The sequence below is a fragment of the Variovorax sp. VNK109 genome (assembly GCF_049445855.1).
In the GTDB taxonomy this organism is placed as follows: domain Bacteria; phylum Pseudomonadota; class Gammaproteobacteria; order Burkholderiales; family Burkholderiaceae_C; genus JAGOCV01.
The window spans coordinates 336,394-393,181 of the sequence record NZ_JBMSDV010000004.1 but is presented as its reverse complement, the minus strand read 5'-3'; the positions used below and the strand labels follow the sequence as shown (position 1 = coordinate 393,181).

52 protein-coding genes (2 of these 52 running past the window's edge) are annotated in these 56,788 nt (G+C 66.1%); 23 read left to right on the top strand and 29 right to left on the bottom strand.

The genetic code is table 11. The features are described from left to right. The 6 genes from ACO2Q9_RS16190 to ACO2Q9_RS16165 form a co-directional block, all read left to right on the top strand. Positions 1-731, top strand: the 3' portion of a protein-coding gene (locus ACO2Q9_RS16190; protein WP_423312833.1) for a Bug family tripartite tricarboxylate transporter substrate binding protein. It extends 274 nt beyond the left edge of the window; 731 of the gene's 1,005 nt are visible here — the last part of the coding sequence; the start codon falls outside the window, past its left edge; the stop codon is at positions 729-731. 24 nt (positions 732-755) lie between these two features. Further along, positions 756-1,775 (top strand): NADP-dependent oxidoreductase, encoded by a 1,020-nt coding sequence (locus ACO2Q9_RS16185; RefSeq protein ID WP_423312832.1) that lies wholly within the window; start codon positions 756-758, stop codon positions 1,773-1,775. Beyond that, positions 1,775-3,235, top strand: coding sequence for an NAD-dependent succinate-semialdehyde dehydrogenase (locus ACO2Q9_RS16180; protein ID WP_423312831.1), 1,461 nt, complete (start codon positions 1,775-1,777; stop codon positions 3,233-3,235). The genes ACO2Q9_RS16185 and ACO2Q9_RS16180 overlap by 1 nt, the downstream gene beginning before the upstream one ends. A gap of 4 nt (positions 3,236-3,239) precedes the next feature. Continuing rightward, the gene (locus ACO2Q9_RS16175; protein ID WP_423312830.1) at positions 3,240-4,355 is read left to right on the top strand and encodes an iron-containing alcohol dehydrogenase; all 1,116 of its coding nucleotides are present in this window, start codon (positions 3,240-3,242) and stop codon (positions 4,353-4,355) included. A gap of 155 nt (positions 4,356-4,510) precedes the next feature. Then, positions 4,511-6,727: a malate synthase G gene (locus tag ACO2Q9_RS16170; protein WP_423312829.1), complete on the top strand. Its 2,217-nt coding sequence runs from the start codon at positions 4,511-4,513 to the stop codon at positions 6,725-6,727. Positions 6,728-6,965: 238 nt separating this feature from the next. Beyond that, on the top strand, positions 6,966-7,220 hold the full coding sequence (locus ACO2Q9_RS16165) for a cysteine-rich CWC family protein (protein WP_423312828.1): 255 nt from the start codon (positions 6,966-6,968) through the stop codon (positions 7,218-7,220). Here the strand turns inward: ACO2Q9_RS16165 and ACO2Q9_RS16160 are convergent. Further along, on the bottom strand, positions 7,205-8,581 hold the full coding sequence (locus ACO2Q9_RS16160) for a zinc-binding metallopeptidase family protein (protein WP_423312827.1): 1,377 nt from the start codon (positions 8,579-8,581) through the stop codon (positions 7,205-7,207). The two genes, ACO2Q9_RS16165 and ACO2Q9_RS16160, sit on opposite strands and share 16 nt — an antisense overlap. Before the next feature lie 53 nt (positions 8,582-8,634). On the opposite strand from ACO2Q9_RS16160, the gene ACO2Q9_RS16155 reads away from it, so the two are divergent. Both ACO2Q9_RS16155 and ACO2Q9_RS16150 read left to right on the top strand, forming a co-directional pair. Next, positions 8,635-10,125, top strand: coding sequence for an MFS transporter (locus ACO2Q9_RS16155; RefSeq protein WP_423312826.1), 1,491 nt, complete (start codon positions 8,635-8,637; stop codon positions 10,123-10,125). 4 nt (positions 10,126-10,129) lie between these two features. Next, a complete protein-coding gene (locus ACO2Q9_RS16150) occupies positions 10,130-10,891 on the top strand; it encodes a class II glutamine amidotransferase (protein WP_423312825.1) in 762 nt (253 codons plus the stop codon). Here ACO2Q9_RS16150 and gshB read toward each other — a convergent pair. From gshB to ACO2Q9_RS16125, 5 genes are all read right to left on the bottom strand, one after another. Further along, positions 10,888-11,835, bottom strand: coding sequence for a glutathione synthase (gene gshB, locus ACO2Q9_RS16145; RefSeq protein WP_423312824.1), 948 nt, complete (start codon positions 11,833-11,835; stop codon positions 10,888-10,890). The genes ACO2Q9_RS16150 and gshB overlap by 4 nt on opposite strands. A 21-nt stretch (positions 11,836-11,856) precedes the next feature. Beyond that, the gene (locus ACO2Q9_RS16140) at positions 11,857-13,029 is read right to left on the bottom strand and encodes a benzoate/H(+) symporter BenE family transporter (protein WP_423312823.1); all 1,173 of its coding nucleotides are present in this window, start codon (positions 13,027-13,029) and stop codon (positions 11,857-11,859) included. 60 nt (positions 13,030-13,089) lie between these two features. Then, positions 13,090-15,594 carry an ATP-binding cassette domain-containing protein gene (locus ACO2Q9_RS16135; RefSeq protein ID WP_423312822.1) on the bottom strand — a complete coding sequence of 835 codons (2,505 nt, stop codon included), beginning with the start codon at positions 15,592-15,594 and terminating at the stop codon, positions 13,090-13,092. Between the two features lie 8 nt (positions 15,595-15,602). Then, positions 15,603-16,481, bottom strand: coding sequence for a branched-chain amino acid ABC transporter permease (locus ACO2Q9_RS16130; protein ID WP_423312890.1), 879 nt, complete (start codon positions 16,479-16,481; stop codon positions 15,603-15,605). Between the two features lie 85 nt (positions 16,482-16,566). Next, the gene (locus tag ACO2Q9_RS16125) at positions 16,567-17,763 is read right to left on the bottom strand and encodes an ABC transporter substrate-binding protein (protein WP_423312821.1); all 1,197 of its coding nucleotides are present in this window, start codon (positions 17,761-17,763) and stop codon (positions 16,567-16,569) included. A 316-nt stretch (positions 17,764-18,079) separates the two neighbouring features. On the opposite strand from ACO2Q9_RS16125, the gene ACO2Q9_RS16120 reads away from it, so the two are divergent. The 3 genes from ACO2Q9_RS16120 to ACO2Q9_RS16110 are packed head-to-tail and all read left to right on the top strand — an operon-like array spanning position 18,080 to position 20,228. Beyond that, positions 18,080-18,433, top strand: a complete 354-nt coding sequence (locus ACO2Q9_RS16120; protein WP_423312889.1) for a nuclear transport factor 2 family protein — start codon at positions 18,080-18,082, stop codon at positions 18,431-18,433. Then, positions 18,430-19,434, top strand: coding sequence for a polysaccharide deacetylase family protein (locus tag ACO2Q9_RS16115; RefSeq protein WP_423312820.1), 1,005 nt, complete (start codon positions 18,430-18,432; stop codon positions 19,432-19,434). Before ACO2Q9_RS16120 ends, ACO2Q9_RS16115 begins: the two co-directional genes overlap by 4 nt. Before the next feature lie 23 nt (positions 19,435-19,457). After that, positions 19,458-20,228: a GntR family transcriptional regulator gene (locus ACO2Q9_RS16110; RefSeq protein WP_423312819.1), complete on the top strand. Its 771-nt coding sequence runs from the start codon at positions 19,458-19,460 to the stop codon at positions 20,226-20,228. Positions 20,229-20,246: 18 nt separating this feature from the next. Here the strand turns inward: ACO2Q9_RS16110 and ACO2Q9_RS16105 are convergent, their stop codons facing one another. From ACO2Q9_RS16105 to ACO2Q9_RS16050, 12 genes are all read right to left on the bottom strand, one after another. Next, the gene (locus ACO2Q9_RS16105; RefSeq protein ID WP_423312818.1) at positions 20,247-22,115 is read right to left on the bottom strand and encodes a potassium transporter Kup; all 1,869 of its coding nucleotides are present in this window, start codon (positions 22,113-22,115) and stop codon (positions 20,247-20,249) included. Positions 22,116-22,183: 68 nt separating this feature from the next. Then, on the bottom strand, positions 22,184-23,479 hold the full coding sequence (gshA, locus tag ACO2Q9_RS16100; protein WP_423312817.1) for a glutamate--cysteine ligase: 1,296 nt from the start codon (positions 23,477-23,479) through the stop codon (positions 22,184-22,186). Positions 23,480-23,586: 107 nt separating this feature from the next. Further along, a complete protein-coding gene (locus ACO2Q9_RS16095; RefSeq protein ID WP_423312816.1) occupies positions 23,587-25,047 on the bottom strand; it encodes a TrkH family potassium uptake protein in 1,461 nt (486 codons plus the stop codon). Positions 25,048-25,062: 15 nt separating this feature from the next. Then, a complete protein-coding gene (trkA, locus tag ACO2Q9_RS16090) occupies positions 25,063-26,523 on the bottom strand; it encodes a Trk system potassium transporter TrkA (RefSeq protein ID WP_423312815.1) in 1,461 nt (486 codons plus the stop codon). Positions 26,524-26,554: 31 nt separating this feature from the next. After that, positions 26,555-27,835: a glutamate-5-semialdehyde dehydrogenase gene (locus tag ACO2Q9_RS16085; RefSeq protein ID WP_423312814.1), complete on the bottom strand. Its 1,281-nt coding sequence runs from the start codon at positions 27,833-27,835 to the stop codon at positions 26,555-26,557. Continuing rightward, positions 27,832-28,941, bottom strand: a complete 1,110-nt coding sequence (gene holA, locus ACO2Q9_RS16080) for a DNA polymerase III subunit delta (RefSeq protein ID WP_423312813.1) — start codon at positions 28,939-28,941, stop codon at positions 27,832-27,834. The genes ACO2Q9_RS16085 and holA overlap by 4 nt, the downstream gene beginning before the upstream one ends. A gap of 1 nt (position 28,942) precedes the next feature. Next, a complete protein-coding gene (lptE, locus tag ACO2Q9_RS16075; RefSeq protein WP_423312812.1) occupies positions 28,943-29,440 on the bottom strand; it encodes an LPS assembly lipoprotein LptE in 498 nt (165 codons plus the stop codon). Between the two features lie 11 nt (positions 29,441-29,451). Then, complete coding sequence (leuS, locus tag ACO2Q9_RS16070) at positions 29,452-32,115, bottom strand: leucine--tRNA ligase (protein ID WP_423312811.1); 2,664 nt, start codon at positions 32,113-32,115, stop codon at positions 29,452-29,454. Between the two features lie 71 nt (positions 32,116-32,186). After that, complete coding sequence (locus ACO2Q9_RS16065; protein ID WP_423312810.1) at positions 32,187-32,615, bottom strand: ExbD/TolR family protein; 429 nt, start codon at positions 32,613-32,615, stop codon at positions 32,187-32,189. After that, positions 32,612-33,280, bottom strand: coding sequence for a MotA/TolQ/ExbB proton channel family protein (locus ACO2Q9_RS16060; RefSeq protein WP_423312809.1), 669 nt, complete (start codon positions 33,278-33,280; stop codon positions 32,612-32,614). Before ACO2Q9_RS16060 ends, ACO2Q9_RS16065 begins: the two co-directional genes overlap by 4 nt. Then, positions 33,277-34,089 (bottom strand): 4-hydroxy-tetrahydrodipicolinate reductase, encoded by an 813-nt coding sequence (dapB, locus tag ACO2Q9_RS16055; RefSeq protein ID WP_423312808.1) that lies wholly within the window; start codon positions 34,087-34,089, stop codon positions 33,277-33,279. Before dapB ends, ACO2Q9_RS16060 begins: the two co-directional genes overlap by 4 nt. Beyond that, complete coding sequence (locus ACO2Q9_RS16050) at positions 34,089-34,631, bottom strand: outer membrane protein assembly factor BamE (RefSeq protein ID WP_423312888.1); 543 nt, start codon at positions 34,629-34,631, stop codon at positions 34,089-34,091. Before ACO2Q9_RS16050 ends, dapB begins: the two co-directional genes overlap by 1 nt. Before the next feature lie 86 nt (positions 34,632-34,717). Between ACO2Q9_RS16050 and fur the strand changes: the two genes are divergently transcribed. Further along, positions 34,718-35,137: a ferric iron uptake transcriptional regulator gene (gene fur / locus ACO2Q9_RS16045; RefSeq protein WP_423312807.1), complete on the top strand. Its 420-nt coding sequence runs from the start codon at positions 34,718-34,720 to the stop codon at positions 35,135-35,137. Between the two features lie 21 nt (positions 35,138-35,158). On the opposite strand, the gene hprK is transcribed toward fur, so the two are convergent. The 4 genes from hprK to ACO2Q9_RS16025 all read right to left on the bottom strand — a co-directional run bounded on the left by hprK (position 35,159) and on the right by ACO2Q9_RS16025 (position 38,487). Then, complete coding sequence (gene hprK, locus ACO2Q9_RS16040) at positions 35,159-36,109, bottom strand: HPr(Ser) kinase/phosphatase (protein WP_423312806.1); 951 nt, start codon at positions 36,107-36,109, stop codon at positions 35,159-35,161. A gap of 4 nt (positions 36,110-36,113) precedes the next feature. Beyond that, positions 36,114-36,581, bottom strand: a complete 468-nt coding sequence (locus tag ACO2Q9_RS16035) for a PTS sugar transporter subunit IIA (protein WP_423312805.1) — start codon at positions 36,579-36,581, stop codon at positions 36,114-36,116. Positions 36,582-36,722: 141 nt separating this feature from the next. Next, positions 36,723-37,052 carry a ribosome hibernation-promoting factor, HPF/YfiA family gene (gene hpf / locus ACO2Q9_RS16030; protein WP_423312804.1) on the bottom strand — a complete coding sequence of 110 codons (330 nt, stop codon included), beginning with the start codon at positions 37,050-37,052 and terminating at the stop codon, positions 36,723-36,725. 187 nt (positions 37,053-37,239) lie between these two features. Further along, positions 37,240-38,487: an MFS transporter gene (locus ACO2Q9_RS16025; RefSeq protein ID WP_423312803.1), complete on the bottom strand. Its 1,248-nt coding sequence runs from the start codon at positions 38,485-38,487 to the stop codon at positions 37,240-37,242. 65 nt (positions 38,488-38,552) lie between these two features. Between ACO2Q9_RS16025 and ACO2Q9_RS16020 the strand changes: the two genes are divergently transcribed. Further along, positions 38,553-39,770 (top strand): patatin-like phospholipase family protein, encoded by a 1,218-nt coding sequence (locus tag ACO2Q9_RS16020; RefSeq protein WP_423312802.1) that lies wholly within the window; start codon positions 38,553-38,555, stop codon positions 39,768-39,770. A 198-nt stretch (positions 39,771-39,968) separates the two neighbouring features. Continuing rightward, positions 39,969-40,955 (top strand): magnesium/cobalt transporter CorA, encoded by a 987-nt coding sequence (gene corA, locus ACO2Q9_RS16015; RefSeq protein ID WP_423312801.1) that lies wholly within the window; start codon positions 39,969-39,971, stop codon positions 40,953-40,955. A 36-nt stretch (positions 40,956-40,991) separates the two neighbouring features. Here the strand turns inward: corA and ACO2Q9_RS16010 are convergent, their stop codons facing one another. The 5 genes from ACO2Q9_RS16010 to ACO2Q9_RS15990 all read right to left on the bottom strand — a co-directional run bounded on the left by ACO2Q9_RS16010 (position 40,992) and on the right by ACO2Q9_RS15990 (position 46,423). Beyond that, the gene (locus ACO2Q9_RS16010; RefSeq protein WP_423312800.1) at positions 40,992-41,699 is read right to left on the bottom strand and encodes a 5'-methylthioadenosine/adenosylhomocysteine nucleosidase; all 708 of its coding nucleotides are present in this window, start codon (positions 41,697-41,699) and stop codon (positions 40,992-40,994) included. Positions 41,700-41,768: 69 nt separating this feature from the next. After that, complete coding sequence (locus ACO2Q9_RS16005) at positions 41,769-43,445, bottom strand: long-chain-fatty-acid--CoA ligase (protein ID WP_423312799.1); 1,677 nt, start codon at positions 43,443-43,445, stop codon at positions 41,769-41,771. A gap of 112 nt (positions 43,446-43,557) precedes the next feature. Beyond that, on the bottom strand, positions 43,558-44,982 hold the full coding sequence (locus ACO2Q9_RS16000) for an NAD(P)(+) transhydrogenase (Re/Si-specific) subunit beta (RefSeq protein ID WP_423312798.1): 1,425 nt from the start codon (positions 44,980-44,982) through the stop codon (positions 43,558-43,560). After that, positions 44,979-45,305, bottom strand: a complete 327-nt coding sequence (locus ACO2Q9_RS15995; RefSeq protein WP_423312797.1) for an NAD(P) transhydrogenase subunit alpha — start codon at positions 45,303-45,305, stop codon at positions 44,979-44,981. Before ACO2Q9_RS15995 ends, ACO2Q9_RS16000 begins: the two co-directional genes overlap by 4 nt. Before the next feature lie 2 nt (positions 45,306-45,307). Next, a complete protein-coding gene (locus ACO2Q9_RS15990) occupies positions 45,308-46,423 on the bottom strand; it encodes a Re/Si-specific NAD(P)(+) transhydrogenase subunit alpha (RefSeq protein WP_423312796.1) in 1,116 nt (371 codons plus the stop codon). 98 nt (positions 46,424-46,521) lie between these two features. Between ACO2Q9_RS15990 and ACO2Q9_RS15985 the strand changes: the two genes are divergently transcribed. From ACO2Q9_RS15985 to ACO2Q9_RS15975, 3 genes are all read left to right on the top strand, one after another. Next, positions 46,522-46,899, top strand: a complete 378-nt coding sequence (locus tag ACO2Q9_RS15985) for a phage protein NinX family protein (RefSeq protein WP_423312795.1) — start codon at positions 46,522-46,524, stop codon at positions 46,897-46,899. Positions 46,900-46,971: 72 nt separating this feature from the next. Further along, entirely contained in the window at positions 46,972-47,109 is a 138-nt protein-coding gene (locus ACO2Q9_RS15980) for a hypothetical protein (protein WP_423312794.1), read from the top strand. Positions 47,110-47,111: 2 nt separating this feature from the next. After that, complete coding sequence (locus ACO2Q9_RS15975; RefSeq protein ID WP_423312793.1) at positions 47,112-48,071, top strand: DMT family transporter; 960 nt, start codon at positions 47,112-47,114, stop codon at positions 48,069-48,071. A 6-nt stretch (positions 48,072-48,077) separates the two neighbouring features. Here the strand turns inward: ACO2Q9_RS15975 and ACO2Q9_RS15970 are convergent, their stop codons facing one another. After that, positions 48,078-48,908, bottom strand: coding sequence for a helix-turn-helix domain-containing protein (locus ACO2Q9_RS15970; RefSeq protein ID WP_423312792.1), 831 nt, complete (start codon positions 48,906-48,908; stop codon positions 48,078-48,080). Positions 48,909-48,937: 29 nt separating this feature from the next. On the opposite strand from ACO2Q9_RS15970, the gene ACO2Q9_RS15965 reads away from it, so the two are divergent. The 4 genes from ACO2Q9_RS15965 to ligD all read left to right on the top strand — a co-directional run bounded on the left by ACO2Q9_RS15965 (position 48,938) and on the right by ligD (position 54,318). Next, positions 48,938-49,453 (top strand): NUDIX hydrolase, encoded by a 516-nt coding sequence (locus tag ACO2Q9_RS15965; RefSeq protein WP_423312791.1) that lies wholly within the window; start codon positions 48,938-48,940, stop codon positions 49,451-49,453. Positions 49,454-49,523: 70 nt separating this feature from the next. Continuing rightward, the gene (gene mnmA, locus ACO2Q9_RS15960; protein ID WP_423312790.1) at positions 49,524-50,660 is read left to right on the top strand and encodes a tRNA 2-thiouridine(34) synthase MnmA; all 1,137 of its coding nucleotides are present in this window, start codon (positions 49,524-49,526) and stop codon (positions 50,658-50,660) included. A 103-nt stretch (positions 50,661-50,763) separates the two neighbouring features. Then, complete coding sequence (locus tag ACO2Q9_RS15955) at positions 50,764-51,717, top strand: Ku protein (RefSeq protein ID WP_423312789.1); 954 nt, start codon at positions 50,764-50,766, stop codon at positions 51,715-51,717. A gap of 9 nt (positions 51,718-51,726) precedes the next feature. Next, positions 51,727-54,318: a DNA ligase D gene (ligD, locus tag ACO2Q9_RS15950; RefSeq protein WP_423312788.1), complete on the top strand. Its 2,592-nt coding sequence runs from the start codon at positions 51,727-51,729 to the stop codon at positions 54,316-54,318. Between the two features lie 38 nt (positions 54,319-54,356). On the opposite strand, the gene ssb is transcribed toward ligD, so the two are convergent. Next, on the bottom strand, positions 54,357-54,851 hold the full coding sequence (gene ssb / locus ACO2Q9_RS15945) for a single-stranded DNA-binding protein (RefSeq protein WP_423312787.1): 495 nt from the start codon (positions 54,849-54,851) through the stop codon (positions 54,357-54,359). A 100-nt stretch (positions 54,852-54,951) separates the two neighbouring features. Between ssb and ACO2Q9_RS15940 the strand changes: the two genes are divergently transcribed. Next, positions 54,952-56,340 (top strand): chloride channel protein, encoded by a 1,389-nt coding sequence (locus ACO2Q9_RS15940; protein WP_423312786.1) that lies wholly within the window; start codon positions 54,952-54,954, stop codon positions 56,338-56,340. A gap of 53 nt (positions 56,341-56,393) precedes the next feature. Next, positions 56,394-56,788, top strand: the start of a protein-coding gene (locus ACO2Q9_RS15935) for an AMP-dependent synthetase/ligase (RefSeq protein WP_423312785.1). Its footprint extends 1,372 nt past the window's final position; the window shows 395 of its 1,767 coding nt (coding positions 1-395); it begins with the start codon at positions 56,394-56,396; its stop codon lies beyond the right edge, outside the window.

The window sequence follows — 56,788 nt, the reverse complement described above, 5'->3', positions numbered from 1 at the left end:
TCGGCGCCCCGCGCGACGGCTACACGTTCATCTGGGACGCAGCCAACCAGCTCACCAACCCCGTGCTGCTCAAGGACCTGTCGTTCGACTACCGCACCTCATTCATCCCGGTCTCGATGGCCGTGCGCGCGCCACAGGCGCTGGTGGTGCGCCACGACTTCCCCGCAAAGACCTTCGACGAATTCGTGGCCGCCGCCAAGGCCCGGCCAGGCACGATTTCCATCGGCACGCCGCCCTCGGGCGCGATGGGCCACCTGGCCGTGGCGCTGCTGCAGCAGCGCGCCGGCATCCAGCTGCTGCACACGCCGTACCGCGGCGGTGCCGACGCGGCGCGCGATGTGATGGGCGGGCAGATCGACGCTGCGCTCATCACCACGTCCACCGCACGCGGCACGCTGGCTTCCGGCAAGACCCGCATGCTGGCCGTGACGAGCGCATCACGCGTCCAGGCCTACGCAGACATTCCCACCATGGCCGAACGCGGCCTGCCTGGCTACGACATGGACGACTGGTTCGGCGTCTTCGCACCGGCCGGCACGCCCGATGCCGCCATCCGCCGCATGCAGGCCGCCGTGGTGAAGGCCACGCAGGATCCGGGGCTGGTCGCCTCGGTCGGCCCGCTGGGCATGGTCGCCGTGGGCAACACACAGCAGGAGTTCACCCAGTTCCTCAGCGCGCAGCGCGACCTGCTGCAGAAGCTCATCAAGGACGCCAACATCACCATCAGCTGATTGACGGCTGACGCATCACCCCTCATGACCCCGAACCTCCCAGACTCCCAGCGACAGATCATCTACGCGAAGCGCCCGCAGGGCGTGCCCACCGTCGACTGCTTCAGGCTCATCGATGTACCCGTCGCACGGCCCGGCCCCGGCAAGGTGCTGGTGCGCAACGACGTGCTGTCCGTGGACCCGTACATCCGCATGCGCATGGAGGAGAAAGACTCCTATGCGCCAGTGATGGCGATCGGTGACGTGCTGGTCGGCCGCACGGTGGGCCAGGTGCTGGAGAGCCATGCCGACGGGTTTGCCGAAGGCGACTGGGTGGTGGGCCGTCTGGGCTGGCAGGACTACAGCGTGGCCGGTCCGGGCGAGCTGCAGAAGATCGACGTGTCGCTCGCCCCGCAGACGGCGTACCTCGGCGCGCTCGGCTCCACCGGCATCACCGCATGGGTCGGGCTCATGGCCTTCGGCAAGCCGAAGGCCGGTGAGACGGTGCTGGTGTCCGCTGCGTCAGGCGCGGTGGGCAGCGTGGTAGGGCAGATCGCCAAGCTCAAGGGCTGCCGCGCAGTTGGCATTGCCGGTGGCGCTTCCAAATGCGCGCTGGTGAAGGACGCCTACGGCTTCGACGATTGCGTGGACTACAAGTCGCCCGACTTCGCCGACGCGCTCGCGCGCGCCGTGCCGGATGGCGTGGACGTGTACTTCGACAACGTGGGCGGCCCGATCCTCGACGCCGTGCTGCCGCTGCTCAACAACTTCGCGCGCATTCCGCTGTGCGGCCTGGTGTCGCAGTACAACGAGACCGAGCCCTACCGCGTGAAGAACCTGCGCGAGATCTTCAACCGCCGCGTCACCATGCGCGGCTTCGTGCTGTCCGACCACCGCGATCTCTGGCCCGAAGCCACGCGCGAGCTGATTGCTGCGTACGCAGGCGGTCATCTGAAGTACCGCGAGACCATCGCCGAGGGGCTGGAGAATGCGCCGCAGGCCTTCATCGACATGCTGGCTGGCGCCAACGTCGGCAAGCAACTCGTGCGGCTGCGGAGAGCGTGATGCAGACGACGCAACTCCACGCCCGCTCCCACGTGGGCGGCGATTGGTACGCCTCGAAAGGCGTGCGCACCGTGCCCGTGCTCAATCCCGCAACCGGCGAAGCCATCGGCCATGTGGACCTGATCGATGCCGCCGGACTCGACGCCGCGCTGGCCTCGGCCGCGCAGGGCTTCGACCTCTGGAGAAACACCAACGCCTACGACCGCGCAGCCGTCATGCGCCGCGCCATGGGCCTGGTGCGCGAACGCAAGGCCGACATCGCGCGCCTCATGACGCTCGAACAGGGCAAGCCCCTGGCCGAGGCTGTGGGCGAAGTCACCACCTCCGCCGACAACACGGACTGGATGGCCGAAGAAGCGACACGCGCCTACGGCCGCCTTCTGGTGCCGCGCAATGCGGGCGTGTCGCAAGTCGTGCGGCGCGAACCCATCGGCCCGGTGGCCGCGTTCTGCCCGTGGAACTTCCCCGCGCTCACGCCCACGCGCAAGATCGCGGGTGCGCTTGCGGCGGGCTGCTCGATCATCCTCAAGCCCTCGGAAGAAACGCCGCTCACCGCACAGGCCATCGTGCAGTGTTTCATCGATGCGGGACTGCCCAGGCACGTGATCAACCTCGTGTTCGGAGACCCTCGTCAGGTGTCGGAGCATCTCATCACGTCCGACGTGATCCGCAAGGTCACCTTCACCGGATCGACGCCTGTCGGCAAGGTGCTGCTGGGTCTGGCCGCGCAGGGCGTGAAGCGTTCGACCATGGAGCTCGGCGGTCATGCGCCGGTGATCGTGTTCGATGACGTCGACCCTGTGGCTGCCGCGAAACAGGCGGTCGTCTCCAAATTCCGCAACGCGGGCCAGGTGTGCACCAGCCCCACGCGCTTTTTCGTGCAGCAGGGTATCTACGAAGATTTTGCGAAGGCATTCGCCGAAGCGGCTGGCCAACTGGTCGTGGGTGACGGCCTCACCGAGGGCGTGCAGATGGGGCCGCTGGCCAACCCGCGCCGCGTGTCCGCCATGGAATCGCTGTGTGCCGACGCGCTGTCCCGCGGTGCGCGCCTGCTGTGCGGCGGTGAGCGCCGCGACGGCGCGGGCTGGTTCTACCCGCCCACCGTGCTGGCCGACGTGCCCGACGACGCACGCATCATGAACGAGGAGCCGTTCGGCCCGCTCGTGCCCATCGCCCCTTTCACCGACTTGAAGGAAGCCGTACGCCAGGCCAACCGCCTGCCCTTCGGACTCGCCGCCTATGCGATGACGAAGTCGCTGACGCGTGCGAGCGCCATGAGCGAACAGCTCGAAGCCGGCATGGTCTGTATCAACCATTTCACCGTGTCCACGCCCTCGTCGCCGTTCGGCGGCGTGAAGGAAAGCGGCTACGGTTCGGAAGGCGGCGTGGAAGGGCTCGACGCCTACCTCGTTACCAAGTCCGTGACGCAGCGTGCCGCCGGTGCCGACCTGGAGCCGTGAAGCCATGAGCGTGCTGCAGTTCCTCACCACGGTCCATTTCGGCGACGGCAAGCGCGACCAGTTGCCCACGCTGCTCGCGCAGTCGAGAGTCGGCAAGCCGCTGTTCGTCACCGACAAGGGCGTGATCCGCGCGGGTGTTTTCGCGCAGGCCACGGAACATGTGCCGGGCGCCGATGCGATGCCGGTGTTCGACGACACGCCGGTCAACCCGACAGAAGCCGCAGCCGCAGCCGGTGCCGCGCTCTACAAGCAGAGCGGCTGCGACGGCGTGGTGGGCATCGGCGGTGGCGCCGCGCTCGACCTGGCCAAGGCCATCGCCGTGCTCGCCACGCACGAGCCGCCGCTGTGGAACTACTGCAACCGGCACGCCAGGCCTGCTGCCATCGACCGCGCACCACCGCTGATCCTGCTGCCCACCACGGCGGGCACGGGCAGCGAAGTCGGACGCTCGGCGGTCATCGTGTTCGACAACGGCATCAAGGCCGGCGTGCGCTGCCCCGACCTCGTGACCGCGGCGATCTGCGACCCGGAACTCACGCACGGCCTGCCCGCATCGATCACCGCATCGACCGGCATGGACGCACTGGCCCATTGCATCGAGACGTACTGCTCGCCGACCGTGAACCCGCCGGCTGACGCCATCTCGCTCGACGGCATGCAACGCATCTTCAAATACCTCGAACGTGCCGTCACCAACGGAAAGGATTCGCAGGCACGCTGGAACATGATGATGGGCTCGCTGGAGGGCGCAATCAGCTTCCAGAAGGGCATGGGCGCTGTGCACGCGCTGTCGCACCCGCTCGGCGCGAAGGGCTTCCACCACGGCACGCTCAATGCCATCCTGCTGCCGCCGGTGCTGCGCGCCAACCGCGAGGCGCTGGGCGACAAATGGGCCACGATGCTGCGCCAGGCCGGCTGGCCCGAGGACGCCGACTTCGCGCAGGGCATTGCGCACCTCAACGCGGCCATCGGCATCCCGGCGCGGCTGCGCGACATCGGCGTGAAGGAAGAGTGCCTGGCCGAGGTCGCGGCGCAGGCGCTGGATGACAATGCGCACAAGACCAATCCGCGCAAGCTGGGCCAGGGCGACTACCTGGCGATCCTGCGGTCAGCGTATTGATGCCCCATGGTCGGTCATTACGCTTAAAAAAGTCATCAATCATTGACGACTGGCCTGCAGAATCGGCACAGAAGTTCGGAATAAAGTAGGGGCTGGCCGCAGGTGCGAAACCTGCATCGCTTCCCAGTCCTTCACTTTTCGAGCCGAGCCGCACCATGACCGCACGCACGCCGATCCACAGCCTCCAGGTGGCCACCAACCTGTACCGCTTCATCGAGGACGAAGTCCTGCCCGGCACGGGCGTGGACAACGGCGTCTTCTGGAAAGGGTTCGACGCCATCGTGCGCGACCTCGCGCCGAAGAACATCGCGCTGCTGGCCGAACGCGACCGCCTGCAGACCGAGCTGGACGCCTGGCACAAGGCCAACCCCGGCCCGATCGGCAAGGGGCCGAAGCTGAAGAAGTACCGGGCCTTCCTCGAGAAGACCGGCTATCTCGTGAAAGACCCGGGCAAGGTCCGCGCGACCACGAAGAACGTGGACGCCGAACTCGCCACGCAGGCCGGCCCGCAACTGGTGGTGCCGATCCTCAACGCACGCTATGCGCTCAACGCCGCCAACGCGCGCTGGGGCAGCCTGTACGACGCGCTGTACGGCACCGACGCGATCGCCGAAACCGGCGGCGCGGAAAAGGGCAAGGGCTACAACCCGGTGCGTGGCGCGAAGGTCATCGAATACGCGCGCTACGTGCTCGACCGCACCGCACCGCTCAAGAGCGGCTCGCACATCGACTCGACCGGCTACGCCGTGGTCGGCGGCCAGCTCGCGGTCACGCTCAAGGGCGGCAAGACCGTCGCGCTGAAGAACGCGAAACAGTTCATCGGCTACCAGGGCGACGCCACCAAACCTTCGAGCGTGCTGCTGGTGCACAACGGCCTGCATCTGGACATCCGCATCGACAGCGCCACGCCCATCGGCGCAAGCGACGCTGCGGGTGTGAGCGACCTCGTGGTCGAGTCCGCGCTGTCCACCATCCTCGACCTCGAGGATTCCGTGGCCGCCGTGGACGCCGACGACAAGGTGCTCGGTTACCGCAACTGGCTCGGCATCCTCAAGGGCACGCTGACGGAGACCTTCGAGAAGGGCGGCAAGCAACTCACGCGTGGCCTCAACGCGGACCGCGTGTACACCGCGCCGTCGGGCAAGGGCGAGGTCGTGCTGCACGGCCGCTCGCTCATGTTCGTGCGCAACGTGGGCCACCTGATGACCAACCCGGCCGTGCTCTACACGGACGCGAGCGGCACGAAGCGCGAGATTCCCGAAGGCATCATGGATGCGATCGTCACCACGACGATTGCGCTGCACGACCTGAAGCCGCCCAAGGGCAAGACGATCCGCAACAGCCGCAAGGGCTCCGTTTACATCGTCAAGCCCAAGATGCATGGCCCGGCGGAAGTCGGCTTCGCAGCCGAACTGTTCACGCGTGTCGAAAAGCTGCTGGGCCTGCCCGCCAGCACGGTGAAGCTGGGCATCATGGATGAAGAGCGCCGTACCAGCGTGAACCTGAAGGCCTGCATTGCCGCTGCGGCGTCGCGCGTGGCCTTCATCAACACCGGCTTCCTCGACCGCACCGGCGACGAGATGCACACCGCGATGCTGGCCGGTCCGATGATGCGCAAGGGCGACATGAAGTCGAGCGCGTGGATCCAGGCTTACGAGAAGAACAACGTGCTGGTCGGCCTGTCGTGCGGCCTGCGCGGCAAGGCGCAGATCGGCAAGGGCATGTGGGCCATGCCGGACCTGATGGCTGCGATGCTGCAGCAGAAGATCGGCCACCCCCTGGCCGGCGCCAACACCGCCTGGGTGCCGAGCCCGACGGCCGCCACGCTGCACTCGATGCACTACCACCAGGTCGATGTGTTCGCGGTGCAGAAGGAGCTGGAGAAGACCGACGCCGATTCGCAACGCGAAGCGCTGCTCGCCGACCTGCTGCAGATTCCCGTGGTGACCGACGCGAAGTGGACGCCTGCCGAGAAGCAGCAGGAACTGGACAACAACGCGCAGGGCATCCTGGGCTACGTGGTGCGCTGGATCGACCAGGGCGTGGGCTGCTCCAAGGTGCCCGACATCCACAATGTCGGCCTGATGGAAGACCGCGCGACGCTGCGCATCAGCAGCCAGCACATCGCCAACTGGATCGCACAGGGCGTGGTCACGAAGCAGCAGGTCGCGAAGACCTTCGAGCGCATGGCCGCCGTGGTGGACGAGCAGAACGCAGGTGACCCGCTCTACAAGCCGATGGCCGGCAACTTTGCATCGTCGGCCGCATACCAGGCCGCATGCGAACTGGTGTTCGAAGGCATGGCGCAACCGAGCGGCTATACCGAGCCCTTGCTGCACGCCTGGCGCCTGAAGGTGAAGGAAGCCGCCTGAGCCAGGGTCCACACCACCCGCTCCTGTACCTGGTCTTCGACGCCAGCGACGACGGTGGGGACCAGGGCACGTGGGAGGCAATGGCCAGCGTGCGCGCAAGCGATCGCGCCACGCGCCTTCCGGCGATCGAAGCCGAGGCGAAGGCCGTCATCGACTGGGCCGGGCGACATGCGCCGGGACCACGCGGTCCGCTGGCCCCCGATGGCTGAGGCGTCGCGCGCGGCATAAACTTGGCGGCATGAGCGAAGCCCGAACTCCCGCCACGCTCCCCTCGCCCGTGCTGTGCCCGATCTGCGGCGAGCCGAACGAATGCGCGATGGAAATCGAGAAGGCCACCGGCGAGCAGCAACCGCCCTGCTGGTGCACGCGCGTGGACTTCAGCGCGGATCTGCTCGCGCGCGTGCCGGCCGAAACGCGCAATCTGTCCTGCATCTGCAACCGCTGCGCGGCGCAGGGTGCACAGGATGCTCAAGACGCTCAGGCCAAGGGCTGAAGCGCCGGCGCCTGTGCTACGTCCGGCTGTGCCTCGCCGGACGCCTGCTCCGTCACGACTTCCACGGCTGCCGCACCCGTCACCACGCGGTGTATGAACTGCAGCTTGCCCACCGTCGCACGTGGCATGGCGAACGGGTAGAAGTCCGGCTGGCCCATGCTGCGCGAAAGTTCGTTGAACACGGCCGTCAACCGCACCCAGCCGTTGATGAATTCGAGGAACTGCGTCGCATCGGGCGCATCGGGTTGCCACAGGTCGGCGACGCCGAATGGCTCGTGCTCCAGATCGACGTTGTCGGAGTTCACGCCGAAGCTCACGGCCGTGTCCACCGTGTCGGCCATGTGCAGGTAGTGCGCCCAGGTCTCGGCCCAGTCTTCCCACGGATGCGTGCTCGCGTAACTGCTGACGAAGCGCTGCTGCCAGTCGGCGGGTGGCCCCTGTTCGTAATTGAGCCGCAGCGCCCCCGCGTAGTCCTGCCGCTCGTCGCCGAAGAGCGTGCGGAAATCTTCCAGCCACGGACCATCGCGCACCAGCCGGTCCCAGTAGTAGTGGCCGATCTCGTGGCGGAAGTGCCCGAGCAGCGTGCGGTAGGGCTCGCGCATTGCGGCGCGCACCTTCTCACGCACGGCGTCGTCGGCCTCCTCGATGTTGACCGTGATGACGCCATTGGCGTGGCCCGTCATCACACGCGGCCCGCCGGGTGCGGCACCGAGAAGGTCGAACGCGAGACCGCGCGGGTCTTCCGTGAGCGGCACCACCGGCAGGCCCAGCAGGATGAGCTGCGAGACGAGCCGTCGCTTGGACATCTCGACCTTGGTCCAGAGCTGCTGGTTGATCGGCACGCTCTGGTCGGGAATGGTGCGCGTGAGCAGGCAGGCCTGGCACAGCGAGGGCGTGCTTCCGTCCTGCCGCACCGGCACCATCCAGTTGCAACCGGACGCCGTGTGGAAATTCGCGCACCGCTGCAGCGGTGCGCCGTCAGGCTCGTCCCACGGCAACCACGTGCCTTCGGTCGGGCCGGGTTGGAGCGGCAGCAGGCGTGCATGGGGCGGATCGAAGCCGAGCGGTGTCTGGCAAGCCAGGCACTGGCTGTTGCGGAAGAAGACAGGGCGCCCGCATTGGCAGCGGTAGGCGCGGCTGGCCTGCGGCCGGGCGGCGCTGGGCACTTCTGCGGACAACAGCACCTCGGCCGGGATTTCCTGGGGCGAGATCTCCGGCGAGGGAATCTCGAGTGGCGTCGCTGTGGAAGGAACCTGCCCCATGGGCGGGGATTCTCCGGACAACGGCTGCGCCGGCGCAGCTTGCGCGCCTGCGCCCTCCTCCACCGGCGTCTGGTTCTGCTGGTCAAGCGTTTCACTCATGTACACGAGTCTGCCAGAGCCCGGCCGCCCGAGGTGCAGGACAATACCTACGAATGAGTTCCGCGCCGCAGTCTTCCCCTTCGCCCTCCATCGGTTCCCTGCGTGAGCGCTACGGCCCGCGCTACCGCTGGCTGCTGTTGCTCTCGGTGATGGTGGGCACCATGGCGTCGATCATGTCCTCGACCATCGTGAACGTGGCCATTCCGGACATGAGCCATCACTTCCTGCTCGGGCAGGAGCGTGCGCAGTGGGTGAGCTCGGGCTTCATGGTGGCGATGACGGTGTCGATGCTCACCACGCCCTGGCTGCTTTCGCGCTACGGCTACCGCCGCACCTACGTCGGCACCATGCTGCTGCTGATGGCGGGGGGCATCCTCGGCGGCTTCGCCAACAATTTCTCGCTGGTGCTGATCGCCCGTGTGGCCGAAGGCCTGGCCGCCGGCGTGGTGCAGCCGATTCCCGCGATCATCATCCTGCGGGCGTTCGAGCCGCACGAGCAGGGCCGTGCCACCGGCATCTTCAGCATGGGCGTGGTGCTCGCCCCGGCCATCGGGCCCAGCATCGGCGGCGTACTGGTGGACCTGTTCGGCTGGCGCTCGATCTTCTTCATGGTGGTGCCGTTCTGCATCGCGTCGCTGTGGCTCGCGCGCAAGTTCGTCCCGGTGACCGCACCGGGCGGCACCGTGGCGGGCAGTGACGGCATCGGGCTCGACTGGCGGGGCCTGCTGCTGGCCACGGCGGGCACGCTGTGCCTGCTCAACGGCCTGGTGGCCTTGCACGGCGGCACGCTGCAGGAGGCACTGGCACTGCTCGCCGGTGCGGCGTTCGCCATCGCGGGCTTCATCCTCTGGCAGAGGCGCCTGGGCGCCCGCCACGGTGGACCGCTGATGAACCTGGCGCTGTTCAGCCACCGCCAGTTCGCCATGGGCACCATCGTCTCTGCGATCTACGGCACCGCACTGTTCGGCTCCACGTACCTGCTGCCGGTGTACATGCAGTTGGGCTTGCAGATGTCGGCCTCGCTGGTCGGCACGATCCTGATGCCCGCCGGGCTGGTGCTTGCCGTCACCCTGGCGATCGTCGGCCGGCTCGCCGACCGGAAGCCCACCTGGCTGCTGGTGAGCATCGGGCTGGCCATCCTCGCGGCATCGTTCGCGCTGATGCTCACGGTGGGCCTGGGCGCTTCGCTCTGGCTGCTGGTGACCTGGGCCGTGCTGGGCCGCATCGGCCTGGGCTTCATCCTGCCCTCGCTCAATCTCGGTTCCATGCGCGGACTGGACAAATCCCTGATTCCCCAGGGCTCCAGCGTCATCAACTTCATGCGCATGCTGGGTGGCGCGACGGGCGTGAGCCTGTGCGGCATCTTCCTGGAATGGCGGCTGTCGGCACATGGCGATTCGCTGGCGAATGCAACGAGCAGTCCGGCAAGACTGGCTGCATTCAACGAATCGTTCCTGCTGCTTGCGGGCCTGTGCGTCATGGCCATGGTCGCAGCGTGGCAACTGCGTGAACCGGCGAAAGCTGCGCCGGCAGAAGGACACTGACGCCATGTGCCAATTGCTCGGGATGAACTGCAACACGCCGACCGACGTGACCTTCAGCTTCACGGGTTTCGCGCAGCGCGGCGGCAACACCGGCGACCACGCGGACGGCTGGGGCATCGCCTTCTTCGAGGGCGCTGGCCTGCGTCACTTCGTGGATCATCAACGCGCAGTGGATTCTCCGGTGGCCGAGCTGATCCGCCGCTATCCCATCAAGAGCCGCCATGTCATCGCGCACATCCGCAAGGCAACGCAGGGCGCGGTGGCACTGGAGAACTGCCACCCTTTCGTGCGCGAGCTGTGGGGCCGCTACTGGGTGTTCGCGCACAACGGCGACTTGAAGGAATTCTGGCCGCGCCTGCACGCGAACTTCAGGCCGGTCGGCAATACCGACAGCGAGCGTGCGTTCTGCTGGATCATGCAGGAGCTGGCGAAGTCGCATGCGGGCGTGCCGACGGTGGAAGAGCTGACGATCACGCTGCGGGAGCTGTCGGCACAGATCGCGAAGCACGGCACCTTCAACTTCCTGCTGTCGAACGGGCACGCGCTGTGGGCTCATGCGTCGACGAACCTGTTCTACATCGAGCGTCGGCACCCCTTCACGAAGGCGCAGTTGTCGGATGAAGACCTGAGCGTGGACTTCTCCAGCCACACAACGGTGAACGACCGGGTGGCCGTGGTGGTGACGGCACCGCTCACGACGAACGAGGTGTGGACGGCGTTCGCGCCGGGCGAACTCAAGGTCTTCGTGGACGGCGCAGTGGTTTAGGCGGCCAGCGCCGCCTCCAGCGCATCGACGAACATCGCCGGCACGTCGAAGCCCGACTGGTCGGTGATCTCCTGGAAGCAGGTCGGGCTCGTCACGTTGATCTCCGTGAGACAGCTGCCGATCACGTCCAGCCCCACGAGCAGCAGGCCACGCGCCGCCAGTACCGGGCCGATGGCTTCGGCGATCCGGCGGTCGTCATCTGTCAGCGGCTGCGCGACGCCCTTGCCGCCAGCCGCCAGGTTGCCACGCACTTCCGTGCCTTGCGGAATGCGCGCCAGGCTGTAGGGCACGGGCTTGCCGCCGATCACCAGGATGCGCTTGTCGCCCTGCGTGATCTCGGGCACGAAGCGCTGCACCATGATCGTTTCTGCACCGTCCTTGTTCAGCGTCTCGATGATCGAGCCGAGGTTCAGCGCGTCGCCCTTCACGCGGAAGATGCCCATGCCGCCCATGCCGTCGAGCGGCTTGAGGATGATGTCGCCGTGCTCGGCATGGAACTGCCGCACCTGCGCCCCGTCGCGCGTCACGAGGGTCGGGCTCACGAACTGCGGGAACTCCATGATCGCGAGCTTCTCGGGATGGTCACGCAGCGTGCGCGGCTTGTTGAACACCTTCGCGCCCTCGCGCTCGGCCTGCTCCAGCAGGTGGGTCGCGTAGAAGTATTCGCTGTCGAACGGCGGGTCCTTGCGCATGACCACGGCGTCGAAGTCCTTCAGCGCGCGTCGCGGCGTGGCGTCTTCGGTGAACCATCTGTCCTTGTCGCCGGTCAGCGTGACTTCACGCACCGTGGCCGTCACCACACCGCCCGACTTCCACGAGATGTCGCTCGGCTCACAGGCGGCCAGCTTGTGACCGCGCCGCGCGAGCTCGCGCATCATCGAGAAGGTGGTGTCCTTGTAGATCTTGAAGGCCTCGAGGGGGTCGGCCACGAAGAGAACGTTCATTGCTTGTGCTTTTCTGCCGTATCAGGCGTTGCGTCTGCCGTACTGTTGCACAAACAGCGCGATCGCGCCGGCCACCACGCCCCAAAACGCCGAGCCGATCCCGGCTATTGCCACGCCGCTGAGCGTGACGAGGAAAGTGATGACAGCGGCCTCGCGGTGTGCCTCGTCGGCCACCGCCTGCGCCAGGCCTGTGCCGATGGTGCCCAGCAATGCCAGGCCCGCGATCGCAGCGACCAGTTCCTTCGGGAACGCGGTGAGCAATCCCGTCACCGCCGCGCCGAAGATGCCGATGAGCACATACAGCGCGCCGCAACAGACGGCGGCAGTGTAGCGCTTGTCCGGGTCTTCATGCGCCTCGCGGCCCATGCAGATGGCCGCCGTGATGGCGCTCAGGTTGAGTGCGAACGCGCCGAACGGCGCGAGCACCAGCGTGGCGACACCGGAGATGGTGATGAGCTTCGACACCGGCATGTCATAACCCGACGCGCGGATCGCCGCCACACCCGGCAGGTTCTGCGAGGCCATGGTCACCACGAACAGCGGCAACGCCAGGCTGATGGCCGACTGCCAGGTGAAGTCCGGCATGGTGAAGATGGGCATCGCCAGTTCGAAGCGGATGGCCGATGTGTCGAATTCACCGCGCGCGGCCACGAAGACGATGGCTGCCAGCAGCGTGAGCGGCACCGCGTAACGCGGCAACAGGCGACGCCCGATCAGGTAAGTCATGAGCATCACCACGACGAGCGGCAGCGCGGTTTGCGCGGCGGTGAACGCCTGCAGCCCGAAACGCGCGAGCACGCCCGCGAGCAGCGCAGAGGCGATGGCCATCGGGATGCGGTTCATCACGCGCTCGAACCAGCCCGTCACGCCGAAGAGCGTGATGGCTGCGGCGCTGATCATGAACGCGGCCACCGCCTCACCCATGCCGTGGCCCGCGCCCGCAACGGCCAGCACCGCCGCACCCGGCGTGCTCCAGGCGATCATCACAGGCTTGCGCAGCCACAGCGACGGCAGCGCCGAGCACAGGCCCATGCCCAGGCCGAGCGCCCACATCCACGAACTGATGATCTCCGGCGTGGCCCCGAACGCCTGCGCGGCCTGGAACACGATCGCCACCGAACTGGTGAATCCCACGAGCACGGCGACGAAGCCCGCGGTGAAGGCCGACAGGCTCACGTCCTTGAAAAATCGCATGGGCCGCATTGTGCCCCCGGCACCTTACGCGCACCCGGCCGCCCGGTTCAACCGCCGATGTCAGCCGCCCAGGTAAGCCTTGGCCAGCGAACCGTCCGCCGCGATTTCTTCCGCCGTGCCCTGCTGCACGATGCGCCCGCCTTCGATGACGTAGGCGCGGTCGGCCAGCGCGAGCGCGAGGCCCGCCATCTGGTCCACCAGAAGCACGGTCATCTGGTCCTGCCGCAGCGTGTCGAGCGCAGCGAACAGTTCCGCAATGATCTTCGGCGCCAGACCGAGCGAGGGTTCGTCGAGCAACAGCACGCGTGGCTGCGACATGAGACCGCGTGCGATCGCCAGCATCTGCTGTTCGCCGCCCGAGAGCAGGCCTGCGCGCTGGTGCAGCCGTTCACGCAGGCGCGGAAAGCGTTGCAGCAACGATTCCATGCGCGCATCGATGCCGGTGCCATCAAGGAATGCGCCGAGGCGCAGGTTGTCGCGCACGCTCATCTCGGGGAAGACCTGCCTGCCTTCGGGCACGAGCGCGAGACCGTGCGCGACGATGCGTTCGGCCGGCAGCGCGGTCAACTCCGTTCCTTCAAGGTGGATGCCACCTTTCACCGGGCGATGCAATCCGGCGAGGGCACGCATCAGCGTGGACTTGCCCGCGCCGTTGGCACCGAGCAGCGCCACCATCTCGCCGCGCCTTACTTGCAATGAGATGCCATGCAGCACGGGATCGGCGCCATAACCCGCGACGAGTTTCCCGACACCGAGCATTTCGGGTGCGCCGCCGGTCGAAGCGCGCGGCGCGCCCGACGACTGCAGTTCCAGCGATTCACCCAGATAGGCCTGCCGTACCGCCGGGTTCGCCTGCACCTCGACAGCCGTCCCGACAGCAAGCCGCTGCCCGGCATCGAGCACCACGACGTGATCGGAGATCCCCATCACGAGCGTCATGTCGTGCTCGACCAGCAGCACGCCCATGCCCTGCATGGCGATGCGCTTCAACAGCGCGGCGAGCTGGTCCTTGTCTTCGCGTGACAGGCCGGCGGCCGGTTCGTCGAGCAGGAGCATCGCAGGCGATGTGGCGAGCGCACGCGCGATCTCGACGAGACGGCGGTCCACGTGCGGCAGATCGGCCGCGAGCGTGGCCGGGTTGCCGTTGTAGCCACAGAACGCCAGCAGTTGCCGCGCGCGTTCGCGCACTTGCGCGTCGCGGAAGCGCGCTGCGCCCAGCAGCGCACCGAGCTTGCCGCGTCCGGCCGCGAGGGCCACGTTGTCCTCCACCGACAGACTGCCGAAAAGCTGCGAGGTCTGGTACGTGCGCGCAACGCCGGCACGCGCGATGCGGCTGGCCGTCAGGCCCTGCAGCGACGACGCGCCCAGCGAGAAACCGCCTGCGGTGGGCTTGTAGAAGCCGCTCAGCATGTTGAGCGCGGTCGTCTTGCCCGCGCCATTGGGCCCGATGAGGCTGGTGACCTCACCCGGCTTCGCTTCGAAGCTCAGGGACTGGACCGCCCGTACGCCGCCGAACTGCATGTCCAGCGACTGCGCGGCGAGAGGCAGACCGCGCAATGCCGCCGGCACTTCGAGTTGCACGACGTCACGCCCGGCCACTGCGGCAGGCAACGCGGGCCTTGCGGGCTGGAACTTCTGCACCATGCGCCGCCAGAGCCCGGCCACGCCATCCGGCGCGGCCCACAGCACCACGAGCAGCAGCGCGCCGAAGAAGAGCAGGCGGTATTCCTCCAGTCGCGCCAGCGCCTCGGGCAACAGGCCCACGATGACAGCACCGATGACGGGCCCGGCCATCGAGCCTGCGCCACCGATCATCACAACCAGCACGAAGAGGATGGACTGGCCGAAGCCGAAGGTGTGCGGCGTGACGAAGCCCGACAACGGCGCAAACAAGGCACCCGCCGCGCCTGCGCAGACGGCGGAGATGGCAAACGCTGCCGTCTTCACGACAAGCGGGTTGAGCCCGATAGATTCCGATGCCGTTTCGCTGTCACGCACGGCCCGCAGGCCCGCGCCCCAGGTGCCACGCGAAAGCAGCGCGTAGCCGAGCAGCAGCACACCCGCAAGCGCCACGGCGATCATCGCCGCAGCACGTTCACCCGATGCAAGCGAACCGAGCGCAGGCCCGGCGATGCCCATGATGCCGTTCTGCCCGCCCGTGAGATCGCGTGCTTCGACGATCACATGTTCGACGATGAAACCGAAGGCGATGGTCACCATCGCAAGGTACGGCCCCTTCACACGCAATGCGGGCAGCGCGAGCAACCCGCCCATCACACCTGCCGCGAGCGCAGCCAGCGGCCACGCCGCCCAGAAACTGAAGCCCGCCTTGCTGGTGAGGATGGCGACAACGTAAGCACCGATGGCATAGAAGCCGACGTGGCCGAACGACACCTGGCCCGACAGCCCGATGAGCACATTGAGCCCGATACCCACCGCCGCGAGCAGCGCGACATTGGCGATGACGAAGACGTAGTAGCCGTTGACGCGCGTGAGCAGTGCACAGGCTGCGATGACGACCAGCAGCGTAAAGACCGCAAGGCCGAGGAAACTCTTGGATTTCATGCCGCCGCTCAGACTTTCTTCACGGCAGCGCGGCCGAACAAGCCGTTGGGCCGCATCGCGAGCACGACGATGACGAGGCCGAAGGTCAGGATCTGCGTGTAGCCCGAGCCCAGCGTCGCGGTGATCAGCGCTTCGGCCGTGCCGAACAGCAGGCCCGCGATCATTACGCCCCAGGCACTGGTGATGCCACCGAGAATCGCGACCGCGAACGCCTTCAGGCCGAACAACGTGCCCATGTCTGCATGCACGTTGAAGAGCGGCGCAATCAGCACACCGGCAATACCTGCGAACAACGCCGACAACGCGAACGCACCCGCAACGGCGCGACGGATCGGGATGCCCATGAGCCGCGCCGCATCCCGGTTCTGCACCACGGCCAGCAGGCCGATGCCCCAGCGCGTGCGGCGCGAGACGAAGTGCAGCACCGCCGCAAGGGAAAGGCCGATCACCGGAATCAGCAACTGCAACGGATACACGCCGAGCCCGAGTTCACCGAAGCGCAGCGGCGTGACCGCCAGCGGCGACGGCAGGCTGCGCGGCTCCTTGCCGAAGGTGAACATCACGAGGTTGTCCACCACGATGCCGAGGGCAACGGTGGCCATGAGCCACGCGTCCGATCCCCGGCTTGCGAACGGGCGCACCGCCGCCACCTCGACCAGCAGGCCATAGAGCGCGCACAGCACGAGCGCCAGCATGATCGCCGGCACCAGCGGCCAGCCCAGCGTCTGCGCAAAGGCGAAGGTGAGCACCGCGCCCAGCATCATCGTGCTGCCCTGCGCGAAGTTCACCGTCCCCGACACCGCGAACGTGACATGAAAGCCCAGGGCCATGAGCCCGTACATGCTCCCGAGGCCGAGGCCACTGATCCAGGCGGAAAGAAGCATGATCAGGCGCCGCGCTGGGCCGCCCCGAGCAAGCCTGCACCCCCTCGGGGGGCAGCGACCCGCGCAGCGGCGGAGCGTGGGGGCTTGTTCATTTCACCATCCCGACAGGAAGGATCCGGTTGTCGATGAACTGCGCCCACACGTAGTCGGAAGACGACACGGCGTCATGCACCGCCGGCGTGAACGGCTTGTCGTAGGTCTTGATCAGGCCTTCGTACCTGCCGATCTTGTAGAAGCCCTGGCGCACCGCGTCACCATCGGTGGAGCCGGCCGCGGTGATGGCCATGGCGGCGAGCATCATGCCGTCGTAGGCATTGGCCACGCCGACAGCGGGCGTGATGTCGTCCGGGCCTTTCACGTTCGGGTACTTGGCCTTGAGTGCAGCGATGACCTTCTCACCCACCGGGCCCTGCTTGCCGAAGAAGCTGTACGTCTGCACGAAGTGCACGTTCTTGCCGTTCGGGCCGGCCAGTTCGGTGAACCGGCCGCCGGCCGGACCCCAGTGCGACACGATGGGAACCTGCCAGCCCATGCGGTCGAGCGACTTGACCACCTGCGCCGAGGGACCGACGTTGCCCACCATGAAGAGCGTGTCGGCCCCGGCGGCCTTGAGGCGTGTGAGCTGGGGCACGATGTCCACGTCGTTGGCCTCGAACTTCTCCACTCCCACGGCCTTCATGCCCTTGGCGGCCAGCGCTGCGTGCAGGCCCTTCTCGTTCGATTCGCCCCAGGGGTTGTTCACCAGGATCATGCCGAACTTCGACGACTTGAAATTCTTCTGCGCGTAGTCGAGCATGCCGACGTTGACGATCTCGTCCACGGCCGACACACGGAATGCGTAGTTGGGGTTCGCACCATTCTTGGTGATCGGCGTGCCCGCCGCCCAGGGGCCCATGAACGGCACCTTCTCCTGGTTGATCACCGGCACGATGGCCATGGACACCGGCGTGTCGAGGCCGCCGAACAGCACGGCCACCTTCTCCCTGAAGATCAGTTCGCGCGCAGCCACCACGCCCTTGGCGGGGTTGGCTTCGTCGTCCCGCCGCACGAGTTCCAGCTTGCGGCCGCCCAGCAGGCCGCCCTTGGCGTTGATCTCGTCGATGGCCACGGTCAGGCCGCGCGTGATCGCTTCGCCGGCCAGCGCCGACTGGCCTGACAAGGCGGTGACCAGGCCGATCTTGATGGGTTCGTTGGCGAACGCCACGCCGGAGGCGGCCAGGCTGGCTGCGGCAGTGGCGGCCAGCATGAAACGGCGGCGCGTCGAGAGTCGGGACAGTGAGGTCATGGCAAATCTCCGGGAGAAATGAGAGGGGGGCACAAAAAAGTGGCAGAAGTGGACTTCAGGCCACGCTGCCGCCGGAGAATGCAAACCCCGTGCCATGTCTACAAAACACATTTATTTTTGTCGACATTATTAATAATGCTTTGTAGACAATCGGCACGAGTCTTGCTCGGACAAAGCCATGCGCGTTCGTGCACCACGACCGTGCCGACCACAGGAGAACACCTTGAGCCATGCATTGAAAGAGGGCGCGGCCCGCGCCCCGGCCGCCCTGCCCACCGACCCCGGCGAACTGATCGACGAGTACCTGCGAATCATCATGATCCCGGACCCCGAAGGCGTGGCGCACTTCGTAGCGCCGGGATTCAGGATCCGCTTCACCGGCAACCGGCCCATGAGCAAGCCCGGCGATACATCGGCCTTCAACGCGAAGCGCTATGCGTGGGTGAAGAAGCGCATCGAACGCACGGAAGTGGTCGCGGGTGGCACGCCGGAAGAAACCGTGGTCTACAGCCTCGGCACGCTCTACGGTGCGTGGCCCGACGGCACGCCGTTCGAAGGCAACCGCTATGTGGACCGCTATGTGATCAGCCACGGCCTCATCACCGAGATGGACGTGTGGAACGACAGCGCCGAATGGCTGCTGGTACGCGCGGGCCTGGCCACCCCATGAGCGCGCAGCCCGCAGGCCCGGCCTGGCCACAGGCGCTGCCCCGGCACGACCGTTTCGACTATTCGCCGATCACACGGCGGCCCGGCTACACGTGGCCCGGCGGTGCACGGCTCGCGGTGTACCTGGGCTTCAACATCGAACACTTCGCCTTCGGCAACGGCCTGGGCGCGAATCTCGGGCCGGTCTCACCGCAGCCGGACGTGCTCAACCACAGCTGGCGCGAATACGGCAACCGCGTCGGTGCCTGGCGATGCCTGGACCTGTTCGATTCGCTGAACATGACGGCGGCGACGCTGGTCAACACCGCGCTCTACGACCATTGCCCGGAACTCGTGGCGGCCTGCGTCGCGCGCGGGCATGAGATCGTCGGCCATGGGCACAGCAACGCGGAGCGGCAGGGCGCGTGGAGCGAAGCTGCAGAGCATGCGTTGCTCGCGTCGTGCCGCGACATCATCGCGAAGCAAAGCAGCCACGCACCGGCCGGATGGCTGTCGCCCTGGATTTCGGAAAGCCTCGTCACGCCCGACCTGCTGGCCGAAACCGGCTACCGCTACACGCTCAACTGGTGCCATGACGACCAGCCCGTGCCGATGCGCACGCGCGGCGGGCAGGTGCTGTGGTCGATCCCGTATCCGCAGGAGATCAACGACATCCCGATGGTCATGGGCCGGCAGATGGACATGCGCGACTTCGCCGACATGATCATCGACAACTTCGACGAGATGCTGTCGCAGGCCAATCATGCGACGAACCCGCAGCCGCTGGTGATGGGCATCGCGCTGCATCCGTACATCATCGGGCAGCCGTACCGGCTGAAGCACCTGCGGCGCGCGCTGGAACACATCGCTCGCGCGCGGGATGGCGGCGAGGGCGTGTGGTTCACCACGCCGGGGGCGATCTGCAGTCATGTCGAGTCCGTTGCCCAAGCGCGGCCGGAAGAATTCGCGCAGGCGTTCGGAAACCCTGCCGTTTCGTCTCCGGTTGCGGCGGGCGGCGCATAATCGGCGACGCTTCTCCACCGTCCATGCCCCGCACCAAGACGCCCCTGCCATCCGTTGCTCCCGCCGCGCCCGAACCGGCTGCGGCAATTGCGTCGGTCGATCCGTCTGCGGAGGCACAGAACAGCGAGCTCGACGTCGAGGAGCGCATCTACAAGTCGGTGTTCGACAGCGTGATGAACCAGCGCCTCGCGCCCGGCACCAAGCTGCCCGAAGCCGCGCTGTGCGATCTGTTTGACGTGAGCCGTGCCACGGTGCGCAAGGTGCTGCAGCGGCTCGCGCACGACCACATCGTCGAGCTGCGGCCGAACAAGGGGGCCGTCGTCGCGTCGCCGACACCCGAGGAAACGCGGCAGATCTTCGAAGCGCGCCGCACGCTGGAAGCCGGCATCATCCGCCTCGCGGTGCAGAACGCCACCGACGAAGACCTCGCCGACCTGCGCCAGCGCATGAAGCGCGAGCACGATGCGATGCACCGCTTCTCGCAACCGCAGTGGGCGCGTCTCGCGTCGTCGTTCCACATCCGCCTGGCGGAGCTCGCGCGCAACCCGGTGCTGGAGCGTTACCTCACCGAGCTTGTGTCGCGCTGTTCGCTCATCGTCGCGCTGTACGAACCGCCTGGCAACGCCTCGTGCGAACACGACGAGCACGAAGCGCTGGTGGACTGCATCGAACGCCGCGATGCGGACAAGGCCGTCGCGCTGATGGAAGAGCACCTGCTGGTGCTCGAGCGCAACGTCTACCTGCAACAGGAAACGCCGCAGCGCACGCTGGGGCGCATGCTCGGGCTGTCCTGAGCGGCACCTACCGGTTGTTCAGATCTCGATCTTGCTGCCCAGCTCCACCACGGAGTTGCTCGGCAGGCTGAGGAACTCGGCCGCCGCGCCGGCGTTGTGGTGCATCTGCGCAAAGAGTTTCTCCCGCCAGGGCGCCATGCCGCTGCCGATGGTGGGCACCACCACGTCGCGCGAGAGGAAGTAGCTGGTGAGCATCGGCTCGAGATCGCAGCCCCGCGTGCGCACTTGCTCGAGCGCGCGCGGCAGGTCGGGGTCGTTCTTGAACCCGTAGTGCACGATGACCTGCCAGCAGTGGTGGCCGAGCGGCTCGATCTCGATGCGCTTTTCCATGCCGATCCACGGTACTTCATGCGTACGCACCGTCACGAAGAGGTTTTCCTCATGCAGCACCTTGTTGTGCTTGAGGTTGTGAAGCAGCGCGTTGGGTACGGTTCCGGGCTCGGCCGTGAGGAACACTGCCGTACCGTCCACACGCGTGGGCGGACTCACGAACACCGACTCGAGGAAGCTGCGCAGGTCGATGGAGTCGGCTCGCACCTTCTCGGCCATCAGCGCCCGCCCGCGTTTCCACGTCATCATGATGGTGAACATGGAGGCGCCGATGACCACCGGGAACCATCCGCCCTCAACGATCTTGAGGGCGTTGGATGCGAAGAAAAGCAGATCGATCAGGAAGAAGACGCCAGTCGCGGCGACGCACAGCGCCAGGGGAAGCTTCCATGCATAGCGGATGACGAAGAACGTCAGCACGGTGGTGATGAGCATGTCCGTGGTCACCGCAATCCCGTAGGCCGTTGCGAGATTCTCCGACGTCTTGAACAGTCCCACGGCCAACACGATGGCCACGAAAAGCGTCCAGTTGACCACCGGGATGTAGATCTGTCCGGCTTCGCGCACCGAGGTGTGGCGAATTTCCATGCGCGGCAGATAGCCCAGCTGGATCGCCTGCTTGGTGATGGAGAACGCCGCCGACAGGAGCGCCTGTGACGCGATCACCGTGGCGGCCGTCGCCAGGATCACAAGCGGAACCAGCGCCCACGACGGTGCCATCAGATAGAAAGGATTCGATATCGCAGCAGGGTTGTAGAGCAGCATCGCTCCCTGCCCGAAATAGTTGATGACCAGCGCAGGCATCACGAGGCCGAACCAGGCGAGCCGGATCGGTTTCTTGCCGAAATGCCCCATGTCGGCATAAAGCGCCTCGGTGCCGGTGACGGCAAGAACCAGGGCTCCGAGCAGCACAAAGCACGTGACAGGCTGCTGCACGATGAAGCGCAGCGCATGGTGCGGACTCAATGCGCCCAGCACCTCGGGATGCGCCAGGATGTGCGGCACACCGAGCACGGCGATGGACAGGAACCACACCGCACAGACCGGACCGAAGAAACGCCCGATTCCCGACGTGCCGTTCTTCTGCACGAAGAACAGCAGGAAGATGATGACCAGCGCCGCCGGCACGACATAGCGGTGCATCGCGGGCGAGATCAGCTCCAGCCCCTCGACGGCGGACAGCACCGAGATCGCCGGCGTGATGACGCCGTCGCCGTAGAAGATCGCCGTGCCGAAGATGCCGACCCCCAACAGCCAGCGCCGTAGCTGGGGCTTGTCCTGCACGGCCGTCGAAGCCAGCGCGAGCATGGCGATGAGGCCGCCTTCACCGTTGTTGTCGGCCCGCAGGATCAGCGTGACGTACTTGAGCGAAACGACGACGGTGACGATCCAGAACACCATCGACAGCACGCCATAGATGTTCTCCGGCGTGAGCTCGATGTGCCCGGTGTTGAAGACGACCTTGAGCGCGTACAGGACGCTGGTGCCGATGTCGCCGTAGACAATGCCGATGGCGCCGAGGGTGAGCGCCGCAAGAGACGATTTGGATGCAGACACGAACGGTCCCCGCCGCAGGGGCCGGCGGGGTTGTTGCTTTTGGGACCGCTATTTTGCGCCCGTTTGGCTCATTCGTAGACTTCGGCGTCCGGATCGGTGGCTTCGAGCTCGTAGCTCGCGCCCAGCATGGCCAGGCGGCCGATCACGCCATACATATAGAACCGGTTGGGTGCGCTCGCACCCGGCTTGACACCCGGCTGAGGTAAGTGCGCACTCTCGGCAAATGCCAATGGCACGAAGCTCGCGCCCGGGGCGTTGAGGTTCTCGTCCGTGCCGCGCTCGGCATGCACGCGGTAGAAGCCGCCCACCACGTAGCGGTCCATCATGTAGACCACCGGCTCGGCGACGGCGTCGTTCATGCGCTCGTTGGTCAGCACGCCTTCCTGGATGATGACGTCGTGCACTTCCTGGCCGTCCTTGATGACGGACATCTTGTTGCGCGTCTTGCGGTTCAGCGATTCGAGGTCCTTCACGTCGCGCACGGTCATGATGCCCATGCCGTACGTGCCGTTGTCGGCCTTGACCACCACGAACGGCTTCTCGTTGATGCCGTATTCCTTGTACTTTCGACGGATTTTGGTCAGCAGCGCATCGACATTCGTCTGCAGGCATTCCATGCCCGTGCCCTCGGCGAAGTCCACTTCACCGCACTTGTTGAACATCGGGTTGATCAGCCACGGGTCGATGCCCAGCAGCTTGCCGAATCGCTTGGAGACTTCCTCGTAGCTCTGGAAGTGGTTGCTCTTGCGACGCACCGACCAGCCGCCATGCAGCGGCGGCAGCAGGTACTGCTCGTGGATGTCTTCCAGGATGCCGGGAATGCCCGCCGACAGGTCGTTGTTCAGCAGGATGGTGCACGGGTCGAAGTCCTTGAGACCGAGACGGCGCTTGCTGCGCACCACCGGCTCGATGGTGAGCGATTCGCCGTTGTGCAGGTCGATCTTCGTCGGCTTCTTGATCTCGGGGTTGATCGAGCCGATGCGCACGTTCAGCCCTGCCATGTTGAAGATGCGCATGAGCTGCGCCACGTTGGCCAGGTAGAAGGTGTTGCGCGTGTGGTTCTCGGGAATGATCAGCAGGTTGCGCGCCTCGGGGCAGATCTTCTCGATCGCCGCCATTGCCGCCTGCACCGCCAGCGGCAGCATCTCCTGCGTCAGGTTGTTCCAGCCGCCCGGGTACAGGTTGGTGTCCACCGGCGCCAGCTTGAAGCCCGCATTGCGGATGTCCACGGAGCTGTAGAACGGCGGCGTGTGCTCCATCCACTCCAGCCGGAACCAGCGCTCGATCGCCGGCATGGAGTCCAGCACACGCTGTTCGAGTTCGTTGATGGGGCCGCTGAGGGCTGTGACGAGATGGGGGACCATGGGGACTCTCGGGCTGCAGGCGGCAGGATACGCCGAATATTTGACAGCGATTGTAGGGAATTGGGGGTTCCTCGCAGGCTTGCAAGTACCGGCCGTTCGAAAACAGCCTACCTCCGCCAGAACGAGGGGGTCAGCAACGCAATGAAGCTCAGGAGCTCGAGGCGACCCAGCACCATCGCGAGCGTGCAGACCCAGACCTGGAAATCGGTGAGCACGCCGAAATTCGACGCCGGCCCGACCGCGCCCAGTCCAGGCCCCATGCAGTTGACACTGGCGATGACCGCACTGAACGCCGTGACAGGCTCGAGGCCCGAGAGCATGAGCACCAAGCTCAAGCCGATGATCGTCCCGCCGTACACCAGCATGTAAGCCAGTACCGCGAAGATGACCCTGTTGTCGACCACGCCCCCGCCCAGGGTGACAGGCTGGACGGCATTGGGATGCACCAGCCGCCGCATTTCCCGCCTCGCCTGCTTGAGCAGGATGAGCATGCGGACCATCTTGATGCCCCCACCGGTGGATCCGGCGCTGGTGGCCACACCGGACAGCAACAACATGAACACCGGAACGAACGCCGGCCAGCCCAGGTAGTCGACCGTCGCATATCCCGTCGTCGACGCCACCGATATGAGGTGGAACATGCCGAGCCTCAATGCAAAGAGCGGCTGCAGCCCGCCCTGTGCCCACAGAAGGAAAGAAGAAAACAGGCCGCCGCCGACCAGCACACCCAGTGTTGCACGCAGCTCGGGGTTCTGCCACATGCCTCTCAGGCTCCCTTTGCGCAGCGCAATGAAATACAGGGCGAAATTGCAACTTGCCACGAGCATGAAGAAGATGGCGATCGACTCCAGCAACGGCGACTGGAAATGGCCGAAGCTTGCATCGTAGGAAGAGAGCCCGCCCAGACTCACCGTCGTGAACATGTGCATCACGGCATCGGGCAGCGACATCCCGCCTGCCCAGTAGCCGAACGAGCAGCCGAGCGAGAGGATTGCATAGACGCCCCAAAGGCCCTTGGCAGTCTCGGTCATCCGCGGTGTGAGTTTGGTGTCCTTCAGAGGCCCTGCGGCTTCGGCCCGGAAAAGCTGGGCACCGCCCACCCCCAGCAGGGGCAGCACCGCCACGGCGAGCACGAGAATGCCCATGCCGCCCAGCCATTGCAGGAAGGTGCGCCACATGTTCACGGACAGCGGCAGGGTATCGAGACTGGTCATCACCGTGGCGCCCGTGGTGGTCAAACCGGAAACAGCCTCGAAGTACGCGTGCGTGAACGTGATCGGTCGCCCGATGGCATGCATCACTGACAGCAGGGGGAGCGAGGCCGCCAGCGGTAGCAGCACCCAGGTGAGCGTCACGAGCATCACGCCGTGTCGTGGCTGCAGTTCCTGCCGGTAGCGCTTGAGCCCGCGCCACAGCAGGAACCCCAGGACCATTCCGAGCCCCATGGGCCATGCATAAGCCCAGCTCAGCCGCTCCTGCCATGCGACAGCCATCGGCAGCAGGAGGCTCGCAGAGAAGAACGTCAGCAGGATGCCGAACACGCGCAGGACGGGAAAAAGATCCTTCATCGCGGTCGCGGACGCTCAGAAGAAGGTGGCGCTCACGGCAAACAGCTTTTCCACGTCCCGCACGAGGCGCTTGCGCGGGATGAAGATGATCACGTGATCGTTGCTTTCAACCACGGTTTCGGCGTGCGGCACGATGACTTGCACGTCTTCCGGCGCCATCTCGGGCAACGTGGCGCCCTCTTCGACGTCCGGCAATCCCCGCACGATGAGCCCGAAGTGAGCTTCACGCGGCAACTTGATCTCCCCGACGGGGCGACCCACCACACGGGAAGTCTTGCGATCCCCGTGCGCGACGATTTCCAGTGCCTCGGCCACGCCACGTCTGAGGCTGTGCACAGCCTGCACGTCGCCACGCCGCACGTATGCCAGCAATTCGCCCAGCACGGCCTGAGCCGGGGACAGCGCAATGTCGATCTGCGTGCCGTGCATCAGCTCGGCGTAAGAACGGCGGTTGATCAGTGCCAGCACGCGCCGCGCTCCCATTCGCTTGGCAAGCAGGCACGACATGATGTTGTCCTCGTCGTCGCTGGTCAGCGCCAGGAAAAGATCGATGTGCTCCACGCTTTCTTCGGCAAGGAGGTCTTCATCGGTCGCATCGCCCTGGAGCACGAGCACGTCGGAGGGCAAGCCGGACGCCAGTGCAACACATTGGTCCGGCCGGCGTTCGATCACCTTGACCAGAAGGTCGCGATCCGGCCCCGACAGCTGCCGGGCAACACGCAGGCCCACGCGGCCACCACCGGCAATCATGATGCGGCGCACGGGACGGCGTGTTTCGTCATGCCGGTGCAGCGCATGCAATACCTTGGGAATGTCTTCACGCGCCGAGAGCACGAACACTTCGTCGCCCGGCTCGATGCGCGTGTGGCCTTCGCAGACGATGAAGCGGTCGGGCTCGTCGGTCAGCCGGCGGTAGATGGCGACGATGCGCATGTCGGTGCCCGGCACACACTCCCTCAGCTCGGCGATGCTGTGCTGCACCAGCGGCGCACCGGCGACGGCACGGACCGATACCAGACAGGCCCGTCCGCCTGCGAACTCGCGCACTTGCAGTGCTTCGGGATAGTCGACCAGCTTGAGGATGTAGCGTGTGAGCGAATCTTCGGGGCAGATGACGCGGTCCACTGCAAAGCCATCGCGCCCGAGCAGGTTTGCATCGGACTGGATGGCCGGCGAACGCACGCGCGCGATGCGCGTGGGCACCTGGAACAAATGGTGCGCCACCTTGCAGCAGACGAGATTGGTTTCGTCGTTGGCGGCGCAGGCAACGAGCAGATCCGCGTCGCGCGCACCAGCCTCCTCCAGCACCAGGGGTTCCACGCCATTGCCGACCACGCCGCGCAAGTCGAAACGGTCTTCGAGTTGGCGAAGACGCTCGGCGTCAGTGTCGATGACCGTGATGTCATTGCGCTCGGAGACCAGACTCTCCGCCACGCTCTCACCGATGCGGCCCGCGCCAAGGATGATGATCTTCACAACAGCGAGCCAGCCCTGTTGTCGGTCGGCCCTACCGGCGGACCTCGCCGTTGCCCAGCACGATCCACTTGAGCGAAGTCAGCCCTTCGATGCCGACCGGACCGCGCGCATGGAACTTGTCGGTGGAAATGCCGATCTCGGCGCCGAGACCGAACTCGAATCCGTCCGCGAAGCGGGTGCTTGCGTTCACCATGACGCTGGCGGAGTCCACCTCGCGCAGGAAGCGTTGCGCGTGCATGTGATCGCGCGTGAGGATGGCGTCGGTGTGGTGCGACGAGTAACGGTTGATGTGGTCGATGGCCTCATCCACGCCCGCCACCACCTTGATGCTGATGATCGGCGCGAGGTATTCCTCGTACCAGTCCTGCTCGGTGGCGGCCACCAGCTTCGCGCCGGCCAGACCGCCGAGGATGGCGCGCGATTCCTCGTCGCAGCGCATCTCGACGCCCTTGGCGGCATAGATGGCACCGATCTTCGGCAGGAATTCCCTTGCCACGCCGCGCGCCACCAGCAGGCCTTCGCTCGCGTTGCAGGGGCTGTACTTCTGCGTCTTGGCGTTGTCGGCCACGACGACGGCCATGTCGATGTCGCAAGGGTCATCGACATAGGTGTGGCAGTTGCCATCCAGGTGCTTGATGACGGGCACCCTGGCTTCCCGGCTGATGCGCTCGATCAGGCTCTTGCCGCCGCGCGGGATGATCACATCCACATACTGCGGCATGGCGATCAGCTGGCCGACGGCTTCGCGGTCGGTGGTCTGCACCAGTTGCACGGCTTCGGCCGGCAGGCCGGATTCGACCAGCGCCTGCTGCACCAGCTTCGCCAGTGCGCGGTTGGAGTCGATGGCTTCGGAGCCGCCGCGCAGGATGGCCGCGTTGCCGCTCTTGATCGACAGGCTCGCCGCCTCGATCGTCACGTTGGGGCGGCTCTCGTAGATCATGCCGAACACGCCGAGTGGCACGCGCATCTGGCCCACGCGGATGCCGCTGGGCTGCTGCTTCATGCCGATGATCTCGCCGATGATGTCGGGCATTGCGGCGAGCTGTTCGCAGCCTTCGGCGACGGTGTCGATCACCCTGGATGTGAGCTTGAGGCGGTCCACCATCGGGGCGGACAGGCCGGCAGCGGTGGCGCGCTCGAGGTCCCTGGCGTTGTCCGCGGCCAGGCTGTCCCTGCTCTCACGCAGCAGCGCCGCCAGGCGACGCAACGCGCGGGCCTTGGACGCGGCATCGGCGCTGGCCATGCGTGCAGACGCCGCACGGGCCTGCATGCCCAGCGTCTGCATGTATTCGGCGATGTTCAGCGCGTTCATGCCGGCATTGTCCCACGGCCTGCAAAGCCCTGCGGGCGGGACGCTGCCGACGGATTGCGCATGGCGCATTCGCGGCAGACCATGCCTGCCAGCCGGTGCAGCGCCTGCCAGCCGTCGGCCGGCCAGTCGGGCTGCTTGAGGCCTTTGACGATGCCGTCCACCTGATGGGCCGCATGCAGCAGGTTGTCGAGCGTTGTCGGCGTGAGCAGCGGCAGCACACGTTCATACAGCCGTTCCTTGACGCCCCAGACGCGCTGCTCGCGCAGTGCCATCGGCAGCGGCCGGCCCGACTGCACCGCGTCCTTCACGCGCTTGAGTGCCCGGATGTCCTCGGCCAGTGTGTAGTGCACCAGCACTTCGGCCTCGCCCTCGGCTTGCAAGCCGTCGAGCATGCGCGTCACACGCCCCAGTTGTCCGGCCAGCACGGCTTCACCGAGCTTGAACACGTCATAGCGCGCCACATTGAGAACGGCGCTTTCCACCTGATCGAACGACAGTTCGCCCGCCGGATATAGCAGTGCGAGTTTCTGGATTTCCTGGTGCGCCGCGAGCAGGTTGCCCTCCACGCGGTCGGCAAAGAATTGCAGCGTGCGCTGGCCGTCCTCACCGCCGGCGACGCGCTGGTCCTGCCGCGCGAGCCGCTGCGCAATCCATTGCGGCAGTGCCGCGCGCTCCACCGGGTCGAGCTGCACGGTCACGCCTGCATTCTCGAGCGCGGTGAACCAGGCGCTGCTCCTGGTCATCTTGTCCAGGCGCGGCAGCAGGACGAGCGTGAGCGTGCTGTCGTTGCCCACTGCACCCTCAGCCAGTTGCTGCAGCGCGGTGCTGCCATCCTTGCCCGGCTTGCCGGAAGGGATGCGGATCTCGACGACCTGCTTGTCCGCGAACAGGCTCAGTGAACCGCCTGCAGCCAGCACCTCGCTCCAGTCGAAGTGCGCGCCCGCGACGGTGTGCGACGTGCGCTCGGTGTAGCCCTGCTCGCGTGCTGCGGTGCGGATGGCGTCCGCCGCCTCCTGCACCAGCAACGGCTCGTCACCGTGCAGCGTGTACAGCGGGCGCAGGCCCTTCTGCAGATGCGCCTGGATCTGCGCAGCTGCGAGCTGCATGTCAGATTCCTTTCACCGCAGCAAGGCGGCGCATGGTCTGCTGCACGATGTCGCTCTGCATGTTGCGATACAGCAGAAGTTCTTCCGCTTCCTTCGCGAGAGCGGCGGATTCGCTGTAGCTGATGTCACGCTGCTGCAGCAGTTCGACCGGCGCGATGATCTCGGTGCCCTCTGCATTGCGCAGGCGGAACTTGAAGCGCACACGCAGCTGGAATTCGCGCACCTGGCCCGTGGTGCCCAGGCCCACTACCACCTTCTCGCGCTGCTCGGTGAGCACGTCGAGCGTCACCTGCGCTTGCCCGGGGACACGGCCATCCACCACTTCAACGGCCCCCGTGCTGGCGATCGAGCGGCGCAGTTCCACGAGCAGGGGCGAACGCTCCGCTCCGGCCAGATGGATCGTCTTGAACGGAAACTCGGGCGCGCGGCGCAGCTCGAAACCGCACCCCGCCAGCAGGAAGGCCGAGGCACCGGCGAGAAGAATCGTGCGACGCTGCATGCGCTTGCCTTTCAGACCACCACGTTGACCAGACGGCCGGGCACCACCACCACCTTCTTCGGTGTGGCGCCTGCGGCCTGCTTGACGAAGGCTTCACTGTCCAGTGCGGCCTTCTCGATGTCCTCCTTCGATGCGCCGGCCGCCACGCGGATGGAGCCGCGCAGCTTGCCATTGACCTGCAGCATCAGCTCGATCTCGTCCTGCACCAGCGCGCCTTCGTCCACCTGCGGCCAGGCGGCATCGAGCAGGTCGCCATGACCGGCGGTGTAGCCCAGCTGCTCCCACAGGGCATAGGCGATGTGCGGGCACACCGGATACAGCACGCGCAGCAGGATGGAAAAGCATTCCGCGATTGCAGCACTGTCCGCGCTGCTGACCGCCGCTCCTTCACCGAGCTTCGCGTCCTCCAGCGTGTTGAGCATCTTCATCACGGCGGAGACCACCGTGTTGTATTGCATGCGCTCGTAGTCGTAGTTGGCCTGGCGCAGCACGGTGTGCACCTCGCGGCGCAGTGTCTTCGCAGCGGGCGAGTAGCTAGTGCCGTCGGATGCGAGCCCCGACTTGATCACCGACGCGTTCTTCACACCGAAACCCCACACGCGTCGCAGGAAGCGGTAGCTGCCTTCGACGGCTGCGTCGTTCCACTCGAGCGTGGCTTCGAGCGGCGCAGTGAACATGGTGTACAGGCGCGCGGTGTCGGCGCCGTACTTCTCGATCAGGTCCTGCGGATCGACACCATTGTTCTTGTTCTTGCTCATGGTGCCCACGCCTTCGTAGGTCACCATCGTGCCGGCAGGCAGGTCGCCCTTGGCTTCCTTGAGCTTTGCGCCCGTCACCTTGCCGGCAGCGTCATGCACGTCTTCCACCTCGTGCGGCCAGAAGTACTCGATGCCGCCCTTCTCACCCTTGCGGGAGTAGATGTGGTTGAGCACCATGCCCTGCGTCAGCAGTTTGGTGAACGGTTCGTCCGCCTTCACCAGGCCCAGGTCACGCATGACTTTGGTCCAGAAGCGCGCATACAGCAGGTGCAGGATCGCGTGTTCGATGCCGCCGATGTACTGGTCCATCGGCATCCAGTAGTCGGTGCCGCCGGCGACCATCTTCTCGCTGTTGGTCGGGTCGCAGTAGCGCATGAAGTACCACGACGAATCGACGAAGGTGTCCATCGTGTCGGTTTCACGGCGAGCTTCCTTGCCGCAGACCGGGCACTTGCAGGCCAGAAAGTCCTCGCGCTTGTTGAGTGGATTGCCGGAGCCGTCGGGCACACAGTCCTGCGGCAGCACCACAGGCAGGTCCTTCTCGGGCACGGGCACCGCGCCATGCTCGGCGCAGTGGATGATCGGGATCGGCGTGCCCCAGTAGCGCTGGCGGCTCACACCCCAGTCGCGCAGACGCCAGGTAGTCTTCTTCTCGCCCAGGCCCTTGACGGACAACGCATGCGCCACGGCATCCACGGCTTCGGTGTACTTCATGCCGCTGAAGCTGTCGGAGTTGATGGTCACACCGTTCTGCTTGTCGGCGTACCACTCGTGCCACTGGCTGTAGTCGTAATGCTCCTTGCCCACCGACACAACCTGCTTGATCTCGAGGTCGTACTTCTTGGCGAACGCGAAGTCGCGCTCGTCGTGCGCGGGCACGCCCATGACGGCACCGTCGCCATAGCTCATGAGCACATAGTTGCCGACCCACACCGGTACCTCCGCTTGGGTGAGCGGATGCCGCACCGTGAGGCCGGTCGGCATGCCTTCCTTTTCCTTGAGCGCGAGCTCGGCCTCGGTGGTGCCGCCCTTCTTGCAGTCCTCGATGAAGGCTGCGAGCTTCGGGTTGGTCTGCGCTGCATGCGTGGCCAGCGGATGCTCCGGCGCCACGGCGCAGAAGGTCACGCCCATGATGGTGTCGGCGCGCGTGGTGAACACATGCATGTGCCCGCCGCCGATCAGCGCACCCGACGCGTCACGCACGTCATGCAGGAATGCAAATCGCACACCGCTCGATTTGCCGATCCAGTTCTCCTGCATCAGGCGCACCTTCTCGGGCCAGCCAGGCAGCTTGTTCTGCACGTGGTCGAGCAGTTCCTCGGCGTAGTCGGTGATCTTCAGGTAGTAGCCGGGAATCTCGCGCTTCTCGACCACGGCACCCGTGCGCCAGCCTTTGCCGTCGATCACCTGCTCGTTGGCCAGCACGGTCTGGTCCACCGGGTCCCAGTTCACGACCTGGGTCTTGCGGTACGCGATACCCTTCTCGAGCATCTTGAGGAACAGCCACTGGTTCCACTTGTAGTAGCTTGGGTCGCAGGTGGCGACTTCACGCGACCAGTCGATGGCCAGCCCCATCGCCTGCATCTGCTTCTTCATGTAGGCGATGTTGTCGTACGTCCACTTCGCAGGCGGCACGCCGTTCTTGAGCGCCGCGTTCTCGGCCGGCAGGCCGAACGCGTCCCAGCCCATGGGCATGAGCACGTTGTAGCCGCTCATGCGCAGGTGGCGCGTGAGCATGTCGTTGATGGTGTAGTTGCGCACATGGCCCATGTGCAGCTTGCCACTGGGGTAAGGCAGCATCGAGCAGGCGTAGTACTTCTTGCGCGATGCGTCCTCGGTCACGCGATAGGCGTCGCGGCCGGTCCAGGTCGCCTGAGCGGACTTCTCCACATCGGCGGGTGTGTATTTGTCTTGCATTGAAAGGGAATTGCAGCGGCGCGCCCGTGGCGCGCACCTGCCGGGATTTTAGGCGTTCGCCGCAGCCGTCGTCAGGGTCTGGCGGGCGCAGGGGTTTCGGCCACGAAACCGATGCGGTTGAGCCCGGCCTTCTGTGCGATGCCCATGAGTTCCACCACGCGGCCGTAGGGCACGGTGGTGTCGGCGCGCAGCTGCACCTCGGTGTCCGGGTTTCGGGCCGCGGACGCCGCCAGACGCTCGGCCAGCACCTGCGGGGTGACAGGCTGGTCGTTCAGGAAGGCCTGGCCGGACTTGTCCACCACGAGCGTGACGAACTTCGGCGCTTCGTTGGGCCGGGCCGCGTCGGTGCGCGGCAGGTCGAGCCGGATGCTGCTGGCCAGCAGGGGCGCGGTGATGATGAAGATGACCACCAGCACCAGCATCACGTCGACCAGCGGCGTCATGTTGATCTCGCTGATCGGCTGGTTGGGTTTGCCGCTGTCCAGCCGGCCGAAGCTCATGCGTTGCTCCCGCCGGGGGCGAGCAGTTCGCGCAGGTCGCGCGCGAAGCCTTCGAGCTCGGCCTCGATGCGGCCGATGATGCGGCCGAATACGTTGTAGGCCAGCACGGCGGGGATGGCGACCGCCAGACCGGCGGCAGTCATGATGAGTGCCTCGCCCACGGGGCCGGCCACGCGGTCGATGGTCAGCTGGCCCGCGCTGGCGATGCCGGTCAGCGCGTGATAGATGCCCCACACCGTGCCCAGCAGCCCCACGAACGGCGCCGTCGAACCCACCGTGGCCAGCAGCACCTGGCCGAACTGCAGACGATGCAGCCCCGCATGCAGGGCGCCGCGCAGGACGCGCGTGAGCTGCTGCGACCGGTCACCTGCCGCAGCGAGCGTACCGGCGGCGGCGCCTTGAAGCCGCCCGGGCGTGCGGGCCGCTTCGACCAACGGGACGACGAGTTGCTCACGGTCGAAGGCAGCGACGCGCGGCTGCGCTTCATCCATCGACGCAGCCTGCCAGAAGGCAGCCGTGGCACGGGTGACGTCGGCGCCAGCGCGGCGCAGCATCCAGGCTTTCCAGAGGATCACGACCCAACTGGCAATCGACATCGCCAGCAGGAGCAGCGCAACGCCCTTGCTGACCGCATCGCCTTGCGCCAGCAGCTCGAGGATGTTCATCCGTTCAGGCCGAGCACGTCGAACATGTCGAACATGCCGGTCTTGTGGCTGGCCAGGAAGCGTGCGGCGCGCAGGCTGCCCTGCGCATAGGTGGTGCGGCTGGACGCCTTGTGCGTGATCTCGATGCGCTCGCCGGTGCCGGCGAACAAGACGGTGTGGTCACCCACGATGTCGCCGCCACGGATGGTGGCGAAGCCGATGGTGGACGGATCGCGCTCGCCCGTCACGCCTTCGCGCGCGTAGACCGCGCAGTCCTTGAGATCGCGGCCCAGCGCATTGGCGAGCACTTCGCCCATCTTGAGCGCGGTGCCCGAAGGCGCATCCACCTTGTGGCGGTGATGCGCTTCGATGACCTCGATGTCGTAGCCGGTGGACATGGCACGCGCAGCCATGTCCAGCAGCTTGAGCGTGACGTTCACACCCACACTCATGTTCGGCGCCATGACGATGGCGATGTCCTTCGCGGCCTCGGCGATCTGCGCCTTCTGCCCATCGGAAAAACCGGTCGTGCCGATGACCATCCTGACACCAGCGCTGCGGCAGGCCTTCAGGTGCTCCAGCGTCCCCTCGGGCCGCGTGAAGTCGATCAGTACATGCGCGCCCTTCACGCCGGCTGCCATGTCGTCGGTGATGGTGACGCCGCTGGCGTGGCCCAGGAAGGCCGTGGCGTCCGAGCCGATACCGGGGCTTGCCGGCACATCCAGCGCGCCGGCCAGCACGAAGTCACTGCTGCCGCGTACGGCCTCGATGAGCATGCGGCCCATGCGGCCGGAAGCGCCCGCGATGGCGATTCGAACGGGAGCGGTCATCAGCGACGCGGCGCTTCCAGCGGGGGGTAGCTCTGCGGCACGGTGGGCGCAGCAGCCTGCGCGGGCGGTGCAGCAGGCACGGGGAATTTCTTGAGATCGGCTTCGCTCGCTTCGAGCTCGGGCACCTTGGCGCCCTTGCGGCGCGAGTCCAGCGAGGCCACGAATTCGGCTTCGGAAGGCATCTCGTCGCCCTCGAAACGGTCCAGCTCGTCGCCCTTGAAGAACACGGTGAGGCGACGGGCCTGCGGGTCCACGCCCTGGCGGCGGATGGTGAAGACATAGTCCCAGCGGTCGTTGTGGAACACACTGGAGAGCAGCGGCGAACCCAGCACGTCACGGACCTGGTTGCGGGTCAGGCCGGGCCGCAGCGCATTGACCTGCTCCTTCGACACGAAGTTGCCCTGCACCACCTCGACCTTGTAGGGCTTGACGATGCCCGCCATGCTGGTGGTGGCACTGCGCATGCTGCCGCACGCCGTCAGGGCGGCGCAGGCTGCGACCGCCAGAAACGGCAGGAAACGGCGCGAAAAGGAGGCTGACAGGAGTCCTGACATGGGTCAATCGGGTAGCGATATGATCGGGCCATTGTAGCGCTGCGGTTCCGGGCGCCCGCACGCGAAGGACACACATGGGCAACATCGACGAACTCAAGAGCACCGGCCTGAAGGCCACCCTTCCGCGGCTGAAAATCCTCGAAATCTTCCAGAAGGGCGCCCAGCGCCACATGACGGCCGAAGATGTGTTCCGCGTGTTGCTGGACGACCGTTCCGACATCGGCCTGGCCACCGTCTATCGCGTGCTCACGCAGTTCGAGCAGGCCGGCATCCTCAACCGCAGCCATTTCGAAAGCGGCAAGGCGGTTTACGAGATCAACGAAGGCCAGCATCACGACCACCTGGTGTGCACCTCGTGCGGCCGTGTCGAGGAGTTCTACGACGCCGAGATCGAGAAGCGCCAGCAGGCCGTGGCCAAGGCCAAGGGCTGGATCCTGCAGGACCACGCCATGTCGCTCTACGGCCTGTGCAGCAACTGCGCCAAGACCAAGTAAGCCGTTGCCGGTGATCCGGCGCTAGCCGTCACGGTCCATCGCGCGGCGGTGGCGTTCGACGAATTCCTGGTACGTGTCGATGCCGCGCAGCTGCAGGATGGAGTTGCGCACCGCAGCTTCCACCAGCACGGCAATGTTGCGGCCAGCCACCACCTGGATGATCACCTTGCGCACTGGGATGCCCAGCACGTCCTGCGTGATCGGCTCGGCCGGCAGGCGCTCGAAGTCACGCTCCAGCGTCTCCTTGCGCACCAGATGCACGATGAGCTTGAGGCGCATCTTCCGGCGCACGGCCGTTTCGCCGAAGATCGCCTTGATGTCCAGCAGGCCGATGCCACGCACTTCCAGCAGGTTCTGCAGCAGTTCGGGACAGCGGCCCTCGATGGTCGTCTGGTTGATGCGGTACAGATCCACTGCATCGTCAGCCACGAGGCCGTTGCCGCGCGAGATGAGTTCGAGACCCAGCTCGCTTTTGCCCAGGCCCGATTCGCCGGTGATCATCACGCCCAGCCCCAGGATGTCCATGAACACGCCGTGCATCGAGGTGCGCTCGGCGAAATGCTTGGACAGGTAGGCACGCAGCACGTCGATGACGAACGCCGACGACTCGCGCGTGGAAAACATCGGGATCTGCGCGCGCTCGCACATGGACAGCAGCGCGTCGGGCGCGACCTGTCCATCGGCCAGGATCAGGACCGGCGGTTCGAGCGTCACGATGCGCGAGATGCGGCGCGCACAATCCTCCGGCGTGCCGTTGGCGAGATACGCCACCTCGCGCTGACCGAGGATCTGCACGCGGTAAGGGTGGATGTAATTGAGGTAGCCGACAAGATCGGCGCTGGAGCGGGCTGCCCGGATCGCGACGTCATCGAAGCGGCGCTCGGAAGCCCCCAGGCCTGCCACCCATTCCCACCGCAAGGAGCCCCGGAACTCCTCGAACAGGCGGTCGGCACTGATGGCGGTGGGTTTCAATCCCTCAGGCCGGCTGGGCCGACTGCCAGGTGGAGATGAAGTTGTGCAGGGACGCGGCGCTGTCGCTGGACTTGATGCGCTCGCGCAAGGCCGAGTCGCTCAGCAGCTCGGCGATTTCCGACAGTATTTCCAGGTGCTTCTGCGTGGCCGCTTCCGGCACAAGCAGGAAGATCAGGAGCACGACGGGTTGCTCGTCCGGGGCGTCGAAGCCGATCGGCTGCGCCAGCTGGAAGACCGCTGCCATCGGCGCCTTCAGGCCCTTGATGCGCCCGTGCGGAATGGCCACCCCATGGCCGAGGCCGGTGGAACCCAGGCGCTCACGGGCAAAAAGGCTGTCGGTGATCAGCGCGCGCGAGAGGCCGTGCAGGTTCTCGAACAACAGGCCGGCTTCCTCGAAAGCTCTCTTCTTGCTGGTGGCGTCGACGCTCACAAGCACTTGAGCGGGAGGCAGGATGGACGCGAGACGGTTCATGGTCGGGTTGCAGATTATGCACCTCACGCGGTGCAGTGCAACAAAAGTCTGCCTACGTACGCCAAAAGCATGCAATGGCCGGCAAGCGTGCAACAAAAAAGCCACCGGTGACCGGTGGCTTCCTCTGGAGGTGTCTGCCCCTCACATCAGCCGCTTGGCGGCTTCGCATTGGTGGTTCTGTACACGATCCTTGTGGCGCACCACCTGCCGGTCCAGCTTGTCCACCAGCTGGTCCACGGCCGCATAGAGGTCTGCGTGTGAACACTCGGCAAACATGTCATTGCCCTTCACATGGATGTTGCACTCGGCGCGTTGTCTTCGTTCCTTTTCCTTCTGCTTCTCGACCGTCAACAGCACCTTGACATCCACGACCTGGTCGAAATGGCGGGTGATGCGATCCAGCTTGTTGGTCACGTAACTGCGCAAGGCGGGGGTAACTTCGAGATGGTGACCGCTGATCGTCAAGTTCATGAGTAGCCTCCTGTCGCTCTCTGGTTTGGAAAAAACCGGCCCGCGAGGAAGGCCGGTGACGAACCTTGATTCTCTGAACGTGAGACCACTATGCGCCTGATGCAGGGCAAAAGCAACGGGCGTTTACACCTCGCCACGCCACAAAATGCAACCCTTTGAAAAGGGTCTGGCAAGTGCTTGAAAAGGCTCAGTTTTCCGGCGTGGACGGCGGCCGCGCAGCGGCCGGTGCCCCTGCGCCGTGCAAGGTCAGCGTGCCCGCCAGCCATACGGCGGCCAGTGTTGCCATGGCCCCGACGACAGCAGTCATCCAGTAGTTCTGCACGAACCCCTGCGCATCGCGGCTGATGATCAGGCCGCCGACGAATGCAGCCAGGCCCATGGCTGCCGATTGCACCGATGCATTCAGCGTCATGAAGGTGCCGCGCAGGCGCGGATCGGCAGCCGACGTGAGGATGGCCATGCCGGGAATCATGCGTCCACTGGTGAATACGAAGAAGCAGGTCGATCCGATGAGCACGGCCCACAGCGGCACGCGACCCAGCAGCGTCAGCGCAAACATCGGCGCGAGTGCGATCAGCGCAACCCGCCGGAACGTGGGCACCTTCCCGATGCGGTCGGTCATGCGCCCGAACAGCCGGGCGGACAGCAGCGTCACCAGCCCGCCGCACAGGTACATGTAGGGAATCTGTGCGGGTGTCAGTCCCACGTTCGCCTGCATGAAGATCGTGATGTAGGGGATCATGGTGAAGCTGCTGGACATGAGCAGCGCCGACAGCCCGAATGCCTTGAGGTGGTTGCGATCCTGGAGCACCTGCACGATGCCGCCCAGAGCGGACGACGAGCGGCCCTCGTGCACATGTGCATCCAGCGTGGGCAAGGTGGCCGCAGCGAAGGCGACGAGCACACCGCACAACAGCGCGATGCCGATGAACGGCGCATGCCAGCTCAGGTGCGCCGCGAGGAACAGGCCCAGCGGCACGCCCGCCACGGTGGACACCGAGAACGAGGTCATCACGATGCCCATGGCGCGGCCGCGCCGCTCGAACGGGATGGAGTCGGCCACGATGGTCTGGCACAGCGCCGAGAGCACGCCGCCGAACGCACCCGCGCAGATGCGCGCGACCATGAGCGATGCGTAGCCCGGCGCCAGTCCGCAGGCCAGCGTGGCCAGGCCGAACAGCACGTACAGCGTGATGAGCAGCCGCTTGCGGCCGAAGCGGTCGATGTAGGTGGACGCGATGAGGCCCGATGCGCCGGCGGCCAGCGTGTAGGCCGACACGAGCAGCCCGAACTGCGCATCGGAAATGCCGAACAGCGCCGTGAACTGCGGCCCGAGCGGCATCATGATCATGAAGTCGAGGATGTGGGTGAACTGGATTCCGGCAAGCGTCAGCAGGAGCCACAGCTCGCGTTTGGGCGTGAGCGATCGGGACATGGAGGGGGGTGTTGGGAAGCGAAAGTTACTCTAACATCCCGACACGACGGAGACAGACACGACAAATGAGCCTGGACACCATCATCCACTCGGGCCTCGTCCTGCCGGACAAGCCCTCCACCGCACTGGTCCTGATGGGCGGCGGCGCGCGGACGGCCTACCAGGTCGGCGTGCTCAAGGCACTGGCCTCCATGTTGCGGCTGCAGCCGGGTGGACCGGAAAAATTCCCGTTCCAGTTGCTGGTGGGCACGTCGGCCGGCGCACTCAACGCCGCCTACCTCGCCAGCTGTGCCACACGCGGCCTCGCGGCCTTCGACCAGCTCGCCGACTTCTGGATGCGCCTGCGTTCCGGGAACGTCTATCAGTTGCGCGTATCGCCCTTCGTGCGCGCAAGCCGCTACCTCGCCGCGCTCAGCCTGTCACGCCAGGCGCGCGCCACCGGTGCGGTGCTCGACAACATGCCGCTGGTGGACACCTTGCACCACGCCATCTCGCTCCCGGGCATCGACGATGCACTCAAGTCACGCACGCTCAATGCGCTCGCCGTCACTGCGTCGAGCTATACGAGCGGCGTGCACTGGACTTTCTGCCACACCGCGCACGACGACCCGACGCGTGCGTGGATGCGCCCGGGCCGCCGCTCGGAATTCCAGCCCATCACCATCGAGCACCTGATGGCGTCCAGCGCCATCCCCTTCCTTTTTCCGGCGACTGCGCTGTGGGTGGACAAGCGCCGCGAATTCTTCGGCGACGGCTCGATGCGCCAGATTTCGCCTTTGTCGCCGGCCATGCACCTGGGTGCGCGGAAGATCCTGGTGGTCGGCGTGGGGCAGCCGCAGCGCTCGGGCCTCACGGCCAAGGCCTTCGGCACCGGTGCCGACCTCTCGCCCAAGGGCCCGACGCTGGGAAGCATCGCCGGGCATGCCATGGCCAGCGTGTTCCACGACACGCTGCAGGCCGACGTGGAGCAGGCCCAGCGCGTCACGCAGACACTCAGGCAACTGCCGCGCGAAGTGGCTGCCGTGCTGCCCTACCGCAGCGTCGAAGTGCTGGCGTTGCAACCGTCGCAGTCGCTGGACGCGATCGCGCAGGCCCATGCCGACGAGTTGCCGGCGTCCACCCGCAACGCGCTCGGCGGGCTCGGCGCGCTCAAGGGCGGCGGCGCCGCATTGGCGAGCTACCTGCTGTTCGAACCCGGCTTCGTGCAGGCGCTGGTGCAGCTGGGCGAGCAGGACGCATTCGCGCGCAAGACCGAACTGCTGGCCTTCTTCGAAGGCATCTGAAACCGGGCCGGAAAGGGCCGCAAGCTAACCTTTTCCCTGCGCCCGGAAGGCCTGCCAGTGCCATAATCCGGCGTTCTTCAAAAACGGAGATTCCCTTGGAAGCCTATCCCAGTCGATAGCTTCCGACTCCCGTGCAGGCAGCGGGGTTGGAAGCGACAACCTTCACTGCCAATAAAAACACTTCAACGGGAGTGAGCCATGCTCAACATCTTTACGCTTGCCAACGGCCGCCTCTTCCAGGAAGAGATCGAGTCGCTGGAAGAACTCTCCAGGTTCCAGCCGATCTGGGTGGACCTGGAAGCGCCCACACTGGAAGAAAAGCGCTGGGTCAAACAGTACTACGGCCTGTCGATTCCTGAAGACGCGATGGACGAGGACATCGAGGAGTCCGCGCGTTTCTACGAAGAAGACAACGGCGAGCTGCACATCCGCAGCGACTTCCTGATCTCCGACGACGAGCAGCCGCGCACCGTGCGCGTGGCGTTCATCCTGAACCAGCACAACGCCGAGCTCAAGAGCCGCGGCGTCCTTTTTTCGATCCACGACGAGGACCTGCCGGTGTTCCGCCTGTTGCGCCTGCGCGCTCGACGCGCCCCGGGCCTCATCGAGGACGCCAAGGAAGTGCTGCTCAAGCTCTTCGACGCCGACGCCGAATACTCCGCCGATACGCTCGAAGGCATCTACGACGAGCTCGAGAAGGTGAGCAAGCAGGTGCTGTCGGGCGACGTGACCGATGCACTGGCCGGCGAAGTGCTGGGCGCGATCGCGCGGCAGGAAGACCTGAACGGGCGCATCCGCCGCAACGTCATGGACACACGCCGCGCGGTGAGCTTCATGATGCGCAGCCGCATGCTCAACGCCGAGCAGTTCGAAGAGGCGCGGCAGATCCTGCGCGACATCGAGTCGCTGGACAACCACACGGCGTTCCTGTTCGACAAGATCAACTTCCTGATGGATGCGACCGTCGGTTTCATCAACATCAACCAGAACAAGATCATCAAGATCTTCTCGGTGGCCAGCGTCGCGCTGCTGCCGCCGACGCTGATCGCCAGCATCTACGGCATGAATTTCAGGATGATGCCGGAGCTGGACTGGTCTCTGGGCTATCCGTACGCGCTGGGCCTGATGGTGGCCAGCGCGCTCGTGCCGATGTGGTACTTCCGCAAGCGCGGCTGGTTGAAGTAGACCACCCCCGAAGCGCCTGCGGCGCCTCCCCCTCGTTCAACGCGGAAGACTTTGAAGAAGGGCCTGCACGATGGCGGCCGAATGCGGGCTGGCCACGGTGCGGATGAACTCCATGAAGTCGCCGTGTGCCGCGTCGTCGGCGCGGTCGGACACGGTGCGCACGGCCGCGAAGGGAATGCCGAAATCGTGCAGCACCTGCGCGAACGCGGCGCCCTCCATCTCGACGGCGAGCGCATCGGGCAGCCCGGCTTGCAATGCGCGGGCTTCAGCCGTCGTGGAGACGAAGCGGTCGCCACTGATCACCAGTCCCTGATGCACCTGTGCGTGGGGCAGGGCCACGCGGGCGGCCTGCGCCAGCGCAGTGGCGAGTAAGGCATCGGCCGCAAAGCGGCTGCGGCCGTACAGCGGCACCTCGTGGCGTGGAAAGATCGGTGAGGCGTCCATGTCGTGCTGCAGGAACTCCCTGGCCACCACGACATCGCCCACGTTCACGCCTGCTCCCAGGCCACCTGCGACGCCGGTGAAGACCACGCGGTCCACCTCGAAGCGTTCGGCCAGCACGGCCGCCGTCGTCGCTGCCGCCACCTTGCCGATGCGCGCGAGCACGGCCACGACTTCATGCCCGTGCAGGTGGCCCTGCCAGAACTCGCGGCCCGCGACGACGACCTTGCGTTCGTCCGGCATCAGCGCCAGCACGGCGGCGAGTTCCTCCTGCATGGCGCTGACGATGGCGGTGATGGGCATGGTTGTGTGAGGTCCAAAGAAAAGGCGGCCCGCAGGCCGCCTCTCATTGTGCACGCATGTGCGCGCGGATCACTTCTTGTCGCGCAGCTCGCGGCGCAGGATCTTGCCGACCGGCGTTTTGGGCATTTCGGTGCGGAACTCGATGACCTTGGGACGCTTGTAGCCGGTGAGGTTGGCCTTGCAGTAGTCGCGCACCTGCGCTTCGGTGAGGGCCGGGTCCTTCCTGACGATGACCAGTTTCACGGCTTCGCCGGTGTTCTCGTCATTGACGCCGACAGCCGCGCATTCGAGCACGCCGGGCATCTTGGCCACGACCTCTTCCACCTCGTTCGGATAGACGTTGAAACCGCTCACCAGGATCATGTCCTTCTTGCGGTCGACGATCTTGAAGAAGCCCTTTTCGTCCATCACGCCGATGTCGCCGGACTTGAAGTAACCGTCGGCCGTCATGACCTTCGCCGTCTCGTCGGGGCGCTGCCAGTAGCCCGCCATCACCTGCGGGCCCTTGATTGCGATCTCGCCCGGCTGGCCCAATGCGACTTCGTTGCCGTCGTCGTCGATGCACTTCATGAACGTGCCGGGCAGCGGCACGCCGATGGTGCCGGTGTATTCGGTACTGGTGGTCGGGTTGCAGCTGGCCGACGGGCTGGTCTCCGACAGGCCGTAGCCTTCGCAGATCGGGCAACCGGTCTTGTCGAGCCAGAGCTTGGCCACGGCGCCCTGCACCGCCATGCCGCCGCCGACGGACACCTTGAGATTGCTCCAGTCCACCGTGCCGAAGTCGGGATGGTTGGCCAAGCCGTTGAACAGCGTGTTGACCGCCGGGAAGCTGTGGAACTTGTGCTTGGACAGCTCCTTCAGCGTGGCCGGCAGGTCTCGCGGGTTGGGGATGAGGATGGTCTTGCCGCCCGTGCGCATGGACAGCATCATGTTCACGGTGAACGCGAAGATGTGATACAGCGGCAGCGCGCACACACTCGTCGGCTGTTCACCCGCCGGCACCTTTTTCATGACAGGGTCGTTCCACGCCTCGGACTGCAGCACGTTGGCGATGACGTTGCGGTGCAGCAGCACCGCGCCCTTGGAGACACCTGTCGTGCCGCCGGTGTACTGCAACACCGCGACGTCGTCGGGGCGGATGTCGGGCTTCTTGAGCGTGCCGCGCGCGCCCTGCGACACCGCGTCGTTGAAGCGCACGGCACCGGGCAGGTTGAACGGCGGCACCAGCTTCTTCACGTTGCGCACCACGTAGTTGACGATGGCACCCTTGAGGAACCCGAGCTGGTCGCCCATTGCCGCCAGCACCACGTGCTTGACCGGCGTGGCCGCGATGCAGGCCTGCAGTGTGGCCGCGAAGTTCTCGATGATGACGATCGCCTTGGCGCCCGAGTCCTTGAGCTGGTGCTCGAGTTCGCGCGGCGTGTACAGCGGGTTCACGTTCACCACCACGTAGCCCGCGCGCATCACGGCGGCCACGGTGGCGGGGTATTGCGGCACGTTGGGCATCATGATCGCGATGCGATCGCCCTTGGCCAGACCCAGGCCCTGCAGATAGACGGCCAGCGCCATGCTGTCACGGTCGGTCTGCGAATAGGGCACATCCTTGCCCATGAAGCTGTAGGCCGTGCGGTCGGCGTACTTGCGGAAGCTTTCTTCCATCAGTGCCACGAGCGACGGGTACTGCGACGCATCGATGTCCGCAGGCACGCCGGCGGGATAGCTGTTCAACCAGACGCGGTCTGTCATGTCTTGTCTCCTGACTTCACTGCAACTCCGCATTCTCTCCGGGCGCGGCCCGCGGATGCGTTTGTGTTTTCCCTATCCCCTGCTCACCTGACGGCCATCAAGGCCATTACCGTCATTCGATGGCCTTGACCATGTCCTCGACAACTTTCTTCGCATCGCCGAAAACCATCATGGTCTTGTCCATGTAGAACAGCTCGTTGTCCAGGCCCGCATAACCGGCGGCCATGGAGCGCTTGTTCACGATGATCGTCTTGGCCTTGTAGGCCTCCAGGATCGGCATGCCGTAGATCGGGCTGCCCTTGATATGGGCAGCCGGGTTCACCACGTCATTCGCACCGAGGATGATCGCCACGTCGGCCTGGCCGAACTCGCCGTTGATGTCTTCCATCTCGAACACCTGGTCGTAAGGCACTTCTGCCTCGGCCAGCAGCACGTTCATGTGGCCCGGCATGCGGCCGGCCACCGGGTGGATCGCGTACTTGACGGTGATGCCCTTCTCGGTGAGCTTGGCCGCCAGTTCCTTCACCGCGTGCTGCGCGCGCGCCACGGCCAGGCCGTAGCCCGGAACGATGACCACGGTTTCGGCGTTGCCCAGCACGAAGGCCGCGTCGTCGGCGCTGCCGCTCTTCACGTTACGCTGCTGCTGCGCGCCGGCCGCTGCGGCCGAGGCATCGCCACCGAAGCCGCCCAGGATCACGTTGAAGAACGAGCGGTTCATCGCCTTGCACATGATGTAGCTCAGGATCGCGCCCGAGCTGCCCACCAGCGAGCCCGCGATGATCAGCATGCTGTTGTTGAGCGAGAAGCCGATGCCCGCTGCCGCCCAGCCCGAGTAACTGTTGAGCATGGACACCACAACCGGCATGTCGGCCCCACCGATCGGGATGATCAGCAGCACGCCCAGCAGCAGCCCGAGGCCGATCACCAGCAGGACGTCGATCCAGCTCTGGCTGTGCCAGAAGCCGAAGATGAAGAACAGCGCGGCGAGACCGAGCACGAGGTTCAGCTGGTGCTGCCCCTTGAAGACCACCGGCGCCCCCTGGAACAGGCGGAACTTGTACTTGCCCGACAGCTTGCCGAAGGCGATGACCGAACCGGTGAAGGTGACCGCGCCGATGAACGCGCCCAGCGCCAGCTCGACCCGGTTGCCGCCGGGGATCGGGCCGCCGCGTGTGGTGATCTGGAAGGCCCAGGGCTCGGCCACGGCCGCGACCGCGATGAACACCGCCGCCAGGCCGATCATGCTGTGCATGAAAGCGACGAGTTCGGGCATCTTGGTCATCTCGACCTTCCTGGCCATGACGGTGCCGGCTGCGCCGCCCACCAGCAGGCCGCCCAGCACGTAGACCATGCCGATGGCCTTGCCGCCGGAGAGCTCGACGATGAGCGCCGCGGTGGTCAGCACGGCGATGGTCATTCCGGTCATGCCGAAGATGTTGCCGCGGATCGACGTGGTCGGATGCGACAGGCCCTTCAGGGCCTGGATGAAGCAGACGCTGGCGATGAGATACAGCAGCGTGACGACGTTCATGCTCATGCGTGATCTCCCTTGGCCGGCGCTGGCGCCTTCTTCTCTTTCTTCTTGAACATTTCCAGCATGCGGCGCGTGACGAGGAAGCCGCCGAACACGTTCACCGCCGCCAGCGCCACGGCCAGCACGCCCATGGTGCGGCCGAGGTCGGTTTCGGTGAGGCCGGCGGCCAGCATGGCGCCGACGATCACGATGGCCGAGATCGCGTTGGTCACCGCCATCAGCGGCGTGTGCAGCGCGGGGGTGACGGTCCACACCACGTGGTAGCCCACATAGATGGCCAGCACGAAGATGATGAGGTTGATGATGGTGGGAGAGACTGCTTCCATGATTACTTCCTCTTCACTTCGCCGTTGTGCGACATCAGGCACGCGGCCACGATGTCGTCGTTCAGGTCCACTTGGAGTGCGCCTTCCCTGGTGATGATCAGCTTGAGGAAGTCGAGCACGTTGCGTGCGTACAGGCTGCTCGCATCGGCCGCCACCAGCGCGGGCAGGTTGGTCTCGCCGACCAGGGTGACGCCGTACTTCACGACGGTGCGCCCGGGTTCGGTGAGCGGGCAGTTGCCGCCTTGGGGCGCGGCCAGGTCGACGATGACCGAGCCCGGCTTCATCGACTTCACCATCTCTTCAGTCACCAGCACGGGGGCGGGTCGACCGGGGATCAGCGCCGTGGTGATCACCACGTCGGCCTGTGCCACGCGCTTGGCCACCTCGGCCTTCTGGCGATCGAGCCAGCTCTGCGGCATGGGCTTGGCGTAGCCGCCGGAGCCCTGCGCGGCTTCCTTCTCTTCGTCGGTGTCGTAGGACACGTCGATGAACTTGCCGCCCAGCGACTCGACCTGCTCCTTCACCGAAGGACGCACGTCGGACGCCTCGATGACCGCACCCAGGCGCTTGGCTGTGGCGATCGCCTGCAGGCCGGCCACGCCGACGCCCAGGATCACGACGCGCGCGGCCTTCACCGTGCCGGCCGCCGTCATCAGCATCGGGAAGAAGCGCTGGTATCTGTCGGCCGCGATCATCACGGCCTTGTAGCCTGCGATGTTGGCCTGCGAGGACAGCACGTCCATGCTCTGCGCACGCGTGGTGCGCGGCGCGGCTTCGAGCGCGAAGCCGGTGAGGTTGGCCGAAGCCAACCGCTGCAGCCCGGCCGCATCGAACGGGTTGAGCATGCCCACCACCGCCGTGCCCGGTTTCATGAGCGCGACTTCGTTGTCGAAGGGGCTACGCACCTTGAGCACCAGATCGCAGCCGAAGGCACCGGCGGCATCGGTGATCTCCGCCCCCGCAGCGACATACGCCTCGTCGGTCACGCTGGCGGTTACGCCTGCGCCTGACTGCACCCGCAGGGTGTGCCCCTGCGCCTTGAGTTTCTTGACCGTTTCCGGCGTGGCGGCAACACGGGTTTCGCCCACCGTCGTTTCGGCGGGTACGCCTATCAGCATGAGTTCTCCTCGGATCTGCCCTGCCGCGACCACCTGCCGGAGGTCCCTTGGCGCAGGGTGACAGGCATTCTAGGCCCAGTTGGCGCACAATGGTCCGCATGGACGCCATGGCGCTTTCCGGCGCAACGCTCGATTGCTGGGTCGCCCTCGCAGAGGGTCACGGCAATGCTGTCATCGTGCGTACCGGCCGCCATCATGTGTGCCATCTCGCGGTCGACGGCGTCCCGGTGAGCCCGTTCAGCCCCGGCACCGACTGGGATGCCGCCTGGCCCATCATCCAGCGGGAACGCATTCTCCTGCGCGAACGCCGCCTCAACCGCGAGCCCGTGTTCGAAGCCATGCTGGTGCGCGATGGCATCACCTGGTTCGCCATCGGCGAGCTGCCGCTGGTGGCCGCCATGCGCGTGCTGGTGCGCAGCCGCATCCCCGAGCAGATGCTGGACGGCGCGCGCTTCGGCCAGCAGGACGCGGCCTGAGCGGCCAACCACCCCGCAGCAAACCTCGGTTTTCGCCAATACGCCGCGTGGCCCTTCTGCGACGCTCGGCGCATGTCATCGCATCGCCCCTTCTATCACCGCCATCCCGAAACCCTGAGCCTTGCCGCGTGCTACAAGGGCCGGCACAACCGCCGCGTGCGCATCGGTCTGGCCGACATGCCCACGCCGATGCCGGTCCCGGCGCGCTGAGCATGGCGTCCTCCGGCCTCCCGCCAGCCGCAACCGGGCGGCCGGCCACACCCGGCACGCTGGCCTGGCACCTGTGGCACAGGCCCTATGTGCTGCTGCTCCTGCCGCCGCTCTTCTGGGCCGGCAACCTGCTCATCGGCCGCGCCTTCGCGGACCGCCTGCCGCCACTCGGGCTGACCTTCTGGCGCTGGGTGGTCGCGTCGCTGTGCGTGCTGCCGTTCACCTGGCGTGAACTCGTCGCGCAACGCCGTGTGCTGCTGAAGTCATGGCCAGTGCTGCTGGGTTGCAGCGCGTTCGGCTTCGCGGGGTATCCCGTGCTGAACTACGTCGCCCTGCACAGCACGCCGGCGGCCACGGCGGCCATGCTCAATTCGACGCTTCCGCTGATGGTGCCGGTCATGGCCTGGCTGGTCGCGCGTGAAGTGCCGGGGCGGCGCGCGTTGCTCGGCATCGCCGTCTCCACCGGTGGCGTGCTCTGGCTGCTGAGCCACGGCAACCTCACGCGCCTGCTCGCCCTGTCGTTCGGCCGTGGCGAGCTGCTGATGCTGCTGGCCGTCGCCGGCTTCGCGCTGTCTTCGACACTGCTGCGCTACCGGCCGCCGGAACTGTCGGGCCTGGGCTTCATGGCCGCGCTGTCGGTCGTCACCACGGCCTTGCTGCTTCCCGCTGCCTTGTGGGACGTGGCGCGTGGACGGCACTTCCCCATCGACGGTGGGTCCATTGCGTCGCTGCTCTTCATCGGCGTGTTCTCGTCGCTGATCGCCAACGTGATCTGGAACCGCTGCGTCGCGACGCTCGGGCCCACGCTCACCGGCGCGTCGTTCCACCTGATGGCGGTCTACGCGTCGCTGCTGGCCTTCCTGCTGCTGCACGAGCCGCTGCATGGCTACCACGGCATCGGCATCGCGCTCATCCTGGCCGGCTTTGCGGTGGCGCTGCCCGCCGGTCGCCGCAAACCGTGAACATGGCTAGCACCGCACTGCCTGTGCATACGCCAGCGGCGTGATGCCGTAGCTGCGCTTGAAGTGGCGGTTGAGCGCGCTCTGGTCGTAGAAGCCGCAGCCGGTGGCCACCTCGGCCGGCGACGTGCCACGCGCGAGCAGGCCGCGCGCGCGCTCCAGCCGCATCTGCGTGAGGCAGGCATGCGGCGTGAGGCCGGTGGTGCGCTTGAAGAGCGCGATGATCTGGTATTCGGTGAGACCGAGTTCGTGGCCCAGGTCTTCGAGGCTCACGGCGTCGGCAAGCCGCGCCTGCAGCAGGTCGATGGCCGCGTTGAGCCGCCGGTTGTCGCGCGACATGCCGGCCAGCGCGGGCCTGGACGATGCATGACGGATGAACAGTTCGCTGAACGCGGACACCAGCCCCTCGCGCGCCTGCATGGCGTCGGAGCCGGCATCAAGCTCGCGGTGCACGCCGATGAGCCGCTGGGCGAGGTCGCCGTCGTTCGCGAGGTTGCGGGTGAAGAAAGGCAGCTCCTTCAGACCCAGCGATCGCGCGAGCGCTTCCATCGCTTCGACGTCCGCATAAAAGGCGCGGTAGCGCCAGCGCGCGCTGGCACCCATCCAGCCGGCGTGCGGCTCTTCCGGGTTGAACACCATCACGCGCGAGGTGTCGGTCTGCGCCCGCACGCCGCGGCTTTCGAAGACCGAGCCGCCGCCTTCCGTCACGGCGACGACCAGCGCCTCGTGCCGGTGCGGCGCATAGCCCTGCGTGGTGAAGTCGGCATGCAGCAGGCCGAGGCCGCGCCAATGGCGGTCATGCCAGTAACGGGCTGAATTTCCGGGGTCGAGGCGGGGCACCCACGCATCGTAGTGTCCATAATGCGGCGATGCAAACACGATGGAAGCCCAGCGTCACCGTCGCGGCGGTGATCGAGCGTGAAGGCCGTTTCCTGCTGGTGGAAGAGGAGACCGACGGCGGCCTCAAGTTCAACAACCCCGCGGGGCATCTGGACCCGGGCGAGTCGCCCGTGGACGGCTGCGTGCGCGAAGCGCTGGAAGAAACCGCCTGGCGCATCCGGCCGACCGCGCTGCTGGGCATCTACCTTTCGCGCTTCATCAAGGCGGCGACGGGTGAGGACATCACGTACCTGCGTTTCGCCTTTGCCGCCGAGGCCATCGAGTCCGTGCCGGGCCGTGCGCTCGACACCGGCATCATGCGCGCGCTGTGGATGACGCCGGAAGAAATCCGCGCCACGTCCGCCCGTCACCGCAGCCCGCTGGTGCTGCGCTGCATGGAAGATTTCCTCGCCGGCAAGCGGCTGCCGCTGGAGACGGTCTACACCGACCCCACGGTCATCGATCCGGCCGACCCTGCGCAAGGCGTGCCGCCGGACCGCAGCTGAGCCAGACAACTCCTGGCCGATTGCCCCACGCCGGACGGGGCCTGCCATGGGGCGGGATAATTCCGCTCCCATGACAATCCGGTTCCCATCCCCGTCCCCCAGGCAGCGCGTCGTCGTCGGCCTGAGCGGCGGCGTGGACTCGGCCGTCAGCGCGCACCTGCTCAAGAAGGCGGGGCACGAAGTCGTCGGCATCTTCATGAAGAACTGGGAAGACGACGACGACAGCGAGTACTGCTCGTCCAACATCGACTTCGTGGACGCAGCCGCCGTGGCCGACGTGCTGGGCATCGAGATCGAGCACGTCAACTTCGCCAGCGAATACAAGGACCGCGTGTTTGCCGAGTTCCTGCGCGAATACCAGGCCGGCCGCACGCCCAACCCCGACGTGCTGTGCAATGCAGAGATCAAGTTCAAGGCCTTCCTGGACCATGCGATGCGCCTGGGCGCGGAAAAGATCGCCACGGGCCACTACGCCCGCGTGCGGCAGAACGCGCAGACAGGCTCGTACGAACTGCTCAAGGGCCTCGACCCGCTGAAGGACCAGAGCTACTTCCTGCACCGGCTCAACCAGGCACAACTGTCGAAGACGATGTTTCCCGTGGGCGAACTGCCCAAGACCGAGGTGCGTCGCATCGCCGAAGAGATCGGCCTGCCCAACGCGAAGAAGAAGGACTCCACCGGCATCTGCTTCATCGGCGAGCGGCCGTTCCGCGAATTCCTGAACCGCTACATCAGCAAGGAACCCGGTCCCATCAAGGACGAGAAGGGCCGCAAGCTCGGCGAGCACCAGGGCCTGAGCTTCTACACGCTGGGTCAGCGCCAGGGCCTGGGCATCGGCGGCGTGAAGGAGAAGGGCGCGCAACGCGGCGGTGGCGAGCACGCGCCGTGGTTCGTCGCACGCAAGGACATCGAGAAGAACACGCTGTGGGTGGTGCAGGGCCATGATCACCCCTGGCTGCAGTACCACGCGCTCGAAGCTGGGGACGCGAGCTGGGTCGCGGGTCATGCGCCCGCTGCTGGAACGCTCGGCAGCAAGACACGCTATCGGCAACCCGATTCACCGTGCAACCTGAAGGACGGCGCAAACGGCTCGTTCGCGCTCACCTTCCCCGATGCGCAGTGGGCGGTGACGCCCGGCCAGTCGGCTGTGCTGTACGACGGTGACGTGTGCCTCGGCGGTGGCGTGATCGCATCGGCTCAGGCCTGATCCGCAGCGCCACCACCATTGCCACTGCACGCGATTGCCCACGCGATCCATGCGGCTTGTCCTACACCGCACGCGCAGCGACGCCTTTAACGTCGGCGGGACCATGGCCTCATCCCGCGCTTCTTCCCGCTCTTCGAAATCGTCAGCCTCGGAACACACACCATCTTCACGCGTGTTGTGGAAGGGTGCGATCAGCTTCGGGCTCGTGCACATTCCCGTCGCGCTGCATCCGGCCACGACCAGCAGCAGCCTCGACTTCGACTGGCTCGACAAGCGCACGATGGACCCGGTGGGCTACAAGCGCATCAACAAGAAGACCGGCCGCGAAGTGACGAAGGAAAACATCGTCAAGGGCATCGAATACGAAGACGGTGAATACGTCGTGATCTCCGACGCCGAGATCAAGGCGGCGTATCCGCGCACCACGCAGACCATCGAGATCGAGAGTTTCGTGCCTGCACAGGAAGTGCCCTTCCTCTACCTCGACCGGCCGTACTACGTGGCACCGATCAACAAGGGCGCGAAGGTCTATGCGCTGCTGCGCGAAACGCTGCGCAAGAGCGGCAAGCTCGGCATTGCGCGCGTGGTCATCCAGACGCGTGAGCACCTGGCCGCACTGGTGCCGTCGGGGCAGGGACTGGTGCTGAACCTGTTGCGCTGGGGCAATGAACTGCGGCCGATGGACGCGCTGGACTTGCCACCGCTGTCGGCCAAGTCGGCCGGACTTTCCGATCGCGAGATCAGAATGGCGACGCAGCTGGTGGACGACATGAGCGACAGCTTCGACTCCGACTCGCTGCGAGACGAATTTCGCGACGAGATCATGTCGCTGGTCGAGAAGAAGGCGAAAGCCGGCCAGACCAAGTCCGTGACGAAGATCGAGCCGCAGGAAGCGGCAGAGAGCAGCGGCGGCGCGAAGATCATCGACCTGACCGAGCTGCTGCAACGCAGCCTGCGCGGCAAGGGTGGAGAGAAGGCGAAGCCGGCCGCCAAGGCTGCAACGAAGCGCACGACCAAAGCCACGGCAAAGACAGCACCGCGCCGCAAGGCGGCATGAGGCCCTTTCATGGCCGCGCGCGACACGCTGCAGCTCTACCGCGCCAAACGCGACTTCGGCATCACGTCGGAACCCGAGGCTGGCGGTGAATCGCCCCACGGCGAACTGGCGTTCGTCATCCAGAAGCACTGGGCCAGTCATCTTCACTACGACTTCCGTCTGGAACTCGATGGCGCGCTGAAAAGCTGGGCCGTGCCCAAGGGGCCGAGCCTCGACCCGCACGACAAGCGCATGGCGGTCCAGGTGGAAGACCACCCGATCGCTTACGGCAGTTTTGAAGGGAAGATCCCCGAAGGCCAGTACGGCGCAGGCCGCGTGATCGTCTGGGACCGTGGCACATGGTCGCCACTGGAAGACCCTCGCAAAGGTTACAAAACCGGCAAGCTCAAGTTCGACCTGCATGGCGAAAAACTGCACGGCCGCTGGACGCTCGTGCGGATGCACGGCAAGGACAAAGAGAAGCAGCCACCGTGGTTGCTGATCAAGGAAAATGATGCTGCCGCCCGCGCCGATGGCTATGACGTGACCGTGGCACTGCCGGAGAGCGTGGGCGGCGCGGCTGCCAGAGGCAGGAAAGCGCCCACGCAGAAGAAAGCTGCTTCAAGGCAAACCGCCCCAAGGACAATCCCCGGCCGCAAGGCTGCATTGCCCGCCACGCTCTCGCCGCAGCTCGCAACCCTGGTGAAGCAGCCGCCCGCCGAAAGCCCGGACTGGCTCTACGAGGCCAAGTTCGACGGCTACCGGCTGCTCATACGCATCGACGGCCGAGGCGTCAAACTCTTCACGCGCAACGGCCACGACTGGACGCACAAGTTACCCGAACTCGCGCAGGCGCTGGGCAAGCTGCGCTGCAAGTCCGGCTGGCTCGACGGTGAGATCGTCGTGCCGGACGAGAATGGCGCGCCGGATTTCGGGGCGCTGCAGGCTGCTTTCGAACCCGGCGCGAAGAAGGCGCGGCAGGCCATCGTGTACTTCCTGTTCGATACGCCCTTTCTGGATGGGCGCGACTTGCGGCAGATGCCGCTCGTACAGCGCCGCGAAATACTGGCTGCGTTGCTGGACGACGCGAAGCTGCCCGATGCGCTGCGCTTCTCGCAGACGCTCGATGCCCGACCGCAAGACCTCGTCGCCACGGCCTGCAAGCTCGGCCTCGAAGGCGTGATCGGCAAACGCGCGGACAGCCACTACGTCTCGCGTCGCAGCGACGACTGGATCAAGCTCAAGTGCAGCCTGCGGCAGGAGTTCGTGATCGTCGGCTACACGGATCCGAAGGGCGCGCGCACCGGTCTCGGGTCTTTGCTGCTCGCCGTGCACGATGCGGATGGCGCGTTGCGCTACGCCGGCAACGTCGGCACGGGCTTCGACGAACGCACGCTCGGCGAACTCACGCGCAAGCTGCAGGCCATCGAAACGAAGCGCGCGCCCATCCCCGTGCCGGCGGGCGCGGGCCGCGTGCACTGGGTCAGGCCGCAATTGCTGGCCGAGGTGTCGTTCGGCGAATGGACGCGCAGCGGGCGTATCCGCCATTCGGTGTTCCACGGCCTGCGCAGCGACAAGCCGGCGCGCGCCATCACGCGGGAGAAGGCAGCGCAAGTGAAAGCAGCAATCACGCCGAAGACAGCGAAAGGCGCGCCGCGCAAGGCAGGCGGCATGCGCATCACCAACGCGGACCGCGTGATCGACAAGGCCAGCGGCCTCACCAAGGGTGACGTGGCCGCCTACTACGCACAAGTGGCGCCGCTGTTGCTGCCGCACCTGAAGAAGCGGCCGGTCGCGTTACTGCGCGCGCCCTCCGGCATCGATGGTCCGCAGTTCTTCCAGAAGCACGCCGACGTGGACGAACTGCCCGGCGTGCGCCTGCTCGACCCCGCGTTCGACCCCGGCCACGAGCCGCTGATGGAAATTCCTTCGGCCAAGGCGCTGGTCTCGGTCGCGCAGATGAACGGCATCGAACTGCACACCTGGAACGCGACGACCGATGCCATTGGCCAGCCCGACCGCATGACCTTCGACCTCGACCCCGGCGAAGGCGTGCCGTGGGAACGCGTGCAGGAAGCAGCCACGCTGGTTCGTGTGGCGCTGGAAGAACTCGGTCTGGAAAGCTTTCTGAAGACAAGCGGCGGCAAGGGCCTGCACGTGGTGGTGCCGCTGCGGCGCGGACCGGAGTGGGACGCCGTGAAGGACGTCTCCAAGGCCATCGTCGAACATCTCGCCCGGACGATTCCATCACGCTTCGTCGCGAAGAGTGGTCCGAAGAACCGCGTGGGCAAGATCTTTGTGGACTACCTGCGCAACGGCTTCGGCGCGACAACGGTGAGCGCGTGGTCCGTGCGCGCGCGACCGGGGCTCGGCATCTCGGTGCCGGTGGCATGGGAGGAACTGCAGACACTCACCGGCGGCGCGCACTGGACGCTGGGGAACATCGCCGACCGGCTCGAAACGGGCAATGAACCGTGGAAGGCCTATGCAGCGTCAAGGCGAAGCATCGGCGCGGCACTGAAGAAGCTGAACGGACTGCAAACCGATGCCCGGGCAACCCGTAGCCTGAGAGCCACCCACGAAAAGAAAAAGCCCGGACCTCGCGGTATCGGGCTGGGATGACGCAACGGCCGTTGCGTGCGCAGTGGTCGCCGGTTCGATCAGAACGGAATGTCGTCATCCATGTCGTCGAAGCCCGACGACGATTTGGCCGGGGCCTGACGCGGTGCGGGGGCCGGTGCGCGCGGCGCGGGCGCTGCGCGGCGCGGGGCGTAAGCGCCGCCTTCGTCGTCACCGCCGCCTGAGGGGCCGCCCATGCCTTCGCGGCCGCCGAGCAGCTGCATTTCACGCACGCGGATTTCGTACGCCGTGCGTTCGATGCCGTCCTTGTCCTGGTATTTGCGGCTGCGGATCTGGCCTTCCACATAGACCTGCGAACCCTTCTTGAGGTACTGGCCCGCAATCTCCGCGAGGCGGTCGTTGAAGACCAGGTTGTGCCATTCGGTCTGCTCGCGCATTTCGCCGCTGGACTTGTCGCGCCATTTCTCGGTGGTGGCGATGCTGACGTTGCAGACCTGGCCGCCGCTGGGGAAGGTGCGCATTTCGGGGTCGCGGCCGCAGTTGCCGATGAGGGTGACTTTGTTGAGGGATGCCATGGTGTTCTGCCCAGAAAGATGGAAATTGTCGGCCATTGTGCCGCATCGGGCCTGCACCAGGCCTATGGACCGGACGCCATCTGGCGGACAATGGGCAGGGATGAGCAGCAGTAATCACGAACCCGACTTCCTGGGCAACGTCCGCGCCGAATTCTCCGACGTCCGCCAGTGGCTGGACCGCGCCATCGTGCTCGCCTACGCCGTCGCGGCGGGGCTGGCCGTGGTGGGCTTCACGCTGCTGTCCGAGTGGGCGTTCGGGCAGTTCGGCCACCTGCGTAGCCTGAACCCGTGGCTGGTGCTGCTGTGGATGCCCGCGCTCACGGGCGGCATCGTCTGGGCGACGCGGCGCTGGTTCGCAGGCGCGGGGGGCTCCGGCATTCCGCAGGTGATGGCATCGCTCGACCCGGCGCTCCCGGCAGAACATCAGTCACGCTTTGTTTCCTTGCGGCTCAGCCTCGGCAAGATCGGTCTCTCGTCGCTCGGCCTGCTGGGCGGTCTGTCGCTCGGCCGTGAAGGCCCGTCGGTTCAGGTGGCAGCCGGTGTCATGCAGCATGCGCAGCGCTGGATGTCGCCTGGCGGGCGCAGCGGCATCAGCCGCCACGCGCTGCTGGTGGCCGGCGGCGCGGCGGGCATCGCGGCCGCGTTCAACGCGCCGCTGGCCGGCGTGGTCTTCGCCATCGAGGAACTGTCGCGCAAGCTCGAGTCACGCAGCAGCGGGTTGATCATCGCGGCCATCGTGTTGGCCGGCCTGATGGGGGTGTCCGTGTTCGGCAACCTCACCTACTTCGGGCGCATCCAGGTGCCCCGGCTCGGATGGGACGCGCTGTTGCCCGGCCTCGGCGTCGCGCTGCTGTGCGGCCTGCTCGGCGGCCTGTTCTCGCGCCTGCTGATCGCCTCGCTCACCGGTTCGCAGGACCGCGTCAGCCGCTGGCGCAGCCGCCAGCCGGTGCGCTTTGCGGCGTTCGCGGGACTGGCCATTGCGGTGGTCGGGCTCGTCTCGGGTGGCGACACGTTCGGCGCGGGCTCGGAGACGGTGAAGCACATGCTGGCCGGCAATGCCGATGTGCCGCCGCTGTACGTGCTGCTCAAGTTCGTGGCGACCTGGCTCACCGCCTGGAGCGGTGTGCCCGGCGGCATCTTCGCGCCCTCGCTGTCCATCGGCGCGGGCGTGGGCCACAACATCGCGCAACTCACGGGGGGCGACATCTCGCCCGCGCTCATCGCCATGGGCATGGCGGCCTTCCTCGCCGCGGTCACGCAGGCGCCGCTCACGGCCTTCATCATCGTGATGGAGATGGTCGACGGCCATGCGATGGTGCTGAGCCTGATGTCCGCCGCGATGATCGCGAGCCTCGTCTCGCGCATGGTCAGCCGCTCGCTGTACGCCACGCTGGCCGAGGCCATGGTGGCGTCCGTGACCTCCATGGCCGCCGTCGCGGTACCGCCGCCGGTGCCGCCACCGGAAGAAAAAGACGCGAAGGCGGGCTGACTCGGTTAAATTCACCCCCCAGACGGTCACAGACACCGTCGGGGGATTCTCAGATGTTGGCTTCCGGTCTGCAGGCGTCGTCCAGCCTGCCGCAGTTGTTCTTTGCGCGCGCCCAGCAACTGGGCGATCAACCCTTCCTCCACATTGCCACCGCCGACGGCTGGCGTCACTTCAAATGGCACGAGCTCGAAGTGCTGGTGCGCCAGTGTGCAGCCGGCCTCGCGGCGCTGGGCGTGGGACCGGGCGAGCGTGTGTACATCGTCGGTGCCAACAGCCTGGAATGGATCGTCGCTGACATCGCGACGCTGTCGCTCGGCGGCATCGTGGTGCCGGGCTATGTGACGACGGGGCCGGCCGAGTGGCTGTTCCAGGTGGACGACTGCAAGCCGCGCGTCTCGCTCTTCTCGCAAGACGCGCTGCGCCGCATCGCGCCCGTGTGGGCCGCGAT

Bases quoted from the DNA above. Each gene is read 5' to 3' on its own strand.
- ACO2Q9_RS16175 (WP_423312830.1), top strand. From the start codon at position 3,240: ATGAGCGTGCTGCAGTTCCTCACCACGGTCCATTTCGGCGACGGCAAG.
- corA (WP_423312801.1), top strand. From the start codon at position 39,969: ATGCTCAACATCTTTACGCTTGCCAACGGCCGCCTCTTCCAGGAAGAG.
- ACO2Q9_RS16160 (WP_423312827.1), bottom strand. From the start codon at position 8,581: ATGAGTGAAACGCTTGACCAGCAGAACCAGACGCCGGTGGAGGAGGGC.
- ACO2Q9_RS15940 (WP_423312786.1), top strand. From the start codon at position 54,952: ATGAGCAGCAGTAATCACGAACCCGACTTCCTGGGCAACGTCCGCGCC.
- dapB (WP_423312808.1), bottom strand. From the start codon at position 34,089: ATGACCGCTCCCGTTCGAATCGCCATCGCGGGCGCTTCCGGCCGCATG.
- ACO2Q9_RS15985 (WP_423312795.1), top strand. From the start codon at position 46,522: ATGGACGCCATGGCGCTTTCCGGCGCAACGCTCGATTGCTGGGTCGCC.
- ACO2Q9_RS16135 (WP_423312822.1), bottom strand. From the start codon at position 15,594: ATGAAATCCAAGAGTTTCCTCGGCCTTGCGGTCTTTACGCTGCTGGTC.
- ligD (WP_423312788.1), top strand. From the start codon at position 51,727: ATGGCCGCGCGCGACACGCTGCAGCTCTACCGCGCCAAACGCGACTTC.
- ACO2Q9_RS16125 (WP_423312821.1), bottom strand. From the start codon at position 17,763: ATGACCTCACTGTCCCGACTCTCGACGCGCCGCCGTTTCATGCTGGCC.
- ACO2Q9_RS16065 (WP_423312810.1), bottom strand. From the start codon at position 32,615: ATGAGCTTCGGCCGGCTGGACAGCGGCAAACCCAACCAGCCGATCAGC.
- ACO2Q9_RS16020 (WP_423312802.1), top strand. From the start codon at position 38,553: ATGAGCCTGGACACCATCATCCACTCGGGCCTCGTCCTGCCGGACAAG.
- ACO2Q9_RS16010 (WP_423312800.1), bottom strand. From the start codon at position 41,699: ATGCCCATCACCGCCATCGTCAGCGCCATGCAGGAGGAACTCGCCGCC.
- gshA (WP_423312817.1), bottom strand. From the start codon at position 23,479: ATGGTCCCCCATCTCGTCACAGCCCTCAGCGGCCCCATCAACGAACTC.
- holA (WP_423312813.1), bottom strand. From the start codon at position 28,941: ATGCAGCTCGCAGCTGCGCAGATCCAGGCGCATCTGCAGAAGGGCCTG.
- mnmA (WP_423312790.1), top strand. From the start codon at position 49,524: ATGACAATCCGGTTCCCATCCCCGTCCCCCAGGCAGCGCGTCGTCGTC.
- fur (WP_423312807.1), top strand. From the start codon at position 34,718: ATGGGCAACATCGACGAACTCAAGAGCACCGGCCTGAAGGCCACCCTT.
- ACO2Q9_RS16060 (WP_423312809.1), bottom strand. From the start codon at position 33,280: ATGAACATCCTCGAGCTGCTGGCGCAAGGCGATGCGGTCAGCAAGGGC.
- ACO2Q9_RS15965 (WP_423312791.1), top strand. From the start codon at position 48,938: ATGCAAACACGATGGAAGCCCAGCGTCACCGTCGCGGCGGTGATCGAG.
- ACO2Q9_RS16150 (WP_423312825.1), top strand. From the start codon at position 10,130: ATGTGCCAATTGCTCGGGATGAACTGCAACACGCCGACCGACGTGACC.
- ACO2Q9_RS15955 (WP_423312789.1), top strand. From the start codon at position 50,764: ATGGCCTCATCCCGCGCTTCTTCCCGCTCTTCGAAATCGTCAGCCTCG.
- ACO2Q9_RS16180 (WP_423312831.1), top strand. From the start codon at position 1,775: ATGCAGACGACGCAACTCCACGCCCGCTCCCACGTGGGCGGCGATTGG.
- ACO2Q9_RS15995 (WP_423312797.1), bottom strand. From the start codon at position 45,305: ATGGAAGCAGTCTCTCCCACCATCATCAACCTCATCATCTTCGTGCTG.
- ACO2Q9_RS16025 (WP_423312803.1), bottom strand. From the start codon at position 38,487: ATGTCCCGATCGCTCACGCCCAAACGCGAGCTGTGGCTCCTGCTGACG.
- ACO2Q9_RS16035 (WP_423312805.1), bottom strand. From the start codon at position 36,581: ATGAACCGTCTCGCGTCCATCCTGCCTCCCGCTCAAGTGCTTGTGAGC.
- ACO2Q9_RS16110 (WP_423312819.1), top strand. From the start codon at position 19,458: ATGCCCCGCACCAAGACGCCCCTGCCATCCGTTGCTCCCGCCGCGCCC.
- ACO2Q9_RS15980 (WP_423312794.1), top strand. From the start codon at position 46,972: ATGTCATCGCATCGCCCCTTCTATCACCGCCATCCCGAAACCCTGAGC.
- gshB (WP_423312824.1), bottom strand. From the start codon at position 11,835: ATGAACGTTCTCTTCGTGGCCGACCCCCTCGAGGCCTTCAAGATCTAC.
- ACO2Q9_RS16000 (WP_423312798.1), bottom strand. From the start codon at position 44,982: ATGAGCATGAACGTCGTCACGCTGCTGTATCTCATCGCCAGCGTCTGC.
- ACO2Q9_RS16115 (WP_423312820.1), top strand. From the start codon at position 18,430: ATGAGCGCGCAGCCCGCAGGCCCGGCCTGGCCACAGGCGCTGCCCCGG.
- ACO2Q9_RS16185 (WP_423312832.1), top strand. From the start codon at position 756: ATGACCCCGAACCTCCCAGACTCCCAGCGACAGATCATCTACGCGAAG.
- lptE (WP_423312812.1), bottom strand. From the start codon at position 29,440: ATGCAGCGTCGCACGATTCTTCTCGCCGGTGCCTCGGCCTTCCTGCTG.
- ACO2Q9_RS15975 (WP_423312793.1), top strand. From the start codon at position 47,112: ATGGCGTCCTCCGGCCTCCCGCCAGCCGCAACCGGGCGGCCGGCCACA.
- ACO2Q9_RS15990 (WP_423312796.1), bottom strand. From the start codon at position 46,423: ATGCTGATAGGCGTACCCGCCGAAACGACGGTGGGCGAAACCCGTGTT.
- ACO2Q9_RS16170 (WP_423312829.1), top strand. From the start codon at position 4,511: ATGACCGCACGCACGCCGATCCACAGCCTCCAGGTGGCCACCAACCTG.
- ACO2Q9_RS16085 (WP_423312814.1), bottom strand. From the start codon at position 27,835: ATGAACGCGCTGAACATCGCCGAATACATGCAGACGCTGGGCATGCAG.
- ACO2Q9_RS16005 (WP_423312799.1), bottom strand. From the start codon at position 43,445: ATGACAGACCGCGTCTGGTTGAACAGCTATCCCGCCGGCGTGCCTGCG.
- leuS (WP_423312811.1), bottom strand. From the start codon at position 32,115: ATGCAAGACAAATACACACCCGCCGATGTGGAGAAGTCCGCTCAGGCG.
- ACO2Q9_RS16165 (WP_423312828.1), top strand. From the start codon at position 6,966: ATGAGCGAAGCCCGAACTCCCGCCACGCTCCCCTCGCCCGTGCTGTGC.
- ACO2Q9_RS16120 (WP_423312889.1), top strand. From the start codon at position 18,080: ATGATCCCGGACCCCGAAGGCGTGGCGCACTTCGTAGCGCCGGGATTC.
- hpf (WP_423312804.1), bottom strand. From the start codon at position 37,052: ATGAACTTGACGATCAGCGGTCACCATCTCGAAGTTACCCCCGCCTTG.
- ACO2Q9_RS16140 (WP_423312823.1), bottom strand. From the start codon at position 13,029: ATGCGATTTTTCAAGGACGTGAGCCTGTCGGCCTTCACCGCGGGCTTC.
- ACO2Q9_RS16155 (WP_423312826.1), top strand. From the start codon at position 8,635: ATGAGTTCCGCGCCGCAGTCTTCCCCTTCGCCCTCCATCGGTTCCCTG.
- ssb (WP_423312787.1), bottom strand. From the start codon at position 54,851: ATGGCATCCCTCAACAAAGTCACCCTCATCGGCAACTGCGGCCGCGAC.
- ACO2Q9_RS16095 (WP_423312816.1), bottom strand. From the start codon at position 25,047: ATGAAGGATCTTTTTCCCGTCCTGCGCGTGTTCGGCATCCTGCTGACG.